Annotated in this window: 50 protein-coding genes (1 of these 50 cut by a window edge); 19 read left to right on the forward strand and 31 right to left on the reverse strand. The window is 57.4% G+C overall.

Translation table 11 applies throughout. The features are described from left to right. Positions 1-796, reverse strand: partial view of a two-component system sensor histidine kinase EnvZ gene (gene envZ / locus ABFV38_RS20545; protein WP_008503047.1) — the 5' portion only. It extends 551 nt beyond the left edge of the window; only the first 796 of its 1347 coding nucleotides appear in the window; the start codon lies at positions 794-796; its stop codon lies off the left edge, out of view. Beyond that, positions 793-1512, reverse strand: a complete 720-nt coding sequence (ompR, locus tag ABFV38_RS20550) for a two-component system response regulator OmpR (RefSeq protein ID WP_001157751.1) — start codon at positions 1510-1512, stop codon at positions 793-795. The genes envZ and ompR overlap by 4 nt, the downstream gene beginning before the upstream one ends. 228 nt (positions 1513-1740) lie before the next feature. Here ompR and greB point away from each other — a divergent pair, with 228 nt between their 5' ends. The 5 genes from greB (at position 1741) to feoC (ending at position 7778) form a co-directional block, all read left to right on the forward strand. Next, positions 1741-2214, forward strand: coding sequence for a transcription elongation factor GreB (greB, locus tag ABFV38_RS20555; protein WP_008503048.1), 474 nt, complete (start codon positions 1741-1743; stop codon positions 2212-2214). Between the two features lie 88 nt (positions 2215-2302). Next, positions 2303-4633, forward strand: coding sequence for a Tex family protein (locus ABFV38_RS20560; RefSeq protein ID WP_348957947.1), 2331 nt, complete (start codon positions 2303-2305; stop codon positions 4631-4633). Positions 4634-4952: 319 nt separating this feature from the next. After that, the gene (gene feoA / locus ABFV38_RS20565) at positions 4953-5180 is read left to right on the forward strand and encodes a ferrous iron transporter A (protein WP_008503050.1); all 228 of its coding nucleotides are present in this window, start codon (positions 4953-4955) and stop codon (positions 5178-5180) included. 30 nt (positions 5181-5210) lie between these two features. After that, the gene (gene feoB / locus ABFV38_RS20570; RefSeq protein ID WP_045909344.1) at positions 5211-7529 is read left to right on the forward strand and encodes a Fe(2+) transporter permease subunit FeoB; all 2319 of its coding nucleotides are present in this window, start codon (positions 5211-5213) and stop codon (positions 7527-7529) included. A gap of 12 nt (positions 7530-7541) precedes the next feature. Further along, positions 7542-7778 carry a [Fe-S]-dependent transcriptional repressor FeoC gene (feoC, locus tag ABFV38_RS20575; protein ID WP_023309498.1) on the forward strand — a complete coding sequence of 79 codons (237 nt, stop codon included), beginning with the start codon at positions 7542-7544 and terminating at the stop codon, positions 7776-7778. 33 nt (positions 7779-7811) lie between these two features. Here the strand turns inward: feoC and ABFV38_RS20580 are convergent, their stop codons facing one another. Both ABFV38_RS20580 and bioH read right to left on the reverse strand, forming a co-directional pair. Next, positions 7812-8081 carry a YdgH/BhsA/McbA-like domain containing protein gene (locus tag ABFV38_RS20580; RefSeq protein ID WP_048226350.1) on the reverse strand — a complete coding sequence of 90 codons (270 nt, stop codon included), beginning with the start codon at positions 8079-8081 and terminating at the stop codon, positions 7812-7814. Between the two features lie 111 nt (positions 8082-8192). Next, positions 8193-8966 (reverse strand): pimeloyl-ACP methyl ester esterase BioH, encoded by a 774-nt coding sequence (gene bioH / locus ABFV38_RS20585; RefSeq protein ID WP_111967804.1) that lies wholly within the window; start codon positions 8964-8966, stop codon positions 8193-8195. Between the two features lie 36 nt (positions 8967-9002). Here bioH and gntX point away from each other — a divergent pair, with 36 nt between their 5' ends. From gntX to gntT, 3 genes are all read left to right on the forward strand, one after another. Then, the gene (gene gntX, locus ABFV38_RS20590; protein WP_348957951.1) at positions 9003-9686 is read left to right on the forward strand and encodes a DNA utilization protein GntX; all 684 of its coding nucleotides are present in this window, start codon (positions 9003-9005) and stop codon (positions 9684-9686) included. 61 nt (positions 9687-9747) lie between these two features. Further along, positions 9748-10323 carry a Fe-S biogenesis protein NfuA gene (gene nfuA, locus ABFV38_RS20595; RefSeq protein WP_333028576.1) on the forward strand — a complete coding sequence of 192 codons (576 nt, stop codon included), beginning with the start codon at positions 9748-9750 and terminating at the stop codon, positions 10321-10323. Positions 10324-10640: 317 nt separating this feature from the next. Then, on the forward strand, positions 10641-11957 hold the full coding sequence (gntT, locus tag ABFV38_RS20600) for a gluconate transporter (RefSeq protein ID WP_024907902.1): 1317 nt from the start codon (positions 10641-10643) through the stop codon (positions 11955-11957). A gap of 88 nt (positions 11958-12045) precedes the next feature. Here gntT and malQ read toward each other — a convergent pair whose 3' ends face one another. Together malQ and malP are read right to left on the reverse strand one after the other, a co-directional pair. Further along, a complete protein-coding gene (gene malQ, locus ABFV38_RS20605) occupies positions 12046-14124 on the reverse strand; it encodes a 4-alpha-glucanotransferase (RefSeq protein ID WP_348957952.1) in 2079 nt (692 codons plus the stop codon). A gap of 9 nt (positions 14125-14133) precedes the next feature. Next, on the reverse strand, positions 14134-16527 hold the full coding sequence (malP, locus tag ABFV38_RS20610; RefSeq protein ID WP_348957954.1) for a maltodextrin phosphorylase: 2394 nt from the start codon (positions 16525-16527) through the stop codon (positions 14134-14136). Positions 16528-17112: 585 nt separating this feature from the next. On the opposite strand from malP, the gene malT reads away from it, so the two are divergent. Further along, positions 17113-19818: an HTH-type transcriptional regulator MalT gene (gene malT, locus ABFV38_RS20615; RefSeq protein WP_235402494.1), complete on the forward strand. Its 2706-nt coding sequence runs from the start codon at positions 17113-17115 to the stop codon at positions 19816-19818. A gap of 81 nt (positions 19819-19899) precedes the next feature. On the opposite strand, the gene ABFV38_RS20620 is transcribed toward malT, so the two are convergent. From ABFV38_RS20620 to glpE, 3 genes are read right to left on the reverse strand one after another with little or no spacing between them, the layout of a single operon-like run. Further along, complete coding sequence (locus ABFV38_RS20620) at positions 19900-20658, reverse strand: DeoR/GlpR family transcriptional regulator (RefSeq protein ID WP_008503060.1); 759 nt, start codon at positions 20656-20658, stop codon at positions 19900-19902. A gap of 16 nt (positions 20659-20674) precedes the next feature. Then, positions 20675-21505: a rhomboid family intramembrane serine protease GlpG gene (glpG, locus tag ABFV38_RS20625; RefSeq protein WP_348957956.1), complete on the reverse strand. Its 831-nt coding sequence runs from the start codon at positions 21503-21505 to the stop codon at positions 20675-20677. A gap of 47 nt (positions 21506-21552) precedes the next feature. Beyond that, positions 21553-21885 (reverse strand): thiosulfate sulfurtransferase GlpE, encoded by a 333-nt coding sequence (gene glpE / locus ABFV38_RS20630; protein ID WP_008503062.1) that lies wholly within the window; start codon positions 21883-21885, stop codon positions 21553-21555. Positions 21886-22073: 188 nt separating this feature from the next. Here glpE and glpD point away from each other — a divergent pair, with 188 nt between their 5' ends. Beyond that, positions 22074-23582: a glycerol-3-phosphate dehydrogenase gene (glpD, locus tag ABFV38_RS20635; protein ID WP_348957958.1), complete on the forward strand. Its 1509-nt coding sequence runs from the start codon at positions 22074-22076 to the stop codon at positions 23580-23582. An 88-nt stretch (positions 23583-23670) separates the two neighbouring features. Here glpD and glgP read toward each other — a convergent pair whose 3' ends face one another. From glgP to asd, 6 genes are all read right to left on the reverse strand, one after another. Then, the gene (glgP, locus tag ABFV38_RS20640; protein WP_025910282.1) at positions 23671-26118 is read right to left on the reverse strand and encodes a glycogen phosphorylase; all 2448 of its coding nucleotides are present in this window, start codon (positions 26116-26118) and stop codon (positions 23671-23673) included. Between the two features lie 18 nt (positions 26119-26136). After that, a complete protein-coding gene (glgA, locus tag ABFV38_RS20645) occupies positions 26137-27570 on the reverse strand; it encodes a glycogen synthase GlgA (RefSeq protein ID WP_008503065.1) in 1434 nt (477 codons plus the stop codon). Beyond that, positions 27570-28865, reverse strand: coding sequence for a glucose-1-phosphate adenylyltransferase (gene glgC, locus ABFV38_RS20650; RefSeq protein ID WP_348957960.1), 1296 nt, complete (start codon positions 28863-28865; stop codon positions 27570-27572). Before glgC ends, glgA begins: the two co-directional genes overlap by 1 nt. Before the next feature lie 17 nt (positions 28866-28882). After that, complete coding sequence (gene glgX, locus ABFV38_RS20655) at positions 28883-30856, reverse strand: glycogen debranching protein GlgX (protein WP_348957963.1); 1974 nt, start codon at positions 30854-30856, stop codon at positions 28883-28885. Continuing rightward, the gene (gene glgB, locus ABFV38_RS20660; protein ID WP_045416955.1) at positions 30853-33039 is read right to left on the reverse strand and encodes a 1,4-alpha-glucan branching enzyme; all 2187 of its coding nucleotides are present in this window, start codon (positions 33037-33039) and stop codon (positions 30853-30855) included. The genes glgX and glgB overlap by 4 nt, the downstream gene beginning before the upstream one ends. A gap of 249 nt (positions 33040-33288) precedes the next feature. Next, the gene (gene asd, locus ABFV38_RS20665; protein ID WP_024908885.1) at positions 33289-34392 is read right to left on the reverse strand and encodes an aspartate-semialdehyde dehydrogenase; all 1104 of its coding nucleotides are present in this window, start codon (positions 34390-34392) and stop codon (positions 33289-33291) included. Positions 34393-34569: 177 nt separating this feature from the next. On the opposite strand from asd, the gene yhgN reads away from it, so the two are divergent. Continuing rightward, positions 34570-35163: an NAAT family transporter YhgN gene (yhgN, locus tag ABFV38_RS20670; RefSeq protein ID WP_003861574.1), complete on the forward strand. Its 594-nt coding sequence runs from the start codon at positions 34570-34572 to the stop codon at positions 35161-35163. 183 nt (positions 35164-35346) lie between these two features. Here the strand turns inward: yhgN and ABFV38_RS20675 are convergent, their stop codons facing one another. Further along, positions 35347-35793, reverse strand: coding sequence for a hypothetical protein (locus ABFV38_RS20675; RefSeq protein ID WP_348957965.1), 447 nt, complete (start codon positions 35791-35793; stop codon positions 35347-35349). A 352-nt stretch (positions 35794-36145) separates the two neighbouring features. Continuing rightward, entirely contained in the window at positions 36146-36388 is a 243-nt protein-coding gene (tusA, locus tag ABFV38_RS20680; protein WP_008503071.1) for a sulfurtransferase TusA, read from the reverse strand. A 167-nt stretch (positions 36389-36555) separates the two neighbouring features. Between tusA and ABFV38_RS20685 the strand changes: the two genes are divergently transcribed. Next, on the forward strand, positions 36556-37221 hold the full coding sequence (locus ABFV38_RS20685; RefSeq protein WP_008503072.1) for a 7-cyano-7-deazaguanine/7-aminomethyl-7-deazaguanine transporter: 666 nt from the start codon (positions 36556-36558) through the stop codon (positions 37219-37221). Between the two features lie 72 nt (positions 37222-37293). Continuing rightward, positions 37294-37851 carry a DcrB family lipoprotein gene (locus ABFV38_RS20690; protein ID WP_032664758.1) on the forward strand — a complete coding sequence of 186 codons (558 nt, stop codon included), beginning with the start codon at positions 37294-37296 and terminating at the stop codon, positions 37849-37851. 4 nt (positions 37852-37855) lie between these two features. Here the strand turns inward: ABFV38_RS20690 and ABFV38_RS20695 are convergent, their stop codons facing one another. Then, complete coding sequence (locus ABFV38_RS20695; protein WP_048027718.1) at positions 37856-39073, reverse strand: MFS transporter; 1218 nt, start codon at positions 39071-39073, stop codon at positions 37856-37858. A gap of 145 nt (positions 39074-39218) precedes the next feature. On the opposite strand from ABFV38_RS20695, the gene ABFV38_RS20700 reads away from it, so the two are divergent. Together ABFV38_RS20700 and acpT are read left to right on the forward strand one after the other, a co-directional pair. Further along, on the forward strand, positions 39219-40268 hold the full coding sequence (locus ABFV38_RS20700) for an AI-2E family transporter (RefSeq protein ID WP_045909021.1): 1050 nt from the start codon (positions 39219-39221) through the stop codon (positions 40266-40268). Between the two features lie 104 nt (positions 40269-40372). After that, complete coding sequence (gene acpT / locus ABFV38_RS20705) at positions 40373-40993, forward strand: 4'-phosphopantetheinyl transferase AcpT (protein ID WP_235402471.1); 621 nt, start codon at positions 40373-40375, stop codon at positions 40991-40993. Here the strand turns inward: acpT and arnF are convergent. The 8 genes from arnF to ABFV38_RS20745 all read right to left on the reverse strand — a co-directional run bounded on the left by arnF (position 40926) and on the right by ABFV38_RS20745 (position 49146). Next, positions 40926-41330 (reverse strand): 4-amino-4-deoxy-L-arabinose-phosphoundecaprenol flippase subunit ArnF, encoded by a 405-nt coding sequence (gene arnF / locus ABFV38_RS20710; RefSeq protein WP_235402469.1) that lies wholly within the window; start codon positions 41328-41330, stop codon positions 40926-40928. The two genes, acpT and arnF, sit on opposite strands and share 68 nt — an antisense overlap. Next, the gene (gene arnE, locus ABFV38_RS20715) at positions 41327-41662 is read right to left on the reverse strand and encodes a 4-amino-4-deoxy-L-arabinose-phosphoundecaprenol flippase subunit ArnE (RefSeq protein ID WP_045909037.1); all 336 of its coding nucleotides are present in this window, start codon (positions 41660-41662) and stop codon (positions 41327-41329) included. The genes arnF and arnE overlap by 4 nt, the downstream gene beginning before the upstream one ends. Beyond that, entirely contained in the window at positions 41662-43317 is a 1656-nt protein-coding gene (gene arnT / locus ABFV38_RS20720) for a lipid IV(A) 4-amino-4-deoxy-L-arabinosyltransferase (RefSeq protein ID WP_235402467.1), read from the reverse strand. The genes arnE and arnT overlap by 1 nt, the downstream gene beginning before the upstream one ends. After that, on the reverse strand, positions 43314-44216 hold the full coding sequence (gene arnD / locus ABFV38_RS20725; protein WP_235402464.1) for a 4-deoxy-4-formamido-L-arabinose-phosphoundecaprenol deformylase: 903 nt from the start codon (positions 44214-44216) through the stop codon (positions 43314-43316). Before arnD ends, arnT begins: the two co-directional genes overlap by 4 nt. Then, on the reverse strand, positions 44213-46195 hold the full coding sequence (gene arnA / locus ABFV38_RS20730; RefSeq protein ID WP_348957966.1) for a bifunctional UDP-4-amino-4-deoxy-L-arabinose formyltransferase/UDP-glucuronic acid oxidase ArnA: 1983 nt from the start codon (positions 46193-46195) through the stop codon (positions 44213-44215). Before arnA ends, arnD begins: the two co-directional genes overlap by 4 nt. Further along, entirely contained in the window at positions 46192-47175 is a 984-nt protein-coding gene (gene arnC / locus ABFV38_RS20735) for an undecaprenyl-phosphate 4-deoxy-4-formamido-L-arabinose transferase (protein ID WP_111967794.1), read from the reverse strand. The genes arnA and arnC overlap by 4 nt, the downstream gene beginning before the upstream one ends. Position 47176: 1 nt before the next feature. Beyond that, positions 47177-48316 (reverse strand): UDP-4-amino-4-deoxy-L-arabinose aminotransferase, encoded by a 1140-nt coding sequence (arnB, locus tag ABFV38_RS20740; RefSeq protein ID WP_048027756.1) that lies wholly within the window; start codon positions 48314-48316, stop codon positions 47177-47179. A 326-nt stretch (positions 48317-48642) separates the two neighbouring features. After that, positions 48643-49146, reverse strand: a complete 504-nt coding sequence (locus ABFV38_RS20745; protein WP_008503103.1) for a phenolic acid decarboxylase — start codon at positions 49144-49146, stop codon at positions 48643-48645. 99 nt (positions 49147-49245) lie between these two features. Here ABFV38_RS20745 and ABFV38_RS20750 point away from each other — a divergent pair, with 99 nt between their 5' ends. Beyond that, the gene (locus ABFV38_RS20750) at positions 49246-50127 is read left to right on the forward strand and encodes a LysR family transcriptional regulator (RefSeq protein WP_348957967.1); all 882 of its coding nucleotides are present in this window, start codon (positions 49246-49248) and stop codon (positions 50125-50127) included. Positions 50128-50159: 32 nt separating this feature from the next. Beyond that, the gene (locus ABFV38_RS20755) at positions 50160-50954 is read left to right on the forward strand and encodes an SDR family NAD(P)-dependent oxidoreductase (protein ID WP_348959440.1); all 795 of its coding nucleotides are present in this window, start codon (positions 50160-50162) and stop codon (positions 50952-50954) included. 5 nt (positions 50955-50959) lie between these two features. On the opposite strand, the gene ABFV38_RS20760 is transcribed toward ABFV38_RS20755, so the two are convergent. Next, positions 50960-51406: an NlpC/P60 family protein gene (locus tag ABFV38_RS20760; RefSeq protein WP_252077835.1), complete on the reverse strand. Its 447-nt coding sequence runs from the start codon at positions 51404-51406 to the stop codon at positions 50960-50962. A 321-nt stretch (positions 51407-51727) separates the two neighbouring features. Here ABFV38_RS20760 and ABFV38_RS20765 point away from each other — a divergent pair, with 321 nt between their 5' ends. Continuing rightward, the gene (locus ABFV38_RS20765) at positions 51728-52390 is read left to right on the forward strand and encodes an HAD family hydrolase (protein ID WP_074180434.1); all 663 of its coding nucleotides are present in this window, start codon (positions 51728-51730) and stop codon (positions 52388-52390) included. Positions 52391-52485: 95 nt separating this feature from the next. Here the strand turns inward: ABFV38_RS20765 and ABFV38_RS20770 are convergent, their stop codons facing one another. The 3 genes from ABFV38_RS20770 to ABFV38_RS20780 all read right to left on the reverse strand — a co-directional run bounded on the left by ABFV38_RS20770 (position 52486) and on the right by ABFV38_RS20780 (position 55380). Next, positions 52486-53511, reverse strand: coding sequence for a TerC/Alx family metal homeostasis membrane protein (locus ABFV38_RS20770; RefSeq protein ID WP_023616134.1), 1026 nt, complete (start codon positions 53509-53511; stop codon positions 52486-52488). 167 nt (positions 53512-53678) lie between these two features. Then, the gene (locus tag ABFV38_RS20775; protein ID WP_024908850.1) at positions 53679-54077 is read right to left on the reverse strand and encodes a potassium channel family protein; all 399 of its coding nucleotides are present in this window, start codon (positions 54075-54077) and stop codon (positions 53679-53681) included. 109 nt (positions 54078-54186) lie between these two features. Beyond that, positions 54187-55380: an NAD(P)/FAD-dependent oxidoreductase gene (locus ABFV38_RS20780; protein ID WP_348957968.1), complete on the reverse strand. Its 1194-nt coding sequence runs from the start codon at positions 55378-55380 to the stop codon at positions 54187-54189. Positions 55381-55608: 228 nt separating this feature from the next. On the opposite strand from ABFV38_RS20780, the gene pitA reads away from it, so the two are divergent. Next, the gene (gene pitA / locus ABFV38_RS20785; protein ID WP_008503116.1) at positions 55609-57108 is read left to right on the forward strand and encodes an inorganic phosphate transporter PitA; all 1500 of its coding nucleotides are present in this window, start codon (positions 55609-55611) and stop codon (positions 57106-57108) included. A gap of 54 nt (positions 57109-57162) precedes the next feature. On the opposite strand, the gene uspB is transcribed toward pitA, so the two are convergent. Further along, a complete protein-coding gene (gene uspB, locus ABFV38_RS20790) occupies positions 57163-57498 on the reverse strand; it encodes a universal stress protein UspB (protein WP_003861224.1) in 336 nt (111 codons plus the stop codon). Between the last annotated feature and the right edge of the window lie 52 nt (positions 57499-57550).

The raw sequence follows: 57550 nt of genomic DNA on the forward strand, positions 1-57550 counted from the left end.
GATAACCGTCCTCTTCTCCCATCATCTCCGTCGCCAGACGGATACGCGTCAGGGGGGTGCGCAGGTCATGGCTCACGCCCGCCATCAGCAGCGTACGGTCATCCGCCAGCTGCTTCACGCCTGCCGCCATATGGTTAAACGCACGCGTCACCGAGCGGACTTCCGAGGCGCCATACTCGCGCAGCGGAGGAGGAATAATGCCTTTACCGACCTGCAGCGCAGCGTGCTCCAGGTCGACCAGCGGTCGGTTCTGTATACGGATAAACAGCCAGGCCCCGCCTATCGCCAGCAGCATGATCGCCAGGGTATAGCGGAACAGCGGCGAGAAATCGCCCTGATGAATTTCGGTCAGCGGGACGCGCACCCAGATGTTGGGTGACAGCCAGGTTTTCAGCCAGACGACGGGCGAGCTTTTGTTGACCTCAACGCGCACTTCCGTCGGGCCACCCAGCTGTTGCGCCATCTGCTGGCTGAGGAATTCATAGTGCTGCGCCCAGCGCAGGCCCGCGTCTTCCGCCGCTTCATTCGAGTAGAGCGAGATGCCCAGCTCACGGTAAATTTCACGACGAAACGCCGGGGGAACGACGAGCTGCGTGCCGTCCTCCAGCTGCAGCTTATCGGTCATCAGCATACGCACTTCGTAGGCCAGGACCTTATTGAACTGCTGGAGGCTCGGCAGGATCGCAAAGTTCAACACCACCAGGTAGGTCGTCACCAGGCTGACGAACAGCAGGGTGACGATCAGTAACAGGGTGCGGGCAAACGAGCTTCGCGGCGAGAAGCGCATTCGCCTCATGCTTTAGAGCCGTCCGGGACGAACACGTAGCCCAGACCCCATACGGTCTGAATATAACGAGGATGCGCCGGATCTTCTTCCACCATGCGGCGCAGGCGGGAGATCTGCACGTCGATAGAGCGTTCCATTGCGGAGTATTCGCGACCGCGCGCCAGGTTCATCAGCTTGTCACGGGAAAGCGGTTCACGCGGGTGGCTGACCAGCGCTTTCAGGACCGCAAACTCGCCGCTGGTGAGCGGCATCGGCTCGTCTTCACGGAACATTTCGCGCGTGCCGAGGTTCAGCTTGAACTTGCCGAAGGCAATAACGGCTTCTTCCTGCGACGGCGCGCCCGGCAGTTCGTTCGCCTGACGACGCAGCACGGCGCGAATGCGTGCCAGCAGTTCACGCGGGTTAAACGGTTTTGGAATATAGTCGTCGGCGCCGATTTCGAGGCCCACGATACGGTCAACTTCTTCGCCCTTCGCCGTCACCATGATGATCGGCATCGGGTTGCTCTGGCTGCGCAGACGGCGGCAGATAGAAAGCCCATCTTCGCCAGGCAGCATCAGGTCGAGAACCATCAGATGGAAAGATTCACGGGTCAGCAGACGGTCCATCTGCTCAGCGTTCGCGACGCTACGAACCTGGAAGCCCTGCTCGGTCAGATAACGTTCCAGCAGCGCACGCAGGCGCATGTCGTCATCCACGACCAGAATTTTGTAGTTTTCTTGCATTGTGTGTACTCCCAAAGGTTCGGATAGTCTTTGTAACAGCGTATTCTAAAAAAGTGCACGTATTCGACCAGTTAATTCTGGTATAAATTCTAGTCGAAATTGTTACAAAGCATATTTAACAGCAGCTTATCTGTTCATTTCATCACATAAATCATTATTAATCCTGTCTGTTACACTGTGTGGTACGTATTGTGCGCAAAACAGAGAACCGGCAGCAAAGGCAGCACCATGAAAACGCCCCTGATCACCCGCGAAGGGTATGAGAAACTTAAAAAAGAGATGGATTTCCTCTGGCGCGAAGAGCGTCCTGAGGTAACCAAAAAGGTGACCTGGGCCGCGAGCCTGGGCGATCGCAGCGAAAACGCTGACTACCAGTACAACAAGAAGCGGCTGCGCGAAATTGACCGCCGGGTACGCTATCTGACGAAATGCCTCGAAAATCTAAAAATTGTCGATTACTCCCCGCAGCAGGAGGGCAAAGTGTTCTTCGGCGCGTGGGTGGAGATTGAAAACGACGACGGTGACACCCTGCGCTTTCGCATTGTCGGCTACGATGAAATTTTTGGTCGTAAGGATTACATCTCCATCGACTCGCCGATGGCCCGCGCGCTGCTGAAAAAGGAAGTGGGCGATCTGGCCGTCGTGCAGACCCCAGCCGGTGAAGCCAGCTGGTACGTTAATGAGATCGTCTACGTAAAATAGTCCGAGAGCGCCCTCCCCGGCTGGCATTTTGCCGTGTCAGCCCGTATAACTATCCCCTGATTTTTTCGACTCAACAGATGATAAAGCCATGATGAAAGATTCGCTCTGCCGCATTATTGCGGGTGAACTTCAGGCCAGAGCCGAACAGGTAGAAGCTGCCGTTCGCCTGCTTGATGAAGGGAACACCGTGCCGTTTATTGCACGCTATCGTAAGGAAGTCACCGGCGGTCTGGATGACACGCAGCTGCGTAACCTGGAAACCCGTCTCGGTTATCTGCGCGAACTGGAAGAACGTCGTCAGGCGATCCTCAAATCCATCGGCGAACAGGGCAAGCTGACCAGCGAACTGGAAAGCGCCATCAATGGCACCCTGAGCAAAACCGAACTCGAAGACCTCTATCTGCCGTACAAGCCGAAGCGCCGTACGCGCGGACAGATTGCCATTGAAGCGGGTCTTGAGCCGCTGGCCGACCTGCTGTGGAACGAACCGTTCCACGATCCGGATACCGAAGCGGCGAAATTTATCGACGCCGACAAAGGCGTAGCGGACACCAAGGCCGCCCTCGACGGCGCGCGCTATATTCTGATGGAGCGCTTCGCCGAAGACGCTGCCCTGCTCGCCAAAGTGCGTGATTACCTGTGGAAGAACGCCCACATCGTCTCTACCGTCGTCGCGGGTAAAGAGGAAGAAGGCGCGAAATTCCGCGACTACTTCGATCACCACGAACCGATTTCCACCACCCCTTCCCACCGCGCGCTGGCAATGTTCCGCGGCCGCAACGAAGGCGTGCTGCAACTCTCCCTGAACGCCGACCCGCAGTTTGACGAGCCGCCGAAAGAGAGCCACTGCGAGCAGATCATCATCGACCATCTCGGCCTGCGCCTGAACAACGCCCCGGCTGATAGCTGGCGTAAAGGCGTGGTGAGCTGGACCTGGCGCATCAAGGTGCTGATGCACCTCGAAACCGAGCTGATGGGCACCGTGCGCGAACGTGCCGAAGATGAAGCGATTAACGTGTTCGCCCGCAACTTGCATGACCTGCTGATGGCCGCCCCTGCTGGCCTGCGCGCGACCATGGGTCTCGATCCGGGTCTGCGTACCGGTGTAAAAGTCGCTGTCGTTGACGGCACCGGCAAGCTGGTCGCCACCGACACCATCTATCCGCACACCGGCCAGGCAGCGAAAGCGGCCGTCGTGGTGGCGGCGCTGTGCGAAAAATACAACGTCGAGCTGGTCGCCATCGGCAACGGTACGGCATCCCGCGAAACCGAACGTTTCTATCTCGACGTGCAGAAGCAGTTCCCGAAAGTGACGGCACAGAAAGTGATCGTCAGCGAGGCCGGGGCGTCCGTCTACTCCGCGTCCGAGCTGGCGGCACAGGAGTTCCCTGACCTGGACGTTTCCCTGCGCGGTGCGGTCTCGATCGCTCGCCGTCTGCAGGATCCGCTGGCGGAACTGGTGAAGATCGATCCGAAATCGATCGGCGTGGGCCAGTATCAGCACGATGTGAGCCAGACTCAGCTGGCGCGCAAGCTGGATGCGGTCGTGGAAGACTGTGTAAACGCCGTTGGCGTTGACCTGAACACCGCCTCCGTTCCTCTGCTGACCCGCGTGGCGGGCTTAACCCGCATGATGGCGCAGAACATCGTCGCCTGGCGCGACGAGAATGGCCAGTTCCAGAACCGTCAGCAGCTGCTGAAGGTAAGCCGTCTGGGGCCAAAAGCGTTTGAGCAGTGCGCGGGCTTCCTGCGCATCAACCACGGCGATAACCCGCTCGATGCCTCAACTGTTCACCCGGAAGCGTATCCGGTGGTGGAACGCATCCTGGCCGCTACTCAGCAGGCGCTGAAAGATCTCATGGGCGACAGCAGCGCCCTGCGCAACCTGAAAGCCGTCGATTTCACCGACGACAAATTTGGTGTGCCAACCGTTACCGACATTATCAAAGAGCTGGAAAAACCGGGCCGCGATCCGCGTCCTGAGTTCAAAACCGCGACCTTTGCTGACGGTATCGAGACCATGAACGACCTGCTGCCAGGCATGGTGCTGGAAGGTGCGGTGACTAACGTCACCAACTTTGGCGCGTTCGTGGATATCGGCGTGCATCAGGATGGCCTGGTCCATATCTCATCCCTTGCCGACAAGTTCGTTGAAGACCCGCACACCGTGGTCAAAGCGGGCGACATCGTGAAGGTCAAAGTGCTGGAAGTGGACCTGCAGCGCAAGCGTATCGCGCTGACCATGCGTCTGGACGAGCAGCCGGGTGACACCAACGCGCGCCGCGGCGGCAATGGCGGTGGCCGCGAGCAGCAGCGTCCGGCCGCGAAAGCGGCAAAACCGCGCGGGCGGGATGTCCAGCCTGCAGGCAACAGCGCGATGATGGATGCGCTGGCGGCTGCGATGGGTAAAAAACGCTAAGGTCATAAATGCCCGGTGGCGCTGCGCTTACCGGGCCTACGGTTTTGTAGGCCGGGCAAACGCAGTGCCGCCCGGCAAGCAGGCCGCAGGGAATTAAAATAAATAGTGTGTAGCCATATTTAAACCGCGAATTATCACCCCGTTAACAAATACTCCGCTTTTCGTTTTCCCGGCATTTCAGCAAATATTGAGCAAGGTCAAAAAGGCCGTAAATTAATATCGCAAACAACATTCCGTCACAGTTTTAATATTGCTGATAAAAACTATTCTCATTATCATCGCATAGTAGATAATTTAACCTTTCGTGGAATCAGGCGTTATGCAATTCACTCCAGACAGTGCATGGAAGATTACCGGTTTTACCCGCGAAATTAGCCCGGCCTATCGGCAGAAGCTGCTGTCGCTGGGCATGCTGCCCGGCTCGTCATTCCAGGTCGTACGCGTGGCGCCGTTAGGCGATCCGGTTCATATCGAAACCCGACGCGTGAATCTGGTCCTGCGTAAAAAAGACCTCGCGTTAATAGAAGTCGAAGCCTTATCCCGATAACAAGCCAGCGGTTTCAGTGAGTCTAAAAAAATGAAAAAGTTAACTATTGGCTTAATTGGCAATCCTAATTCCGGCAAGACCACGCTTTTTAATCAGCTGACCGGGGCTCGCCAGCGCGTGGGCAACTGGGCGGGCGTGACGGTTGAACGTAAAGAGGGCCAGTTCACGACGACAGACAACCAGGTGACGCTGGTTGACCTTCCCGGCACCTACTCCTTAACCACCATTTCGTCGCAAACCTCGCTCGATGAGCAGATTGCCTGCCACTATATTCTTGGCGGTGACGCGGACCTGCTGATCAACGTGGTCGACGCCTCAAACCTCGAGCGTAACCTTTATCTGACGCTGCAGCTGCTGGAGCTGGGTATCCCCTGCATCGTGGCGCTCAACATGCTCGATATCGCAGAAAAACAAAAGCTGCGCATCGACGTCGATGCCCTCTCCGCGCGCCTGGGGTGCCCGGTCGTTCCGCTGGTCTCGACGCGCGCACGCGGTATTGATGCGCTGAAGCTGGCCATTGACCGTCACGCGGGAAATCGCGACGTTGAGCTGGTGCATTACGCGCAGCCTCTTCTGCGTGAAGCCAACGTGCTGGCGCAGGAGATGGATAACGCTATGCCTGCGAAACAGCGTCTGTGGCTTGGCCTGCAGATGCTGGAAGGGGATATCTACAGCCGCGCTTACGCCGGGCATGCGGCCGATAAGCTGGACGTAACGGTGGCCCGTCTTAGCGACGAGCTGGACGACCCGGCGCTGCACATCGCCGATGCCCGTTATCAGGCCATCGCCTCGATCTGCGACGTGGTCAGTAACGCGCTGACGGCGGAACCCAGCCGCTTTACGGCGGCAGTGGATAAGATTGTGCTTAACCGCTTCCTCGGTTTGCCCATCTTCCTGCTGGTGATGTACGTGATGTTCCTGCTTGCCATTAACATCGGCGGCGCACTGCAGCCGATTTTTGACGCCGGTTCCGTCGCGATCTTCGTCCACGGGATCCAGTGGGTGGGTTACACCCTGCACTTCCCGGAATGGCTCACCATCTTCCTCGCGCAGGGGATCGGCGGCGGTATCAATACCGTTCTGCCGCTGGTGCCGCAGATCGGCATGATGTACCTGTTCCTCTCGTTCCTGGAAGATTCCGGCTACATGGCGCGCGCGGCGTTCGTGATGGATCGTCTGATGCAGGCGCTGGGCCTGCCGGGCAAATCCTTCGTCCCGCTGATCGTCGGCTTCGGCTGTAACGTGCCGTCGGTGATGGGCGCACGTACGCTGGATGCACCGCGTGAACGTCTGATGACCATTATGATGGCGCCGTTTATGTCCTGCGGTGCCCGACTGGCGATCTTTGCGGTCTTTGCGGCAGCCTTCTTTGGTCAGCAGGGCGCGCTGGCGGTCTTCTCGCTGTATGTCCTGGGCATCGTGATGGCGATCCTGACCGGTTTAATGCTCAAGCACACCATCATGCGCGGTGAGGCGTCACCGTTCGTGATGGAGCTGCCGGTGTACCACGTCCCCCATCTGAAAAGCCTGGCGATCCAGACCTGGCAGCGTCTGAAAGGCTTCGTCCTGCGCGCCGGTAAGGTGATTGTCATCGTCAGCGTTTTCCTGAGCGCCCTGAACAGCTTCACCCTGAGTGGACAGGCAGCGGATAACATTAACGACTCTGCCCTCGCCTCCGTCAGCCGCGTCATCACGCCGGTCTTCAAACCGATTGGCGTGCATGAGGATAACTGGCAGGCAACCGTCGGCCTGTTTACCGGCGCAATGGCAAAAGAGGTGGTTGTCGGTACCCTGAATACGCTCTACACCGCCGAGAACATTCAGGAGCAGGAATTTAATCCGGCTGAGTTTCATCTCGGTGATGAGCTGCTGGGTGCCGTAGAGGAAACCTGGCAGAGCCTGAAGGACACCTTCAGCCTGAGCGTGCTGGCTAACCCGATTGAGGCCAGCAAAGGCGACGGCGAAATGGCGACGGGTGCCATGGGCGTGATGGGCGAGAAGTTTGGCAGCGCGTCCGCGGCCTACAGCTATCTCATCTTCGTTCTGCTCTATATTCCGTGCATCTCCGTGATGGGGGCGATTGCCCGCGAGTCCAGCCGCGGCTGGATGGGTTTCTCCATCCTGTGGGGGTTAAACATTGCCTACTCGCTGGCGACGCTGTTTTATCAAACCGTTAACTTCAGCCAGCACCCGCGCTACAGCCTGGTCTGCATTCTTGCGGTTGTGCTGTTCAACGTGGTCGTTCTCGGTCTGCTGCGGCGGGCACGCAGCCGCGTCGACATCGACCTGCTGGCAAACCGTAAAACCGCCGCAACCTGCTGCAACAGCCCGGCGGGCGACTGTCACTAAGGAGCACACATCATGGCATCGTTGATTCAGGTTCGTGATCTGCTGGCGCTGCAGGGGCGAATGGAGGCGAAACAGCTGAGCCTCAGCCTGCATACGCCGCAGCCGATGATCGATGCCATGCTGGAGAGACTGGAAGCCATGGGGAAAGCGGTGCGGATTCAGGAAGAGCCGGACGGTTGTCTCTCCGGCAGTTGTAAAAGCTGTCCGGAAGGAAAGGCCTGTCTCAGGGAATGGTGGGCACTGCGTTAATAAAGCCGGGCATCGCTGCCCGGCTTTATCGTGTTACTTGTAGACGTCCGCCGTTGCGCGTACGTTTTTGGTCTGCTTTTCAGCGCTGGTGACGACGTAATACGTTCCGCCCAGCTCATCCGCTTTCTTCGACAGCTCTTTTCTCGCGTCCATCGGCGCAGTGGTGTCAGACGTAGTAATCTCACCAATTTTCGTCAGATTCATGCCAGCAACTTTATCTTTTTCCAGCTCTTTTGCCGCAAAGACGCCAAATGACAGTGACCCAATAACCAGAGAAGTGACAATACCTGTAACAAGTTTCATAGCCTGACTCTCCATAGGATTGTTGTTTTGATTATCGTAGGCAGAACAACCGCAACGACATCTGGAGTATGGTTGCGGTGTGTTACTTTTTCCAGGCAGGATAGAAAATAATCAGTCGAAACGTTGACTTAACGCAATGAGCGCTGAACAAAACTCCGCCGGATGAGAGATGAACGGGGCATGTGCGGCTTTGGCAATGATCTGCGATTCGCTGTTCGGCCACAGATCATCCAGCAGCGGAGCCACTTTGCGCGGCACAATTCCGTCAAGGTAACCATAGATACGCAGATGCGGTATCGTCAGGGAGGCCAGCGGCGCGCGCAGGTCAACCGTTTTCAGCAGCTCAAGACCGCCATTAAGCACCTCAACCTCCGGCATCGGCAGCGACAGCACGGTTTGCTTCAGCGTGCGGGCATCCTTACGGGCGGTTTCAGTTCCCATCGTCTGCAGGGCGAGGAACCGCTCTACGGTCCGCTGGAAATCTTCGCTCAGTTGCTGCTGGAAGCCCGCCAGTACCTCGGGTTTTATCCCCGGCCACGCGTCCTGCGCGCTAAAACAGGGCGACGACGCCACCGTCACCAGCGCTTTTACGCGGTCAGGCCGCGACAGCGCAATCTGGCTTGCCACCAGCCCGCCCAGGCTCCAGCCCAGCCAGACAGCGTTTTGCGGCGCAGCGTCCAGAACCTGCTGTGCCATCTCATCAAGCGACATGGCCCCAAAACCGCGGCTGCGGCCAAAGCCGGGTAAGTCCACCAGATGCAGCGTGAAATGCGAGGCAAGTTCCTCACGTATGCAATGCCATATCTCTGCATTCAGGCCCCATCCGTGCAGCAGCACAAGATGGCAATTTCCTGTCCCTACGGTCTGCCACCACAGCGTCTTCATCAGTTACTGTTCTCTTTTTTCACATGGAGGTTGCACATGCTAACAGTACCTGGGTTGTGCTGGCTATGCAGAATGCCGCTGGCACTCAGCGGATGGGGCATCTGCTCCGTTTGCACGCGATCGCTGCAATGGCGTATCGGGACCTGTCCACAATGCGGTTTACCGGCCACCAATCCCTCTTTGCCCTGCGGCCGCTGCCTGAAAAAATCCCCGCCGTGGAGTGCGCTGGTGGCAGTGGATGATTATGTTCCGCCGCTGAGCAGGCTGATTCACGCGCTGAAGTTTTCCGGCCAGAGTGCGCTGGCTCAGCCCCTTGCCCGACTGCTACTGCTGGCGGTTTTGCAGGCGCGGCGCCACCGCGCATTGCCGAAAATCGACAGGGTGGTAAATGTCCCCCTGTACCGACGTCGGCACTGGCGGCGGGGCTATAACCAGAGTGACCTGATCTGCCGTCCCCTCGCCCGGTGGCTTGGCTGTCAGTATGATGCCCGCGCGCTGACGCGTGTTCATGCCACCGCCATCCAGCATCAGCTCAACGCCCGGCTTCGCAAAAGAAACCTCAAAAATGCCTTTCGCCTTGAATTGCCGGTCGACGGTCTCCATATCGCGATTGTGGATGATGTCGTCACCACAGGCAGTACCGTTGCTGAACTTTCCCGACTGCTTTTGCAAAGCGGCGCCGCGTCGGTTCAGGTATGGTGTCTGTGCCGTACCTTGTAGCCCTTCTTCAATGGGCGTATGATTATACCCAGGTAATTTAGTCAACTATTAGGCCAAAGCTATGATCCGTATTTCCGATTCTGCACAAGCGCACTTTGCCAAACTGCTGGCAAATCAGGAAGAAGGGACGCAGATCCGCGTGTTTGTGATTAATCCAGGCACTCCGAATGCAGAATGTGGTGTTTCTTATTGTCCTCCGGACGCTGTGGAAGCCACCGACACTGCCCTTAAATTTGAACAGCTCACCGCCTATGTTGATGAGCTGAGCGCACCGTATCTTGAAGATGCGGAGATCGACTTCGTCACCGATCAGATGGGTTCTCAGCTGACCCTGAAAGCGCCGAACGCGAAAATGCGTAAAGTGTCTGACGATGCCCCGCTGATGGAGCGCGTTGAGTATCTGCTGCAATCCCAGATCAACCCACAGCTGGCTGGCCACGGCGGCCGTGTTTCCCTGATGGAAATCACCGACGAAGGTTTTGCCATTCTGCAGTTTGGCGGCGGTTGTAACGGTTGTTCAATGGTCGATGTCACCCTGAAAGAAGGGATCGAGAAGCAGCTGCTGAACGAGTTCCCGGAACTGAAAGGCGTGCGTGACCTGACCGAACACCAGCGCGGCGAGCACTCCTACTACTGATTCAGTGCCCGTCTGTATTGCCCGGTGGCGCGACGCTTACCGGGCCTACAAAACCCTGCACCCCCCTCTTCGTTCCCCTCTATATGTTGACCTGCGTCTCATAATTCACATTTTGCCTTCCAGGGTGATTCTCAATCACGCCATGTTACCCGTATCATTCTCATGGGCACTAAACACACTCATAACAGCCGACTAAACTTAATCGTTTAAAAGGCATCAGTATTAGTGCCGTTACTTCTCTGTTCCCAGTTGGGACAATCGGAATTTGTCGTTGAAACAATGACGTTACCCATAACAATTCAAAGGCCAGGTAAATCATGCCATTAGTCATCGTTGCTATCGGTGTTGTGTTATTACTGCTCTTGATGATCCGCTTCAAAATGAACGGATTTATCGCTCTGGTTCTGGTGGCGCTTGCAGTCGGTCTGATGCAGGGGATGCCGCTGGTGAAAGTTATCAGCTCGATTAAAGCCGGTGTCGGCGGCACGCTCGGTAGCCTGGCGTTGATCATGGGCTTCGGCGCCATGCTCGGTAAAATGCTGGCGGACTGCGGTGGCGCCCAGCGTATTGCCACCACGCTTATCGACAAATTTGGTAAGAAGAACATTCAGTGGGCAGTGGTGTTAACCGGCTTTACCGTCGGTTTCGCGCTGTTCTATGAAGTGGGCTTCGTATTGATGCTGCCGCTGGTGTTCACCATTGCGGCTGCCGCGAGCATCCCGTTGCTGTATGTCGGTGTGCCTATGGCCGCGGCGCTGTCCGTGACCCACGGCTTCCTGCCGCCGCACCCGGGTCCAACCGCTATCGCGACCATCTTCCACGCGGATATGGGTAAAACCCTGCTGTTCGGTACGATTCTGGCGATCCCGACGGTAATTCTGGCAGGCCCGGTTTATGCCCGCTTCCTGAAAGGGATTGATAAGCCTATCCCGGAAGGTCTGTACAGCGCCAAAACCTTCACCGAAGAAGAGATGCCTGGCTTTGGCGTCAGCGTCTGGACCTCTCTGGTACCGGTGATCCTGATGGCGATGCGCGCCGTGGCAGAGATGATCCTGCCGAAAGGTCATGCGTTCCTGTCCGTGGCGGAATTCCTGGGTGACCCGGTGATGGCAACGCTGATTGCCGTGCTGATCGCGATGTTCACCTTCGGTCTGAACCGTGGCCGCTCCATGGATCAGATCAACGACACGCTGACCTCTTCCATCAAAATCATTGCCATGATGCTCCTGATCATCGGCGGTGGCGGTGCATTCAAGCAGGTTCTGGTCGACAGCGGCGTGGACAAATACATCGCCGCGATGATGCATGAAACCAACGTGTCGCCGCTCCTGATGGCCTGGTCTATTGCCGCGGTTCTGCGTATTGCGCTGGGCTCTGCGACCGTTGCGGCGATCACCGCGGGCGGTATCGTTGCGCCGTTGATTGCCACCACGGGCGTGAGCCCTGAGCTGATGGTTATCGCCGTCGGTTCCGGTAGCGTGATTTTCTCTCACGTTAACGACCCGGGCTTCTGGCTGTTCAAGGAGTACTTCAACCTGACGATCGGCGAAACCATCAAGTCCTGGTCCGCGCTGGAAACCATTATTTCGGTGTGCGGTCTGGTCGGGGTGCTGCTGTTGAATATGGTGGTCTGATGCCCTAAGTCGGGTGGCGGCTACGCCTTACCCAACCTACATGAGCACTACCGGATCATAAAAAACCCGCCACTGGCGGGTTTTTTTATTACTTCTTCCCGGCAGCTTTTCGCCGCTTATCCAAATCCTTAATCAGCCTGTTCACCCCGTCATCGGCAAACATCGCCTCAAGCGTGGTGGACAGCTTGCGACGCCAGTTCTTGTACTGATAGCTGGTGCCCGGGATGTTCACCGGCTCCGCCATATCAATCCAGTCCTCCGGCTGCAGGCCCAGCAGGGCGCTATTGCTGTCGGCAATGTAACGCTGCAAACCACGGTTGAGGGTCGCGGTCATCGACATCAGTGACGCTTTATGTCCCGCACGTTTCGGCAGACAGCCCTGCTTGTGCAGCGCATCCAGCAGCCCCTGTTTGGAGAGTTCGCGATCCTGATACAGGCCGCGTAACACCTCTTCATCAGGATACAGGCCCAGCGTTTTGCCAAGGGTCAGATCGCCGCTTTCCCAATAGCCACGAAGCGTAGGAAGGTCATGCGTCGTCGCGACAGCCATTGACTGTTCAGGGTACGCTTGCGGCGCGCGGAAGGTTTTCTCATGGTCGTTTTCAAAATAGAGCACTTTATAGGAGTAGACGCCGCTGTCGCGGAGCTTGCTGACAATTTCCACCGGCACGGTACCGAGATCTTCACCGATCACCATGCACTGATGACGCTTGCTTTCCAGAGCCAGGATCGACAGCAGATCGTCAACCGGATACTGCACGTACGCCCCGTGATCCGCCGTTTCACCGTACGGGATCCACCACAGGCGCAGCACGGACATCACGTGGTCGATACGCAGCGCGCCGCAGTTCTGCATGTTCGCACGCAGCAGGTCGATGAACGGCTCGTAGGCGCGCGCCGCCATGACGTGCGGATCCATCGGCGGTAATCCCCAGTTCTGGCCCAGCGGGCCCAGGATATCCGGTGGTGCCCCCACGGAGGCCTTCAGGCAGTACAGCTCACGGTCGCACCAGGTTTCCGCGCCACCTTCCGCTACGCCCACGGCCAGGTCACGGTACAGGCCAATCGGCATTTTATAGCCCTGGCTCACCTGCCAGCAGGCGGCAAACTGGCTGTACGCCAGCCACTGCAGCCACAGGTAGAAGTCCACTTCATCGGCATATTTTTTACAGAACGCTTTCACTTCCGGCGTGTCGACGGATTGATACGCTTCAGGCCAGACCGGCCAGCCCCAGCGCATTTCGTCCTCTTTCACCTGATACGCGTGCAGCGCATCAAACGCCGCCTGCCAGTACAGGCTCTCGCCCTCCTGCGTCACGAACTGGCGGAACGCCGCCATCTGCTCGTCATCGCGCTGCGAAAAGCCTTTCCACGCCAGGCGCAGCGCGGCCATTTTCAACGCCGTGACGGTGGAGTAATCCACCCAGTCGGCTTCGCGCGCCTGCTTCAGCGCCTGCTGCGTGGTGCTGAGTTTCCACCAGGTCTGCGCCTCCTGGCTGTTTTTGAAGTCATCTAAGGCGTTAACGTCGATATAAATCACGTTCAGCCAGCGACGGGACGACGGGCTGTACGGGCTGGCGCTCTCCGGGTTGGCCGGATAGAGCGCGTGGATCGGATTGAGGCCGATAAACGCGCCGCCGCGCTCGCCCACGGATGCCAGCATGTTCTTCAGATCGCCAAAATCACCGATCCCCCAGTTGCTGTCGGAACGCAGCGTATAGAGCTGCACGCAGGCACCCCACAGCTTTTTGCCTTCAAGCAGCGCCTGCGGCTCGTAGCAGCGTTTTGGCGCGACGATCACCCGACAGTGGAAACGCCGATCGTCCTGGGTGAGCGTCAGGGTGTGATAGCCCTCCGGCAGCTTCGCCGGAAGGTTTAGCGTTTTGCCGCCGGTGGCGTGGCCTTTGTGCTGATGCCCCTCTTCGGTCGTGAGCAGCCAGCTAAACTCGCCACGTCCCTCCACCGCGAGCGGCATCTTTTTGCCTGCAGTGAATACCTTCACGTTCGGCACCGGCGCAGCCGACGCTTTCGCGTCGGTTTTGTGCATAGCGTCCAGCAAACGTCTTTTGGTGTCGGCGCCAATAGACTGTGGTTTGCCGTGAGCATTAATGTAACTGAGGCTAATTCCCGCCGCCTGCGCGGCACTGTCCAGACGTTTACTCTCCATCGCGCTTCCTTAGCGTTTTGCCTGCCAGATACGGGCCTGATAATCACGGATTGAGCGGTCAGAGCTGAACATACCGCAGCGCGCGGTGTTCAGGATGCACGCGCGGGTCCACGCTTCCTGGTCGCGATACAGCACGTCGACCTGTTTTTGCGCGTCGACATAGGCCGTGAAGTCCGCCATCACCAGATACGGGTCACCACCGTGTTTGTCCATGCTGTGCAGCATCTGGTCAAACGCGTGCTTGTCGCCGTCGCTGTATTTGCCGCTCTCCAGCTCCTTCAGCACCGCATCGAGCACTTTGTCTTTCTTACGCCACTTCACCGGGTCGTAGCCTTTGGCCTTGATGGCTTTCACCTCTTCCACGGTGTGGCCGAAGATAAAGATATTCTCTTCGCCCACCTTCTCGGCGATTTCGACGTTGGCCCCGTCGAGCGTGCCGACGGTCAGCGCGCCGTTCAGCGCCAGCTTCATGTTGCCGGTACCGGAGGCTTCTTTCCCTGCGGTTGAGATCTGCTCGGAGATATCTGCCGCCGGGATCAGCATTTCAGCCGCCGAGACGCAGTAATCCGGCAGGAACACCACCTTCAGCTTGTCGCCCACTTTCGGATCGCTGTTGATCGCCGCCGCCACTTTATTGATGGCGAGGATGATGTTTTTCGCCAGATAGTAGCCCGGGGCCGCTTTCGCACCGAACAGGAACACGCGCGGGACGCGATCGGCCTGCGGGTTCTCGCGGATCTCTTTGTACAGCGCCAGAATGTGCAGCAGGTTCAGGTGCTGGCGTTTGTACTCGTGCAGACGCTTGATCTGAATATCGAAAATCGCATTCGGGTTGATCTCAATCCCGGTACGCGCTTTCACAAACTCCGCCAGGCGAACCTTGTTCTCCAGCTTGATCGCCCGGTACTGCTCGCGGAATGTCGCGTCGTCAGCGTATTTTTCCAGGTTGATGAGCTGGTCCAGATCGTTGGCCCACTCTTTCTTCAGGGTCTTGTCCAGCAGGCCCGCCAGCAGCGGGTTGCACTGCTTGATCCAGCGACGCGGCGTGATGCCGTTGGTCACGTTGTGGAATTTGGTTGGCCACAGCTGGTGGTATTCCGGGAACAGATCTTTGACCACCAGATCCGAGTGCAGCGCCGCCACGCCGTTCACTGCAAAGCCGCTCACCACGCACATGTTCGCCATGCGTACCTGCTTATCGTGAACCACCGCCAGCTTCGCCCAGACCGCCTTGTTGCCCGGCCAGGTTTTATCCACGAGCTTTTTAAACTGGTCGTTAATCTTGTTGATGATCTGCATGTGGCGCGGCAGCAGCGTTTTCACCAGCTTCTCATCCCAGCACTCCAGCGCTTCTGGCATCAGGGTGTGGTTGGTGTAGGCAAAGGTACGGCTGGTAATGGCCCAGGCGTCGTCCCAGCTCAGCTGATGCTCGTCGATCAGCACGCGCAGCAGTTCCGGGATGGCAATGGTCGGGTGCGTGTCGTTGAGCTGAATCACTTCGAAGTCCGGCAACTGCGCCAGCTTGCGGCCCGCCAGGTGATGGCGACGCAGAATGTCCGCCACGGAGCAGGCGCACTGGAAGTACTGCTGCATCAGGCGCAGCTTTTTACCGGCCAGGTGGTTGTCGTTCGGATAGAGGACTTTGGTCAGCTTCTCGGCGTCGATGCCCTGCTGCTCGGCCCGCAGGAAATCGCCGTCGTTGAATTTAGTCAGGTTAAACGGGTGGGCGTGTTTCGCCTGCCACAGACGCAGCGGCTGCGCCACGCCGTTACGGTAGCCAAGCACCGGCAGATCCCAGGCTTCGCCGGTGATGGTGAACGCCGGTTCCCAGAGACCTTGTTTCGTCACTTTCCCGCCAATGCCAACCTGCACGTCAAGCTGCGCGTTATGGCGGAACCACGGATAGGTATTGCGATGCCAGTCGTCCGGCGCTTCCATCTGGTGGCCGTCAGCAAACGACTGACGGAACAGGCCGTACTGGTAGTTCAGACCGTAGCCAATCGCCGACTGGCCGACGGTCGCCATGGAGTCCAGGAAGCAGGCCGCCAGGCGTCCCAGGCCGCCGTTGCCCAGCGCCGGGTCAATCTCTTCTTCCAGCAGGTCGGTCAGGTTAATGTCGTGTTCTTTAAGGACGTCACCGACCTCCTGATACCAGCCGAGGTTCAACAGGTTGTTGCCCGTCAGACGGCCAATCAGGAATTCCATTGAAATGTAGTTTACATGGCGCTGGCCTTTTACCGGTTTTGCCAGGGGTTGAGCATCCAGCTGCTCTGCGAGCGCACCGCTCACTGCCTGCCACCACTGGTGAGGCGTCATCTCGTTTGCAGCATGAAGGCCAAAACGCTGCCACTGACGCGTCAGGGCAGCCTGGAATTGAGCGTTGTTGAAGGTAGGCTGTGACATAGGGGATCGGCATCCTTTAGAAAGAAAACACAAGTTGGCGCTAGTGTGCCTGGCTCATTTCCCCTCTTCCTCCTCCCGAGGGGGATTAGACAGGGAGGAGTAGCGGGGATGAGCAGAAAAGTGTGATCAAGGCCACTCTCAGAGCATAGTTCGAGTGTGCCCGGAAGATAAAAAAGTAACCGAGGAGAATGTCAAAGAAATGAAATGCGGTTTCGGGTGAAATTAAACCCCGCCGAAATAATTACTTACGTAGAATAATATTTCGGCAATCGGGAAATCGCTAAGGAGATTATTAATCTTCCTTAACTTTACCAGAAGTATATTAAATTCGACGTCACTATCCCTTTCTGAAACCAGTTTCAGCGCAGCCGCAGCACAGCCATACAAGCCAGCATTGACGGGGCATCAAAGACCTTTTCAGAAAGTTCCCTCCTCTGCCTGAATGTTTTGTGACAGAGTGCAAATTCACAGCCACCAAATCCAGACATAACTTGCAATAGTTAACTTATTGGCCGACCTTATAACCATTAATTACGAAGCGCAAAAAAAATAAAATCTCTCGTTCCCCACAGTGAAGTGAAACCTATGTTGATTCCGTCTAAATTAAGTCGCCCGGTTCGTCTTGACCACACAGTGGTCCGCGAGCGTCTGTTGGCTAAACTTTCCGGCGCGCATAATTTCCGACTGGCGCTGGTTACGAGCCCTGCAGGTTATGGAAAAACAACGCTCATTTCGCAATGGGCCGCAGGTAAGAGCGATCTTGGCTGGTACTCTCTTGATGAGGGCGATAACCAGCAGGAGCGCTTTGCCAGCTATCTGATTGCCGCGATACAGCAAGCCACCCATGGGCACTGCGTTGCCAGTGAGGTGATGGTGCAAAAGCGCCAGTACGCCAGCCTGTCCTCCCTTTTCTCTCAGCTGTTTATCGAACTGGCTGAATGGCATCGCCCGCTATACGTGGTGATTGATGATTACCATCTCATCACTAACCCGGTGATTCATGAATCAATGCGTTTCTTCCTGCGCCATCAGCCGGAAAACCTGACGTTAGTGGTGCTGTCACGCAACCTGCCGCAGTTGGGTATTGCCAACCTGCGCGTGCGCGATCAGCTTCTGGAAGTGGGTAGCCAGCAGCTGGCCTTTACCCACCAGGAAGCAAAACAGTTCTTTGACTGCCGCCTGACCTCACCCATTGAGGCCGCTGAAAGCAGCCGCCTGTGTGATGACGTCGCGGGCTGGGCCACGGCGCTGCAGCTCATCGCCCTCTCTGCCCGGCAAAACAACAGTCCAGCCCATCAGTCAGCGCGGCGTCTGGCCGGTATCAACGCCAGCCACCTCTCTGACTACCTGGTGGACGAGGTGCTGGACAGTGTCGATCCCTCGACGCGTCATTTCCTGCTGAAAAGCTCGCTGCTGCGCTCCATGAACGATGCCCTCATCGTGCGGGTGACGGGCTGTGAAAACGGTCAGCTGCAGCTCGAAGAAATTGAACGTCAGGGCCTTTTCCTGACGCGCATGGACGATCCCGGCGAGTGGTTTAGCTATCATCCGCTGTTTGGTAGCTTCCTGCGCCAGCGCTGTCAGTGGGAGCTGGCGGTTGAACTGCCGGAGATCCACCGCGCCGCTGCCGAAAGCTGGATGGCACAGGGCTTCCCGAGCGAGGCCATCCACCACGCGCTCGCTGCCGGGGATGCCAGCATGCTGCGCGATATCCTCCTCAATCATGCGTGGGGCCTGTTTAACCACAGCGAGCTGACGCTGCTGGAAGAGTCCCTCAAAGCCCTGCCGTGGGAAAGCCTGCTGGAGAATCCGCGTCTGGTGCTGCTGCAGGCCTGGCTGATGCAGAGCCAGCATCGCTACAGCGAAGTGAACACCCTGCTGGCGCGTGCCGAGCAGGAGATGGAAAGCGAGATGGATACCACCCTGCACGGCGAGTTCAACGCGCTGCGCGCTCAGGTGGCCATTAACGACGGCGATCCGGACGAAGCGGAACGGCTGGCGATGGTCGCGCTGGATGAACTGCCGCTGGCCAACTTCTACAGCCGCATCGTGGCGACCTCCGTGCACGGCGAAGTGCTGCACTGCAAGGGCGACCTCACGCGTTCGCTTTCACTGATGCAGCAAACCGAACAGATGGCGCGTCGTCATGATGTCTGGCACTACGCGCTATGGAGCCTGATCCAGCAGAGCGAGATTTTATTCGCGCAGGGGTTCCTGCAGGCTGCCTGGGAAAACCAGGAAAAAGCGTTCCAGCTGATTCGTGAACAGCACCTGGAACAGTTGCCGATGCACGAGTTCCTGTTGCGTATTCGCGCTCAGCTGCTGTGGGCATGGTCGCGTCTGGATGAAGCAGAAAGCTGCGCCCGCCAGGGTGTGGATGTTCTTTCCAGCTTCCAGCCTCAGCAGCAGCTGCAGTGTCTGGCGCTGCTGGTGCAGTGCTCGCTGGCGCGCGGCGATCTCGATAACGCCCGCAACCATCTTAACCGCCTGGAAAACCTGCTCGGCAACGGTCAGTATCATAGTGACTGGGTGTCAAACGCCGATAAGGTCCGGGTGATTTACTGGCAGATGACCGGCGATAAAAAATCCGCCGCCAACTGGCTGCGTCAGACGCCAAAACCGGAATTTGCCAATAATCACTTCCTGCAGAGCCAGTGGCGCAACATTGCCCGCGCGCAGATCCTGCTCGGTGAATTAGAGCCCGCTGAGATTGTGCTGGAAGAGCTGAACGAGAACGCGCGCAGCCTGCGCCTGATGAGCGATCTGAACCGCAACCTGCTGCTGCAGAACCAGCTCTACTGGCAGGCGGGTCGTAAAAACGATGCCCAGCGCGTGCTGCTGGAGGCGCTACAGCTGGCAAACCGCACCGGGTTTATCAGCCACTTTGTGATTGAGGGTGAAGTGATGGCCCAGCAGCTGCGTCAGCTTATTCAGCTCAACACGCTGCCGGAGCTGGATCAGCATCGCGCCCAGCGCATTCTGCGCGAGATTAACCAGCATCATCGCCACAAGTTCGCGCATTTTGATGAGAACTTCGTTGAACGTCTGCTGAACCACCCGGAAGTGCCGGAGCTTATCCGCACCAGCCCGCTCACCCAGCGCGAATGGCAGGTTCTGGGGCTGATCTATTCAGGCTACAGCAACGAGCAGATTGCCGGCGAGCTGGCGGTGGCGGCGACCACCATCAAAACGCATATCCGCAACCTGTACCAGAAGCTGGGCGTGGCGCATCGTCAGGATGCGGTACAGCATGCACAGCAGCTGTTGAAGATGATGGGATACGGAGTGTAATTCATTGCCCGGCGGCGCTACGCTTGCACGGGCCTACGGGTGTTGTAGGTCGGGTAAGCGCAGCGCCACCCGACACAACCGTTAGCACAATTCCAGCTGCAAATTATTATCTTTAATCACCTGCATGACGCCCGCCGGCGGCATCACGTCGGTATAGACCGCATCCACCATGCTGATGCTGCCCATGTTCACCATCGCGTTTCGGCCAAACTTCGAATGATCCACCACCAGCATCACGTGGCGTGAGTTTTCAATGATCGCGCGCTTGGTGCGTACCTCGTGGTAATCAAACTCCAGCAGCGAGCCGTCGCTGTCGATGCCGCTGATCCCCAGAATGCCGAAGTCGAGGCGGAACTGGGAGATAAAATCGAGGGTGGCTTCGCCGATAATTCCGCCGTCGCGGCTGCGCAGCTCCCCGCCCGCGAGGATGATGCGGAAATCGTCTTTCTGCATCAGGGTGTTAGCCACGTTCAGGTTGTTGGTGACCACGCGCAGGTTCTCATGATCCAGCAGCGCATGGGCGACCGCTTCCGGCGTGGTGCCGATATCAATAAACAGCGTCGCCCCGTTCGGGATCTGGCTGGCGACCTTGCGGGCAATACGCTCTTTCTCCGCCGTCTGCGTGGCTTTACGGTCGTGCCAGGAGGTGTTAACCGAGCTGGACGGCAGCGCCGCGCCACCGTGGTGGCGAAGAATACGGTTCTGATCGGCCAGGTCATTCAGGTCACGACGGATGGTTTGTGGGCTGACGGCAAACTGCTCCACCAGCTCTTCGGTGCTGACGTATCCCTGTTTTTTTACCAGTTCGATAATGGCGTCATGACGTTGTGTTTGTTTCATCAATTATCCCTGAGAATTATGTTCGTTTTCGCGCATGGAGCGTGTCGGCAAAGGCCATCGCCAGTCCCACGGCCAGCCCGGCGACGTGCGCGCCGTTGGCGATAGACATACCAAACAGATCAAACCATCCGGCAATTAGCCATATTAACGCAAAGGTTATTAATCCGCGTTGCAGATAGATGCCACTTTCCGGGTCGCGCTCCCCGCGAAGCCAGACGTAGCCCATCAGGGCATACACGACACCCGACAGCCCGCCGAACCACGGCCCGCTGAACTTGTGCTGCACGTAGCCGCTTAACAGGGCGCTGATGATGGTGATAACGATCAGCTTGCCGCTGCCCAGACGCTTTTCAACGGCACCGCCGAGATACCACCACCAGAGCAGGTTAAAGAGGATATGCATCACCGAGAAGTGCATCAGCGCGTGGCTAAAGTAGCGCCAGACGTCAAACTCAAGAGACGGGTCATAGGGCCACGCCAGGGCAATCATTACGCTCTGGTCGCCGACCACGTTCATGATAATGAAGACAATGATGCAGGCCGCCATCAGCAGCAGCGTAAACGGGCCCGCGCGCTCGCGAAGGGTGGCGAGGAAGGGAAAGCGGCTGTAGTGCAATCCGCTGCCGGTCTGGCCGGATTGCCAGCTGGCCGCGAGATAGCGCGGGTCGCCAGGGTTCTCAAGAAAACGCGCCAGCTCCTCGTTTACCCGCCCGGCCTGGCTCTCATCGGCCAGCCAGACGTCGGTCTGCGTATGTTGCTGAATAGTCAGAATAACGCCCTGCGTCGCCATATAGTCGACAAACGCCTGGGCGACGCGCGGGTTGGTAAAAGAGGTGATCATCAACATGGGCAGCGGTCGCTTATTTCCACACAAAAGGGGACAGTATAGCGGGATCAGCGCTCAAAAGCGTATTCCACTTCCGCCGGGAAATGACGATGCCAGGCATCGAAACCGCCATCGACGCTGTAAACCGCGTCGTAACCCTGCTGAAGCAGGTACTGCGCCGCGCCTTTGCTGCTGTTGCCGTGATAGCACATGACCATCACCGGCGTGTCGAAGTCGTTATCGCGCATAAACGCGCCCAGCGTGTCGTTGGTGAGATGGAACGCGCCCGGCGTATGGCCCATCGCAAAACTCTGCGGATCGCGGATGTCCACCAGCACCGCTTTTCCCTGGTGCATCTTCTGGTGGGCTTCTTCTACGTTAATACATTCAAACTGATCCATGGTGTTCTCTTTACAGTGGTCAACGACAAGATTTTACCCCGTAGTGTACGTCCTGGCGGCGGGTAAACGCCATTATGTTATCCATATCACTCTAAATTGTTTTTTTGATGTTACCAAAAGCGCGTTCCTTTGCTATTATGAGCGATATCGAACATTTCTGAGCTTTAACGAAAGTGCATGAGGGTGTTATGGAAACCAAAGATCTGATTGTGATAGGCGGTGGCATCAACGGTGCCGGTATTGCGGTCGATGCCGCAGGACGCGGTTTATCCGTACTGATGCTGGAAGCTAACGATCTCGCCTGCGCGACGTCGTCCGCCAGCTCCAAACTGATTCACGGTGGCCTGCGCTACCTGGAACACTACGAATTCCGCCTGGTCAGTGAAGCGCTGGCCGAACGTGAAGTGCTGCTGAAAATGGCCCCGCATCTGGCGATTCCGATGCGCTTCCGCCTGCCCCATCGCCCGCATCTGCGTCCGGCGTGGATGATCCGAATTGGTCTGTTTATGTACGATCATCTGGGTAAACGCACCAGCCTCCCGGGTTCGAAAGGTTTGCGTTTTGGCTCAGAATCGGTCCTTAAACCTGAAATCGTGCGCGGATTCGAATATTCCGACTGCTGGGTGGACGATGCCCGCCTGGTGCTGGCGAACGCGCAGATGGTTGAGAAGAAAGGCGGCGAGGTGAAAACCCGCACTCGCGCAACCTCTGCCCGCCGTGAAAACGGCCTGTGGATTGTCGAGGCGGAAGATATCGATACCGGCGAGAAATTCAGCTGGAAAGCGCGCGGCCTGGTGAACGCCACCGGCCCGTGGGTGAAACAGTTCTTTGACGAGGGCATGCATCTGCCTTCCCCGTACGGCATCCGCCTGATCAAAGGCAGCCACATTGTGGTGCCGCGCGTGCATACCCAGAAGCAGGCGTACATCCTGCAGAACGAAGACAAGCGCATCGTGTTTGTGATCCCGTGGATGGACGAATTCTCGATCATCGGTACCACCGACGTGGAGTACAAAGGCGATCCGAAGAACGTCGAGATCGACGAAAGCGAAGTGAACTACCTGCTCAAAGTGTATAACGCGCACTTTAAGAAACAGCTGTCGCGCGACGACGTGGTCTGGACTTACTCCGGCGTGCGTCCGCTGTGCGATGACGAATCTGATTCACCGCAGGCCATCACCCGCGACTATACGCTCGATATTCACGACGTTGACGGTCAGGCGCCGCTGCTGTCCGTGTTTGGCGGCAAGCTCACCACCTACCGCAAGCTGGCCGAGCACGCGCTGGAAAAACTGGCGCCGTACTACAAAGGCATTGGCCCGGCATGGACCAAGGGCGCGATACTGCCCGGCGGTGATATCGGCGATAACCGCGATGATTACGCCGCGAAGCTGCGCCGTCGCTTCCCGTTCATCACCGAAGGGATGGCGCGCCACTATGCCCGCACCTACGGCAGCAATACCGAGCTGTTCCTGGGCGATGCGAAGGACATTGCGGATCTGGGCGAGCATTTCGGCCACGAGCTGTACGAAGCCGAGCTGCGTTACCTGGTTGAGCACGAGTGGGTGCGTCGTCTGGATGATGCTATCTGGCGCCGTACCAAAGAAGGGATGTGGCTCAACGCCGAACAGCAGTCTCGCGTGGCGCAGTGGTTACTGCAACATGCGGGAAAGCGTGAGCTGTCGCTGGCGTCCTGATGTGAAAAAACGCCCGGTGGCGCTACGCTTACCGGGCCTACGGGATCAACCAGGCCGGGTAAGGCGAAGCCGCCACCCGGCTTTGTTTTTACAACCTCACCGGATCAATATGCCAGATCGTCTCGGCATACTCCTTGATGGTCCTGTCTGACGAGAAATAGCCCATATTGGCGATGTTGTACATCGCGGCGCTGGTCCACTTCTCCGGCTGGCGATACAGCTCGTCCACCTTGTCCTGACAGTCCACGTAGCTGCGGTAATCCGCCAGCACCTGGTAGTGATCGCCAAAGTTAATCAGCGAATCCACCAGATCGCGGTAGCGGCTCGGTTCATCAGGGCTAAACACGCCGGTCGCGATCTGCGTCAGCACCTGACGCAACTCTTCATCCTCTTCGTAATATTGACGCGGCGAGTAGCCTTTCCTGCGCAGCGCCTCCACCTCTTCCGTCGTATTACCGAAGATAAAGATATTGTCTTCGCCCACGTGCTCCAGCATCTCGACGTTCGCCCCGTCCAGCGTGCCGATGGTCAGCGCGCCGTTGAGGGCAAACTTCATGTTACTGGTGCCGGATGCCTCCGTCCCCGCCGTGGAAATCTGTTCAGAGAGATCCGCCGCCGGGATGATCAGCTGCGCCAGGCTGACGCTGTAGTTTGGAATAAACACCACCTTCAGCTTGTCGCCAATATCCGGATCCTGGTTAACCACCTTCGCCACGTCGTTGATGAGATGAATAATGTGCTTCGCCATGTAGTAGGCCGACGCCGCCTTACCGGCGAAGATCTTCACGCGCGGCACCCATTCGGCCGTCGGATCGGCCTTGATGCGGTTGTAATGGGTGATCACGTGCAGCACGTTCATCAGCTGACGCTTGTATTCATGGATGCGTTTGATCTGTACGTCGAACAGCGCTTTCGGGTTTGCCACCACGTTGAGGTGCATCGCCAGCCAGACCGCCAGACGTTTTTTGTTCAGCAGCTTGGCTTCGCGCACGGCTTTGTTCACCGTCGGGAAATCAATATGCTGTTCCAGTTCGCTCAACTGGCTCAAATCGGTACGCCAGGTGCGGCCAATATTCTCGTCCAGTACCTCAGAGAGCGGCTGGTTGGCCAGCGCCAGCCAGCGGCGCGGGGTGACGCCGTTGGTCACGTTGCAGAACCGCGTCGGGAAGATCTTCGCGAAGTCCGCAAACAGCGACTGCACCATCAGGTTCGAGTGGAGCTCGGACACGCCGTTGACCTTGTGGCTGATGACAACCGCCAGCCAGGCCATGCGCACGCGACGACCGTTCGACTCATCAATGATGGACGCGCGGCTCAGCAGGCCGGTATCGTTCGGATACTGCTCCTGCAGCGTCTTGAGGAAGTAGTCGTTAATCTCAAAGATAATCTGCAGATGGCGCGGCAGGATTTTGCCGAGCATGTCCACCGGCCACGTCTCCAGCGCTTCGCTCATCAGCGTGTGGTTGGTGTATGAGAACACCTGGCAGGTCACCTCAAAGGCGTCATCCCAGCTGAACTTATGCTCATCGATCAGCAGACGCATCAGCTCCGGAATAGAGAGCACCGGGTGGGTGTCATTAAGGTGGATCGCGGTTTTCTCCGCCAGGTTGGCGTAGGTTTTGTGCAGCTGATGGTGACGGCTGAGGATGTCCTGAATGGTCGCCGAAACAAGGAAGTACTCCTGACGCAGGCGCAGCTCGCGGCCTGAGTAGGTCGAGTCATCCGGGTACAGCACGCGGGACACGTTCTCGGAGTGGTTTTTATCCTCCACCGCCGCGAAGTAGTCACCCTGGTTAAATTTACCGAGGTTAATTTCGCTACTGGCCTGGGCACTCCACAGGCGCAGCGTGTTGGTGGCGTCGGTGTCGTAGCCGGGGATAATCTGGTCGTAGGCCACGGCCAGGATCTCTTCCGTTTCCACCCAGCGGGATTTTTTCCCTTCCTGCTGAATACGTCCGCCAAAGCGCACCTTGTAGCGCGTGTTGTGGCGCTTGAACTCCCACGGGTTGCCGTACTCCAGCCAGTAGTCCGGGGACTCTTTCTGACGCCCGTCGACGATGTTCTGCTTGAACATGCCGTAATCGTAGCGAATACCGTAGCCGCGGCCCGGCAGCGCCAGCGTCGCCAGCGAATCAAGGAAGCAGGCGGCGAGACGTCCCAGACCGCCGTTACCGAGGCCCGGGTCGTTCTCTTCGTCGATCAGTTCTTCTAAATCTAACCCCATCTCTTCCAGTGCGGTTTTGACATCGTCATAAATACCGAGCGACAACAGCGCATTGGACAGCGTGCGGCCAATCAAAAATTCCATCGACAGGTAGTAAACCTGACGCGTCTCCTGCGAGAGCTGGGCGCGGTTTGAGCGCAGCCAGCGTTCAACTAAGCGGTCACGCACGGCAAACAGGGTGGCGTTCAGCCACTCGTGCTTGTTGGCAATAACCGGATCTTTCCCGATGGTGAACATCAGCTTGTAGGCGATGGAGTGCTTTAACGCCTCAACGCTGAGCGTGGGTGAAGAGTAGCTAAATGGAGCGTTCATATCAGTAACTTCGCCTCGTTACATCAAGCGTTGATAGAGATCGCGGTATGACTGCGCCGCGACATGCCAGCTAAAGTCCATGGACATCGCCTGACGTTGTACGTAACGCCACAGCGATGGACGGGACCACAAGACGAAAGCACGCCGAATCGCCCGAAGCAGCGACCAGGCATTACTGTCCTCAAAGACAAATCCGCTGGCGATACCGTCCGCCAGGTTTTCCAGAGAGCTGTCGGATACGGTATCCGCCAGTCCGCCCGTGCGGCGTACCAGCGGCAGGGTGCCGTATTTCAGGCCGTACAGCTGCGTCAGGCCGCAGGGTTCGAAACGGCTTGGCACCAGGATGACGTCCGCGCCGCCCATAATGCGGTGCGAGAACGCTTCGTGGTAGCCAATCTGTACGCCTACCTGCCCCGGATGTTCCGCGGCGGCGGCAAGGAAACCTTCCTGCAGCACCGGGTCGCCCGCGCCGAGCAGCGCCAGCTGTCCCCCCTGCTCCAGTAAACCGGGCAGCGCCTCCAGCACCAGATCCAGCCCTTTCTGGCTGGTCAGGCGGCTCACGACGGCGAACAGCGGCACTTTGTCGTTCACCTTCAGGCCCATCGCAATCTGCAGCTGGCGTTTGTTCTCCGCTTTGTCTTCCACGGAATCACGACCGTAGCGCGCCGCCAGAAGGAGATCGGTTTCCGGGCTCCAGATTTGTTCATCCACGCCGTTCAGGATGCCCGACAGGCGGCCTTCGCGATGGCGCTGCTGCAGCAACCCTTCCATGCCGTAGCCAAACGCCGGCTGGGTGATCTCACGCGCGTAGGTTGGGCTCACCGCCGTGATGTGATCGGCGTAGTACAGCCCCGCCTTCAGGAACGAGATCTGCCCGTTAAACTCCAGACCGTGCATGTTAAAGAACGACCATGGCAGATCGATGTCATTCATGTGATGGGCGTAGTACATCCCCTGATACGCCAGGTTATGCACGGTAAAGACCGATTTCGCCGGGTGGCCGCGCGCGGCGAGATACGCCGGGGCAAGCCCGGCGTGCCAGTCGTGCGCGTGCACCACGTCCGGACGCCAGAACGGATCCAGCCCCGTCGCCATTTCGGCGCCGACCCAGCCGAGCAGCGCAAAGCGCAGCACGTTGTCGGTATAGGCGAACAGGTTCGTATCGTGATACGGGCTGCCCGGGCGATCGTATAAGTGCGGCGCGTCGATCAGGTAAATCCCTACGCCATTGTAATGTCCAAACAGCAGGGTAATGCGTCCGGCAAACGTTTCACGGCGGGTCACCACTTTCGCATCGGGTATACCGCGCCGGATATCCGGAAAGGCGGGCAGCAGGACTCGGGTATCCACGCCTCCGGCGATTTGCGCCGCCGGTAATGCGCCAAGCACATCTGCCAGTCCGCCCGTTTTTAATAACGGGAACATCTCAGAACATACGTGTAAAACCTGCATCATCGCTCCTGTTTGATCTGCAGCTTCCGCAACATTTCCCGTGTGACTAACACGATCCCCTCTTCCGAACGGTAGAAACGACGCGCGTCTTCTTCCGCATTCTCCCCAATAACCATCCCTTCAGGGATGACGCAGGCACGGTCGATCACGCAACGACGCAGACGACACGAGCGCCCTACCCAGACATCCGGCAACAAGACTGCCGAATCGATATTACAGAATGAATTTATCCGCACGCGCGGGAACAGCACCGACTGCACCACGACCGAACCGGAGATAATGCACCCGCCGGACACCAGCGAGTTCAGCGTCATCCCGTGGCTGCCGGAGCGGTCCTGGACGAACTTGGCCGGCGGCAGCGACTCCATATGGGTACGAATCGGCCAGTTCTGGTCATACATATCCAGTTCAGGCGTAACCGATGCCAGATCGAGGTTCGCTTTCCAGTACGCTTCCAGCGTGCCCACATCGCGCCAGTAGGGTTCCGCATTCGGGTCGGACTGCACGCAGGACAGCGGGAAAGGATGTGCATACGCCATGCCAGCTTTCGTGATTTTCGGAATGATGTCTTTACCGAAGTCGTGGCTGGAGTTTTCGTCTTTGTCGTCTTCTTCCAGCAGCCCATAAAGATAATCTGCGTCAAAGACATAGATCCCCATGCTGGCGAGTGATTTGGTGTCATCGCCCGGCATGGTTGGCGGGTTCGCCGGTTTTTCAACGAAGTCGATAATTTTGTCGTCGGCATCCACGTGCATGACGCCAAACGCCGTCGCTTCAGCAACGGGCACAGGCAGACACGCCACGGTGCAGCGCGCCCCTTTTTCGACGTGGTCGATCAGCATGTGGGAGTAATCTTGCTTGTAGATGTGGTCCCCGGCGAGGATCACGATATATTCCGCGTTGTAGCGACGAATGATGTCGAGGTTCTGGGTCACCGCATCCGCTGTCCCGCGATACCAGTTTTCGCCGTGGACGCGTTGCTGCGCAGGAAGGAGATCGACAAACTCGTTCATCTCTTCGCTGAAGAATGACCAGCCGCGCTGGATATGCTGAACCAGCGTATGCGACTGATACTGCGTAATGACGCCGATGCGGCGAATGCCCGAGTTCAGGCAGTTGGAGAGCGCAAAGTCGATGATACGGAACTTACCACCAAAGTGAACAGCCGGTTTGGCGCGCTTGATGGTCAAATCTTTCAGACGGGTACCACGCCCGCCCGCAAGTATCAGGGCAACCGTTTTTAATGGTAGCTGGCGTGCCAACATTAAGGGATCGTTCTTCTCTAATCTAACCATGACTAACTCCTTTTTTATCATCTTTGGAATACGCACACTCCGTGCGCAGGCCCGTGCCAGACAGCCATTACTACCGGATTATCCGCTCCGGCAAAGGGAGGAACGGCGCGCCATTCCCCTTCAGGTAAAACAATCTCTGCGACGTCATCCGTCGCGTTCAGCGTGACCAGCCATTTATCCGACAGCAGGATTTGCAGGCGTGGTACGCCGTGTTGCCACTCTTGCGCGCTTAACGGTTGCGCGTCTTTATTCAGCCAGCGAACGTTGCCGTCACCCTCTTCCCACCAATTGTTGGCGGTCAGCGCGGGGATCTGCTGGCGAAGATGGATCAGCGCAGCGGTAAAATGAATCAGCCCGCTGTTGGCTTCACCCCAGTCGAGCCAGGTTAAGGTGTTGTCCTGGCAATAGGCGTTGTTGTTACCGTGCTGGCTATGACCATGCTCATCGCCAGCCAGCAGCATCGGCGTGCCCTGCGACAGTAAAAGCGTTGTCAGCAGCGCATGAACGCTGGCGCGTCGCCGCTCTATCACATCCAGACTTCCGCCTAACCCTTCTATACCATGATTGAAGCTATGGTTATTGTTAGTGCCATCGCGATTCTCTTCGCCGTTCGCCTCATTGTGTTTCTGATTGAAACAAACGCAGTCCCTGAGCGTAAAACCGTCGTGCGCCGTCAACAGATTGACGGTGGCCGACGGGCGTTTGCCGTCGCGCTTAAAGAGATCGCTCGACGCGGCAAAGCGCCCGGCAAATTCCCCCAGCGACAGGTTCCGCTCCAGCCAGAAGCGGCGCACGGCGTCGCGGTAGTGGTCGTTCCACTCGGCAAACAGCGGCGGGAAATTCCCGACCTGATAACCGCCTTCACCGATGTCCCACGGCTCGGCAATGAGCTTCACCTGCGAGAGCACCGGGCAGTTTTTGATCGCCTCAAACAGCGGCGCCTGCTGGCTGAATGCCGGCGTGCGCCCCATCACCGGCGCCAGGTCGAAACGAAAACCGTCGACGTGGTACGTCTCTACCCAGTATTTCAGGCATTCATACGCAAAATGCGTGACCGCCGGATGGCTGAGATTGAGCGTGTTGCCGCAGCCGGTCCAGTTCTCGTAATCGCCATCCTGCCTGATCCAATAATAGCTACGGTTATCAATTCCGCGCATGGAGAGCGTCGGGCCGTCGAGATCGCTTTCGGCGCTGTGGTTCAGCACTACGTCCAGAATGACCTCAATGCCCGCCGCGTGGAGCGCCTTCACCGCATCGCGGAACTCGTCCCGCGCCTTTTCCGGATGGACGGCATAGCGCGGCTCGAGCGCGAACATCGCCAGCGGGTTGTAGCCCCAGTAGTTGCTCAGCCCCAGCCGCTGCAGGCGCGGCTCGCTGGCAAAATGGGCAACGGGGAGCAGTTCCAGAGCGGTGATGCCGAGGTGTTTCAGGTAGGCGATCATAGTGGGATGCCCGAGCGCCTTGTAGGTGCCGCGCATCTCTTTGGGGATCGACGGATGCAGGTAGGTCAGCCCTTTGACGTGGGCTTCATAAATGACGGTCTTGCCCCACGGCGTCTGCGGCGGGGCATCGTCTTCCCAGTCATAAAGATCGTTCACCACCACGCTTTTTGGCGCGACGGGCGCGCTGTCGCGATGGTCAGGCTCGCCGTAGCCCACGTGGAAGAGCGGGTCATCTTTAAATTCACCGTCCACACGGTGCGCGCACGGGTCAATCAACAGCTTCGCCGGGTTAAACCAGTGCCCCTGCGCGGGCTCCCACGGACCGTGAACGCGAAAGCCGTAGTGCATGCCGGGCCGCCCTCCGGCCAGGTAGCCGTGCCAGGTATCCCCCGTACGCGCGGGTAAATCGTAACGGTGCTCGTTACCTTCCCCGTCAAACACGCACAGTTCAACCCGCTCGGCGTGAGCGGAAAAGAGGGTGAAGTTCACCCCTTTTCCGTCAAAATGCGCCCCGAGCGGTTCGGGTTTACCTGCCGTAAGCTGCGTCATTCGCCCTCCCGCATCAGCCAGATGGTGCCAAGCGGCGGCAGCGTCAGGCTCAGGGAGTTGGGTCGCCCGTGGCTTTCAATGGCGTCGCTCTGTACCAGCCCGCCGTTACCGGCGTTGCTGCCGTGGTAGTGCATCGAGTCGGTATTCAGAATTTCACGCCATTTGCCCGGCTGGTTAATGCCGAAGCGGTAGTGTTCGCGCGGCACTGGGGTGAAGTTGCTGGCGACGATGATCTCGTTACCCGCTTTATCACGACGCACAAAGACAAACACCGAGCGCTCATGGTCGTCCACCACCAGCCATTCAAAGCCGTACGGATCGAAGTCGAGCTCGTGCAGCGCTTTGTGGTGGCGATAGGTCAGGTTCAGATCGCGCACCAGACGCTGCACCCCGTGGTGCCAGTTGTCGCCGCCTTCCAGCAGATGCCAGTCGAGGCTGGCGTCGTGGTTCCACTCGCGCCCTTGGGCGAACTCATTGCCCATGAACAGCAGTTTCTTGCCCGGGAAGGCAAACATCCAGCCGTAATAGGCGCGCAGGTTGGCAAACTTCTGCCACGCGTCGCCCGGCATGCGGTCGAGAATCGATTTTTTACCGTGTACCACCTCATCGTGCGAAAGCGGCAGCATGAAGTTTTCGGTGTAGTTGTAGAGCATCCCGAACGTCAGTTTATCGTGATGATACTTACGGTGAACCGGATCCAGCTTCATGTAATCGAGCGTGTCGTGCATCCAGCCCAGGTTCCACTTATACCAGAACCCCAGGCCGCCCAATGACGGCGGACGGGAGACACCCGCAAAGTCGGTCGACTCTTCCGCCATGGTCACGGCACCGTCCACCTGCTCGCCGATAATGCGGTTGGTATTACGCAGGAATTCAATCGCTTCCAGGTTTTCGCGGCCGCCAAACTCGTTCGGGATCCACTCCCCCTCTTTGCGGCTGTAGTCGCGGTAGATCATCGACGCCACCGCATCCACGCGCAGGGCATCGATGCCAAACCGCTCGATCCAGTACAGGGCATTCCCGACCAGGTAGTTTGAGACCTCACGGCGACCGTAGTTGTAGATCAGCGTGTTCCAGTCCTGGTGATAGCCTTCGCGCGGATCGCTGTGCTCGTACAGCTTCGTACCGTCAAACTCTGCCAGCGCGAAATCATCCGCCGGGAAATGGCCCGGCACCCAGTCGAGGATGACGTTCAGCCCGGCGGCGTGCGCGGCATCAATGAAATAGCGGAAGTCATCGCGGGTGCCGAAGCGGCGGGTCGGCGCATACAGCCCGGTGGGCTGATAGCCCCAGCTGCCGTCGAACGGGTGCTCGTTGACCGGCAGCAGCTCCAGGTGGGTAAAGCCCATCCATTTGGCGTACGGGACCAGCTGGTCGGCAAGCTCCCGGTAGCTGAGCCAGAAGTTGTTATCGGTGTGGCGACGCCAGGAGCCGAGATGGACTTCATAAACGGAGATCGGCGCATCAAAGCGGTTAGCCTGCTTACGCTCCTCCGTCTGAACGACCTTCTCCGGCAGGCCGCAAATCAGCGACGCGGTATCCGGACGCATCTGCGCTTCAAAGGCATACGGGTCGGCTTTAATGCGCAGCTTGCCGTGGGCGTCAATCATCTCGAATTTATAAAGCTGCCCGTGGTGCGCCCCGGGGATAAACAGCTCCCAGATGCCGGTTTCCCGACGCAGGCGCATCGGATGGCGGCGACCATCCCAGTAGTTGAACTGGCCGACAACGGAGACACGCTGGGCATTGGGCGCCCATACGGAGAACCGCGTGCCGGTAATGCCGTCCATGGTATCGGCATGGGCACCCAGCGTTTCATAAGGGCGGAGATGCGTCCCTTCGGAGAGGAGCCAGGCATCCATCTCTTTAAGCAGAGGGCCAAAGCTGTAGGGATCGTCAATCAGGTTTTGCTGACCGTGCCAGAGAACGGCGAGCTGATAGCGAAAAGGATTTTTACGACGGGGCATCACGCCCGAGAAGAAGCCACGGGAATCGAGGCATTCCAGGTTACCGACCTTGCGGCCGGTTTTGGGTTCAATCACCCAGACTTCTGTGGCATCCGGTAACAGTGCCCGAACTTCCAGACCGGCCTCAGTACGGTGCATCCCAAGCACAGAAAAGGGGTCAGCGAAATGACCCGCAATAAGCGCATTAATCACGTCTCTATCCACACGATCGGACATGGTATTCATCCTGTTTTTTATGCCGTCCTTTTTAAGCGCTCCGGGACGACTTTTAATGTGACCTGAACGGGACAGCACAAAAATGTGCATCCATTCTGCTCCGCTCGAACCTCAGGTAAGAAATGACTCTTCCTTAAAGCATAGCCAACGCTCTAGATGACTCCTGATAAAAAATAAGACATACGCGTGTTACTCCATGTAGTACGCAAAAAAAAGGGGTGAAAATCACCCCTGGTATTTAACAAATTATTACGCCAGCTGGCGCAGCATGCGGCGCAGCGGTTCGGCGGCGCCCCACAGGAGCTGGTCACCGACGGTGAACGCGGAGAGATACTCCGGCCCCATGTTCAGCTTACGCAGACGGCCAACCGGCGTGGTCAGCGTGCCGGTCACCGCTGCCGGGGTCAGCTCGCGCATGGTGATATCGCGATCGTTTGGCACCACTTTCGCCCATGGGTTGTGCGCGGCCAGCAGCTCTTCCACGGTCGGAATAGACACATCTTTTTTCAGTTTAATAGTGAAAGCCTGGCTGTGGCAGCGCAGTGCGCCGATACGCACGCACAGACCGTCAACCGGAATGGTGTTCGCGGTATTGAGGATTTTGTTGGTCTCAGCCTGGCCTTTCCACTCTTCGCGGGTCTGGCCGTTATCCAGCTGCTTGTCGATCCACGGGATCAGGCCACCGGCCAGCGGTACGCCAAAGTTATCCACCGGCAGCTCGCCGCTGCGGGTCAGCTGGGTCACTTTACGCTCGATATCCAGAATAGCGGATGCCGGGTTTGCCAGCTCGGTCGCAACGCTCTGGTGCAGTTGGCCCATCTGGGTCAGCAGCTCGCGCATGTGACGCGCACCGCCGCCGGACGCCGCCTGGTAGGTCGCCACGGAGACCCACTCCACCAGATCCTGCGCGAACAGGCCGCCGAGGGACATCAGCATCAGGCTGACGGTGCAGTTACCGCCAACAAACGTTTTCACGCCGTTGTTCAGGCCATCGGTGATCACGCCCTGGTTAACCGGGTCGAGAATGATGATGGCATCGTCTTTCATGCGCAGCGACGAGGCCGCGTCAATCCAGTAGCCCTGCCAGCCGCTTTCACGCAGCTTTGGATAGATTTCGTTGGTATAATCGCCGCCCTGGCAGGTCACAATAATGTCGAGCGCCTTCAGCGCTTCCAGATCGTAAGCATCCTGCAACGTGCCTGTGGTACCACCAAAGGACGGAGCAGCCTGGCCGAGCTGAGAAGTGGAGAAGAAGACCGGGCGGATAGCGTCGAAATCGCGCTCTTCAACCATGCGTTGCATGAGTACAGAGCCGACCATACCGCGCCAGCCGATAAAACCAACGTTTTTCATAGCATTTTTTTCCTGCTGAGGGTGTGTGCTGATTGTGCAAGCCAGTATTGAACTGGGATATGCTTCACATTACAAAATGCTGCCAAAGTCGCAAGCGAAATTAATCGATGATTGCCCGGCAATCAGAAATACAGCTAATTATCATAATAACCTTAGAGAGTTTCAGGGATAATTTACATGAGTGAAATCATTTCCGCCGCGGTTTTATTGATCCTGATTATGGATCCCCTGGGCAACCTGCCCATCTTCATGTCGGTGCTAAAACACACCGAGCCGAAGCGTCGCCGGGCGATCATGATCCGCGAGCTGCTCATCGCCCTGCTGGTGATGTTTATCTTCCTGTTTGCGGGTGAAAAAATTCTCGCATTCCTGAACCTGCGTGCCGAAACCGTGTCGATTTCCGGCGGGATTATTCTGTTCCTGATTGCCATTAAGATGATTTTCCCGAGCGCGGAAGGCAGCAGCAGCGGCCTGCCTGCGGGTGAAGAGCCATTTATTGTGCCGCTGGCGATCCCCCTCGTCGCGGGCCCGACCATTCTGGCCACGCTGATGCTGCTGTCGCATCAGTATCCGAATCAGATGAGCCATCTGGTGATTGCCCTGCTGATTGCCTGGGGCGGGACGTTCATTATCCTGCTGCAGTCGTCCCTGTTCCTGCGCCTGCTGGGCGAAAAAGGGGTAAACGCGCTGGAGCGCCTGATGGGGCTGATTCTGGTCATGATGGCAACGCAGATGTTCCTGGACGGGATCCGGGCGTGGATGAAGGGCTAGGTAAAAGCAAAATGGCCACTACGTGGCCATTTTTAATGTTTGCTCCCTCTCCCCGTGGGAGAGGGCCGGGGTGAGGGCATCAGGCCGCAGAGGCCTTTTTTGCCGGGTGGCGCTAACGCTTACCCGGCCTACAACTGCTCTAGTCCCGTAGGTCGGGTAAGCGTTAGCGCCACCCGACTTTTTTCACAGTGGCAAGATGCCTTCATTTGTACGCAACCAGCGCGGTGCTTTCAACATACCGCTATACAGCCCAACTAAGCCTTGCAACAAATCTCCAGCCACTCTTTCATCACGTTCTGAAAGTGAACGAGCCAACAGCAACTGTGTTAATAGCTGGCAATAGCTTCCCAACTGATCAACTTCCGGTTCGAAGGCAGGGACGTCCAACGGCAGGTCATCTACCGTTAAACTCGCTTTTAAATATTCAGGAACAGGTTCAAGCAATGTTGGCTGGAGAAGAGCCAGACAGGCGGAAAGCCGCCCGCACAGCGCCATCTTCTGTGGCTGATCTTCGCATTCAGCCATTGAGTCAACAAACCGCTCGCAGTTGTCTGCAAGTTTGGTGAAATCTGTGGTGCGATCGAACGGAATAGTGAATAAAGAGTGAGAAACGTTAGGGGTAGTAGTCATATGACCGCCTCCAAAGAGTAGTTTTTATCCACCACTGGAGAGGCTAATCTCGCTGGTGGCGGAACCGAGCAGGGTTAGCCTTACCGGCCTCTTCGGATACCGGCGCGTCTTGCGACGCCCCCGCTCGGCCCACCGTTGGAGTGTAGCTAAGCGTGCGACACAAAAATACTTGTGTCACCGAAGAAGTAAGGCAGGAGGCTAATCCTGGCGCCTGATTTTGCAGGCGCGGCAAGAAGATACTGCTTTGCCGATCGGGTGGCAAGAGAGGCTCTGGAAGGCGGCTCGCAAAACGAATGATTATTTATGATGGGTACGGCCTGATACCCTCAACCTCCCCCCAAATAAGTGAGGGCTATCCCTTACGAATCAAATACCGGTACGGCAGCGCCTCAGTCTGCTGTGCCACCAGCTCATGCTCCATAAAGGTACAAAAACCGGGAATGTCGCGGGTCGTGGCCGGGTCGTCGGCGATGATCAGCAGCGTTTCACCGGTCTGCATGTTGCGCACGGTTTTACGTACCATCATTACCGGTTCCGGGCAGCGAAGGCCCTGGGCATCAAGGGTGTGGTCTGGGCTGGAAAACAGGTCGGTCATGATCTTCTCGGTCAGGTAAAAACGGCTGTAGTTTACGCCCGGTTGCGATCAATGCAAACCAGGTTAACGATTGCGTAAAAACTAACCATTGCAATGTCCTGCCAAAGCAGTATCATGCTGCGGTTTTTATTGGGTTCCCTCACCCCAACGTATAAAAAGGTCACAATATGACGCAGTTTTCTGAATCTCAGCGCGTAAAAGCGTTGTTCTGGCTTTCGCTTTTCCATTTGCTGGTGATCACCTCCAGCAACTATCTGGTGCAGCTCCCTATCTCCATCTTTGGTTTTCATACCACCTGGGGCGCGTTCAGTTTCCCGTTTATTTTCCTCGCCACCGATCTGACCGTGCGTATCTTTGGCGCACCGCTGGCTCGCCGCATTATTTTTGCGGTCATGCTCCCGGCGCTGTTCATCTCGTACGGGGTTTCGTCCCTGTTTTATATGGGAAGCTGGCAGGGTTTTGAGGCGTTAACCCACTTCAACCTGTTTGTCGCCCGTATCGCCGCAGCAAGCTTTATGGCCTACGCGCTGGGGCAGATTCTGGACGTACATGTGTTTAACCGCCTGCGTCAGAATCATCGCTGGTGGATGGCACCCACCGCCTCCACGCTGTTCGGTAACGTGAGCGATACGCTGGCCTTCTTCTTCATCGCCTTCTGGCGTAGCCCGGATGCGTTTATGGCCGAACACTGGATGGAAATCGCACTGGTGGACTACTGCTTTAAGGTGCTCATCAGCATTGTCTTCTTCCTGCCCATGTACGGCGTGCTGCTGAATATGCTGCTGAAAAGGCTGGCAGATAAATCTGAAATCACGGCATTGCAGGCAGGTTAAGGGTTCGCTTTATCAGTTGTGATAAGATGAACGAATGAGCCGTTATGGCCGTTTATCGAAAGGAAGAAGTCAATGCGCAATCTGGTTAAATATGTCGGGATTGGCCTGCTGGTTGTGGGTCTTGCAGCCTGTGATAACAGCGACACAAAAACGCCTGCTCAGGGCGCATCCGCAGAAAGCAATGCGACCGGCCAGCCGGTGAATCTGATGGAGGGCAAACTCAGCTTCTCTCTGCCAGCCGATATGACTGACCAGAGCGGCAAGCTGGGCACTCAGGCGAACAACATGCACGTTTACTCCGACGCAACCGGGCAGAAAGCGGTCATTGTGATTGTGGGCGACGACACCAGCGAAGATCTGGCCGTCCTGTCCAAACGTCTTGAAGATCAGCAGCGCGGCCGCGACCCGCAGCTGCAGGTCGTGACCAATAAATCGATCGAGCTGAAAGGCCATAAGCTGCAGCAGCTGGACAGCATCATCTCTGCGAAAGGCCAGACCGCTTACTCCTCTGTCGTGCTGGGCAAGGTCGATAACAAACTCCTGACCCTGCAGATCACCCTGCCAGCGGAAGATCAGCAGAAAGCGCAGACGGCTGCTGAAAATATCATTAACACCATCGTGATCCAGTAACGTTTCACGATGATGACGTGGCCTCCGGTGCCTGCACCGGGGGCCATTTTTTTAGCCGCCACGTCAGCAGCAAGGCCACGATCACCAGACCCGCTGCGGCAAGATAGATCACCGGCACGCCTGCCCAGGCCATCACCAGCCCCGCCAGCGGGCCGGTAATGCCTAACGACATATCCATAAACACCGTATAGGTCGCCAGCGCGGCACCCTGATTCTGCGGCGGCACGGCTTTAACCGCCACCACGCCCAGCGCCGGGAATACCAGTGAAAAACCGGCTCCCGCGAGGAAGACGCCCACTTTCGCGACCCAGGGCACCATCGCTATTCCGGTCAGCAGCAGCCCGACAATCTCTATCGCAAAGCAGATCATCGCCACGTTCAGCCCACCCAGACGGTTGATGCCGTTAGGGAAAAGCAGGCGCGCGCCAACAAACGCACAGCTGAACAGGGTTAACGCAAAGGCCGCGCCGTCCCAGCCTTTGGCGTCATAGAACAGGGTAATGAAGGTCGCGATCACACCGAAGCCGGTGGTCGCCAGCGCCAGGGCCATGCCGTAAGGCCAGACGCGCCCCAGCACCGCCCGAAACGGCAGCGGCTTGCCCTTGCTGGCCTTCACTTTCGGGCGCGGCAGCGCAAACAGAATCGCCAGCAGCGCGACCGCCATGATGGTGACGGCCAGCCCATACAGCCCGCCAAACGCATAGCAGGCCACGCCGAGCGGCGCACCGAGCGCCATCGCACCGTAGGTGACAATCCCGTTCCAGGAGATCACCCGGCCAATGTGCGGCGCACCGACAACCCCCACGCCCCACAGCGTCGAGCCGGTTCCCGCCAGGCTTTGCCCGATGCCGAGGATGACGCGGCCCAGGCAGAGGAGCGCCAGGCTGACCAACGGCCAGTGGCTGGTCGTGGCAGCCAGCAGGTAGCTCAGGCCACTGAGGAAGCAGCCGCACAATCCCACCACCACGATGCTTTTTGGACCGAACGTGTCCGCGTAGCGACCAGCATGCGGTCGGCTCAGGAGCGTGGCGAAATACTGCAGGCTAATCACCAGCCCCGCCCAGAAGGCACTGAAGCCCATCACGTCATGGACATAGCCCGGCAGGACCGCCAGCGGCAGGCCGATGGTGAGATAGCTGGCAAAGTTGAAAATAACAACGGAAACGATGCGCAGATTGAGGCGCAGTCCGCTCAGTGCCGTTTCAGCGGCAGGTTCGGGCATGGGGTTCTACCTGGATTTTTTACAACAGTGTTTCACTATTACCACGCCCCAATAAGAAAATCAGCACCGACTTTCAGATTAACGGTGCCAGACGAAGCGAAGCCCGGGCACTACACTTATCGGGTCATCATATTAAGGAACACGCATGATCGCTAACCCGTCCGACAAAGCAGGACTCCACATCTTATTAAAGCTCGCCTGTCTGGTGGTTATCCTTGCGGGTATTCATGCTGCCGCTGACATTATTGTCCAGCTCCTGCTGGCGCTCTTTTTTGCCATTGTGCTTAATCCTCTGGTCACCTGGTTTCTTCGCCGGGGCGTCAGCCGTCCGGTCGCCATCACCATTGTCGTCATCGTGATGCTGATTGCCCTGACGGCGCTCTTCGGTGTGCTGGCGGCCTCGCTGAGCGAATTCTCCACCATGCTGCCGCAGTACAACAAAGAGCTGACGCGTAAGATTGTGGCGCTGCAGGAGATGGTGCCCTTTCTCAATCTGCATATCTCACCTGAACGGATGCTGCGCAGGATGGATTCCGAGAAGGTTATGACCTACGCCACCACGCTGATGACGGGGCTTTCCGGCGCAATGGCCAGCATTCTGCTGCTGGTCATGACGGTGGTGTTTATGCTGTTTGAAGTCCGCCACGTCCCCTATAAGCTGCGCTTTGCGTTGAATAATCCCCAAATTCATATCGCCGGGTTACACCGGGCGCTGAAGGGAGTCTCAAAATATCTGGCGCTGAAAACGCTGCTGAGCGTCTGGACCGGGGTGATTGTCTGGCTGGGGCTGATGCTGATGGACGTGCAGTTCGCGCTGATGTGGGGCGTACTGGCGTTTCTGCTCAACTACGTGCCCAATATTGGCGCGGTGCTTTCCGCCGTGCCGCCGATGATTCAGGCGTTTCTTTTTAACGGTTTTTACGAATGCATGCTGGTTGGCGCGCTGTTCCTCGTGGTGCATATGGTGCTGGGCAATATTCTCGAGCCGCGCATGATGGGGCACCGGCTGGGCATGTCGACGCTGGTCGTCTTTTTATCCTTACTGATTTGGGGATGGCTGCTGGGCCCGGTCGGCATGCTGCTGTCGGTCCCCCTGACCAGCGTGTGTAAGATCTGGATGGAAACCACTAAAGGCGGCAGCAAGCTGGCGATCCTGCTCGGGCCGGGGAGGCCAAAAAGCCGGTTGCCTGGGTAAGCACTCTCGTCTGGTTAGCCATTACCGGGGACAATAGATTATAGTAATGGTTTCGCCGCGAAACTTTGCGACTCTCTCTGTTTTGACTGAAGGCCAGACGTTATATGTACCAGGTTTTTCTGGGAAAAATCTCCTCGCTGAGCACCAATCGCTGGGCTGAAGCACTCTCCCGACACGCGCCCGAAGGCGCCCAGCGTGCGCGCTGGCTGGCGGGTCGCGGGTTGCTTTCGCGTCTGCTGGCCCCGAAGTCACTGCCGGAGATTATCCACAACGAACAGGGGAAACCCCTTTTTGCCGGCGACTATCCGCTGTGGTTCAGCCTTAGCCACGCGGATGATGACATTGCGTTAATTATCAGTGACGAAGGTAACGTGGGCTGTTCACTGGAACGTATTCGCCCGCAGGATAACTGGCACACGCTCGCCAATGCCGTCTTCAGCGGCGCCGAGCATGAAGAGCTGGAAAAAGAAATGCCAGAGAGCCAGCTTACGGCGTTCTGGCGCATCTGGACGCGGAAAGAAGCGATCGTTAAACAGAGCGGCGGTCACGCCTGGCAAATGGTTAGCATTGACAGTACCGCCCGCGCATTTCACTCAGTCAGCCACTGCCGGATAGACTCGCTGAGTCTTGCGGTCTGTACCGCGACGCCCTTTGAGCTCAGGGCCGGGCTGATCCATTCTGCTGACGACGTGCTGGCCGAAAAATCGTCAACACACCCAGAATAATAAACCCGACCCCCACCAGCCCGTGCCAGGAGAAGCTTTCTCCCCAGCCCGGCAGCAGGATCGCGGCGCCCCACACCAGGATATAGCTAAGACTCAGCAAGGCATACGCTTTGCTGAGCGCCATGCGATGCAGCGCCAGGTACCAGCAGCCCATCGAGGCCACATATCCCATCAACCCCAGCAGCAGCGCCCCCGTGCCGGATGAGAAGTGCCACAGCGCGGAAATAAGCGCCAGAACATCGCTGACCGGCGGCAGTGCCTGCATCGCACTGCGCAGCAACAGCTGCGCGGCGCTGACTAACAGCACGCTGCATAAGGCCCAGAACGCCCCTTTCACAGGCTTCCTCCCAGGATAACAATCCCAATGATGATCAACCCTACCCCCAGCCAGTGATGTGACGCGACGGTTTCACGCCAGAATACCTTCGCCGCCAGCGTCACCCAGACAAAATTAAGGCTCAGCATAGGGTAGGCAATGCCGACAGGCAGGCGCTGCAGCACCACCAGCCAGACCAGCATCCCGCTGCCCAGCGCCAGCAGAGCCAGGCCAAGCCACAGCGCGATATGCACGCCACGCCGCCCGGCTTTCGCCGGACGGGTAGCCTGTTTCTGGCACAGCTGTCCTGCACAGCTGAGCAGGCTTGCCAGTATCAGCCAGATCCAGGTCATCACTTCGGCAGATACTGCAGGTAGGCCAGACGGCCCTGGATATACAGGCTGTCCGGTTCTGGCAGATTCGCCCGCGAAAGGTCATCGCGTTTTGACAGCAGGATAACCAGCGATACGCGACCCTGCTGACGGTGCTCAGCCAGCCACTGCGCGAAGTCATCTTTACCGACAAAACGATCTTTCACATCAGGATAATCCAGCCCGTAGCGCAGTTCGCCACTCTGACCAAACAGCGTGATGTCATTGCGCTTCAGCTCCCACGCCAGGCCAGCGGCCACGCCCACGTTATTGGCCAGCACGTAACGGCTGTCCTGAAGCGGCTCGCGCACGGTGTCGACCAGCGACTGCGGCTGTTTGGAATCCACCACCAGGTTAGGAATGGCGAAACCAATCAGCAGCGCCAGGCCCGCAGGGCAGAACGCCGCCAGCCACCAGCGCTGCTGGCTCTGCCTGAACGTAAACCAGCCTACCGCGGCCCAGATGAGGAACGCGACCACCGCGCAGAACACTTTATACAGTTCGACCGAGGTCCAGACCGGATGCTTAGACAGTCCCCACGGGGAGACCACCAGCGCCGCCACCACGCCGATAACGCCAAACGCCAGGTTAATCCCGCCGTTAATGCGCAACGCTCTGGCGCCTTTCTCCGCCGCGAGGCAGGCATAGCGCGCCATCAGGATCGCCAGCGGGGCAAAACACGGCAGGATGTAGGTCGGCAGCTTGCCTTTGGCGATGCTGAAGAACAGCAGCGGCATCACCACCCATCCCAGCAGATAGAACCCGCCGCCCGCGTTTTGTCGGTCATTCCAGCCGAGACGAAACGCGCCGGGCAGCAGTGCCAGCCACGGCAGGCTACCCGCAATCAGGAACGGTATGTAGTACCAGAACGGGGCTTTGTGCTGCGCGTCGCTCTGGGCGAAACGCTGAATATGCTCCACCCAGAAGAAGTAACGCCAGAAGTCAGGCTCACGCTGCGCAATGGCCAGCCCCCATGGCAGAACAATCAGCACGCAGCTCAGGATCGCGAGCCAGCCAAAAATCAGCACCTCTTTCCAGCGCTTCTGGGCGATCACCCACGGGAGCACGCCAATCACCGGTACCGCCAGCGCCAGGAAGCCTTTGGTCATCACCCCCATCCCGCAGGCCAGCCCAAGCAGCACATAGCCGCCCGCTTTTCCGGCAACGGTTTGGGCCTGTGACGCCAGCCAGAAGCTGCACATCGCCGCCACCAGCCACAGGGTGATGATAGGATCCAGCACCGCATACGTGCCGATGCCATACACCAGGAACAGGGTCAGGAAGATCAGGCCGGAGAAAATGGCTGTCCGCTTATCCCGCCAGAGACGCCAGGCCATCCAGATAACCAGCAGCGCGGCTAAACCGGTGGAGAAGATGGACCCGGCGCGCACGGCGAGGTTCGTGTGCCCGAACAGCATCTGCCCGATGCTGTTGACCCAGTAGCCAGCAATTGGCTTTTCAAAGTAACGCAGCCCCAGAAAATGCGGGACAACCCAGTCTCCGGAGGCCAGCATTTCGCGGCTGATTTCCGCATAGCGCGTTTCATCAGGCTGCCAAAGCAGGCGGATATCGACCGGAATGAGGTAGTAAACGATAAACAGTGCGAGAAGCGCTAAGCCATAACGGGCTGTTTTCATGGGACCGGACTCACGGTTTGTTGATAACCAAGCCAGCCTTCCCGGCCAGCCAGTTCATTACGGACCACTTTGCCCACGGGCAGGGTACTGAGGTCGTCTGGCAGCAGCTCGCTCAACGGGCAGAATTCGATGCCCTCCTGAGCGGCCATGGTCAGCAGTTCATCGAAATCATGCTGATACGCAATCCCTTCCACTTCGGCATGGATGGTATACACCGGCGTACCGGCGTCACGATGAATGCGGTCCAGAATGTAGCGATTGAACTCATCCGCCTTCACCTCGCGTCCGACCACTTCATCCCAGGTGGGAAGCGTGACCGGAATTTGCACCGTACCGTAGCGATTTTCGCCTAACAGCGGCAAAAAGGGCCCGGTTCCGCGGCAATCGCTGTTGTAGCGAAACGCGAACGCCTCTTTGGCTTTCACGACGCGCTGATCCGCACGCCATCCCGCCACGGCGGAGCAGCGCACGGGCTGACCGATGATGGCCTCCAGCTCCAGCATCCCACGCTCGACCTCACGGGACAGGCGCGGGATATCCCAGACGCCCGCCCAGGCTTGCCAGGCATGGTGATCCCAGGCGTGCAGACCCACCTCATGATGCTGCGCCGCCTCGCGGATAACAGCTTCATTACCCGCGCCGATACGTCTGCCGGGCCAGGCGGTGCCGGCCAGCAAAATATCCCAGCCGTAGAGGGATGCTGCGCGCGAGCGCAGCATTTTGTACAGAAATGCCGGTTTAACCAGACGCCATAAATGGCGTCCCATGTTGTCAGGCCCCACGCTGAAGAAAATGCTGGCGCGCACACCGTGCTTGTTCAGCAGTTCCAGCAGTTTGGGTACGCCGTCACGCGTTCCCCTGAAGGTGTCGACATCAATGCGTAAACCGACTTTTTTCATGAGACCTGTTCCGACAGCTCCACGGTGCGCAGGAAGAAATCAAGCGTTTCATCAATGGTCTGTTCCATCTTCACGGTCGGCGTCCAGTTCAGGCAGCGCTTCGCATTGCGAATGCTTGGCTTACGGTGCTCAACGTCCTGATACCCTTTTCCGTAGTAGCTGCTGCTTTCCACTTCGCGGAAGCCGGCAAACGGCGGGAATTTATCGCGCAGCGGATGACGCTCAAAGCTGGCCAGCAGCATCTCGGCCAGCTCGCGAATGCTCGCTTCGTTGTCCGGGTTGCCGATGTTAATGATTTCACCGTTGCAGCGATTATCTTTGTTTTCGATGATGCGGAACAGCGCTTCGATACCGTCGCTGATATCCGTAAAGCAGCGTTTCTGTTTCCCGCCTTCGATAAGCTTGATTGGCGAGCCTTCCACCAGGTTCAGGATCAGCTGGGTGATCGCACGGGAGCTGCCGATACGCGCTGCGTTCAGGTTATCCAGACGCGGACCCATCCAGTTGAACGGGCGGAACAGGGTAAAGCGCAGGCCCTCTTTCTCACCGTAGGCCCAAATCACGCGGTCCAGCAGCTGTTTGGAGACGGAGTAAATCCAGCGCTGTTTGTTGATCGGCCCGACCACCAGGTTGGAGGTGTCTTCATCGAAGTTCTTATCGGTACACATGCCGTACACTTCAGAGGTGGACGGGAAGATGATGCGCTTGTCGTATTTCACGCAGTCGCGGATGATCTTCAGGTTCTCTTCGAAGTCCAGCTCGAACACGCGCAGCGGGTTACGGGTGTACTCAATTGGCGTGGCAATGGCGACTAGCGGCAGCACCACGTCGCATTTTTTAATGTGGTATTCAATCCACTCGGAATGGATGCTGATGTCCCCTTCCACGAAGTGGAAGCGCGGGTTGTCCAGGAAGCGGCTGATCGCATCCGCGCCGATATCCAGGCCGTAAATTTCGTAGTTATCGTCCTTAAGCAGACGTTCGGTCAGGTGGTTACCGATAAAACCGTTCACGCCGAGGATCAGCACGCGGGTGCGGCGTTTGATGGCAACAACCGGTGCGCTGGTGATCAGCGCCCCGGCCACCAGGCCCAGCGACTGCGCCAGCTGTGTGCCCTGAACGTACAGACCGTTGTCGGTTTGTCCGGTAACGATCTCCAGCGCCTGCTCGCCGCAGCTCACAATCAGCGGGGAGACGGAGACGACGGTGCCCGGTTTCGCGGCAGGAATGTCGTCACGCACGCGGGATTTCCAGACGATGAATTTGCTTACGCCCGCAAAGCTGTAGGCGCCCGGCCACGGATCGGTTACGGCGCGCACCAGGTTGTGCAGCTGGCGAGCCGGTTTGTTCCAGTCCAGACGACCATCTTCCGGCGCGCGGCGGCCAAAGCAGCTTGCCTTGCTCTCGTCCTGTGCGGTTTCGCTGAAGGTGCCGTTAAGGATGCCCGGCAGCGCATCACGCAGCAGCGTCTGTGCCGTCGCGTTCAGCTTCTGATGCAGCTGCAGCGCGGTGTCGTCCGCATCAATAGCGACCTTCTGCTGTGCCACGATAGCGCCCGCATCCGCACGGCGCACCATGCGGTGCAGCGTCACGCCCGTTTCCGTTTCACCGTTCACCAGCACCCAGTTCAGCGGGGCGCGGCCACGGTAGGCAGGTAGCAGAGAACCGTGAAGATTAAAGGCGCCTTTTGCGGCCAGGCCTAAGATCTCGTCAGAGAGCAGGTTGCGATAGTAGAACGAGAAAATCACGTCAGGCGCGAGGGCGCGGATGCGCTCCACCCACAGCGGGTGGTTAACGTCGTCCGGCGCATAAACCGGGATACCGCGCTCGGCGGCGATACGCGCCACGGAGCCGAAAAAGGTGTTTTCTCCAGCCGCGTCCGGATGGGTAAAGATTGCCGCAATGTCATAGCCCGCTTCCAGCAGGGCCAGCGTGCCCGTGCACCCCATATCGTGATAGGCAAATACAACAGCTTTCATGGGTGAATTTCCTCTTGAGATGCTTTGTGTTCCTGACGGACAACACGTTGAATAAAGTAGCGCGGACGCGCGCGAACATCGTTATAGATACGGCCAATGTATTCACCGAGGAGACCCATCCCGACAAACTGGGCGCCGATGAACATAAACAGCACGGCAAAAAGCATGAAGACCCCTTCCGCCGCCCACTGCGGGCCAAAGACCAGTCGCAGCACTACCAGCAGAACGGACAGTCCAAAACCGGCCACGGCAATAATGCTGCCGAAAACGCTCAGCAGACGCAGCGGCGTGGTGGTCAGGCAGGTGATGAGGTCATACATCAGGTTGATGAGACGCATAAAGCTGTACTTCGATTCCCCGTGCTCGCGCTCGGCGTGCAGAACCGGGATTTCCGTTGCCTTACGGGCAAAGGTATTCGCCAGAATCGGAATGAAGGTGCTGCGCTCGTGGCAATGCAGCATGGCATCGACAATATGGCGGCGGTAGGCACGCAGCATGCAGCCGTAATCGCCCATCGCTTTACCAGTCGTGCGCTGGATCAGACGGTTGATGGTGCGCGAGGCCAGCTTGCGGAACAGGCTGTCCTGACGGTTCTGACGGACCGTGCCGACCACGTCATAGCCTTCGTCGGCTTTGGCCACCAGGCGCGGGATCTCTTCCGGCGGGTTTTGCAGGTCCGCGTCCAGGGTGATGATCAGATCGCCCGTGACGTGGCTAAACCCCGCCATAATCGCCGAGTGCTGGCCGTAGTTACGGTTGAGCAGCACGGCTACGATGTGGCTGCCTTCAACCTGCGCGGCTTCGGTCAGCATCAGCGCGGAATTATCGCTACTGCCATCATCCACCAGCAGAATTTCGTAGGCCTTGCCCATCGTGTCGCAGGCGGCCGTTGTACGGCGGATCAGTTCGGGCAGGCTCTCCTGCTCGTTATAAACCGGGATGACCACGGATACTTTTTGTACAGGCGGTGCACTGAACATATCAATGTCCTGCAAGCTGATGGAGTGCGGTAATGACGCGGGTTGTGTCGTCATGAGTCATGTCCGGGAAAAGAGGGAGAGAACAAATACGCGCGCTATTCCATTCAGAATTCGGGAGCGATACATCAGGAAAACGCTCGCGGTAGTATTTTTGCGTGTGGGCCGCGCGGAAATGGAGGCCGGTACCGATGCCTTTCTCTTTCAACGCCGCCATCAGGTTGTCGCGTGAGATCCCGCAGCGCGCTTCATCAACGCGAATAATAAACAGGTGCCAGGCGTGCACGTGCGGCCATGACGGAATAGTGAGCGGCTGGAACGGCGTATCGGCAAGCTCCCGCAGGTAGCGTTCAGCGATTTCCTGGCGGCGTTTGTTGGCCTCTTTCAGTTTGCCTAACTGCACCAGCGCCAGCGCGGCGTTGATGTCCGCCAGGTTGTATTTATAGCCCGGCGCGATCACTTCCGCCTGCGGCGCGCGGCCGTGCGTCTGGCGATCATAGGCGTCTACGCCCAGGCCATGGAATTTCAGACTGCGGATCCGCTGTGCCAGCTGCGCGTTATCGGTGACCACCAGGCCGCCTTCCGCGCAGGTCATGTTTTTAATGGCGTGGAAGGAGAAAATTGCCGTTCCTTTCCAGCCCACGTGACGGTTTTTGTAGTACGTTCCGGCGGCATGAGCCGCATCTTCAATCACCGGAATACCGTGACGTTCACCGATGGCATGGATAGCGTCGATTTCACACGGCGCGCCAGCATAGTGAACGGGAATAATGGCTTTAGTGCGCGGGGTAATGGCGGCTTCAACGGCTTCTGGCGTCACCATTAATGTGTCTTTATCCACATCAATCATGACCGGCGTGGCGCCCAGCAATACGATCATATTCAGCGTGGACACCCAGGTCTGGGAAGGGGTAATGACTTCATCGCCCGGGCCAATATCCAGCGCCATCAGCGTAACGTGCATGCCCGCGGTGGCGGAACAGACGGCAATCGCATGCTGATTCCCGGTAAGTTGACAGAATGCCTCTTCAAGTTCCTGATTCTTAGGCCCCGTGGTGATCCAGCCCGACATCAAAACGTCCTGAAGCGCCGCAATTTCCTCAGCGCCCATCGACGGTCGCGAAAAAGGCAGAAAATCACTCATTATTAATTTCCTTGCAATCAAAATGGCACGTTTTTGATATTAACCAAATGCTGGCCCGTTTATTTCAACGAACCATAAACTTATATCAAAGTATCTCTCTTTCCTTAGGGAAAAATTAAGACAGCGTTTACAACGCTATAAGACAACTAGCAGCCAATTGAAAAACAACAAGTTAATTTAATATTAAATATTTTTGATGTGATCTTCTGCAACATTTTGAAATGGGATCATTTAAACCATACATCAACAAACAAAAAAAATCCCGGCCATTTCAAAATAATATGAAATAGCCGGGAACTTTTCTTTTTAGTTAATTGTCGCGCTTATTACAGGTTATCTGGAAAGTTTTTCGGTAATTCACTGGCCGCACAGGCGATCACGCTTTCGTTATTGGCGCCGCAGTCACGTACAAAGGTGATAGTGGCAAATTCATCAATCACTTCCGTTGGATACGCCGGGCCCGCATCACGGTAGCTGTTCATCAGTGGAATATGATCGTTCTGGAAGCAGACGGTTTTTTCCGGGTTGTTCATGACCCAGCGCGGGAAGAAGATGGTGCCGTGGAACAATTTGTCGCCCAGGTTCACAATCAGGCTGACGTCGGTACCGGTTGGCTCGGTCCAGGAAATTTTATAGATGCTCTCCCCTACCCGCACGATGTAAGCCTGCTGATCTTTCACCCAACGGTTTGCCACCAGACCGCTGTGGATACGGTAATCCAGGGTCGTCTCATTTTTGACGTAAATCTCGTAGTTCCAGCCGTTGTCGTAGGTATAAACAAGGTGTTTGCCAACGAAGCCGCTTAAGTCGTGTTTGTCGAAGGTGTTCATAAGATGTCTCCTTTGTTTTGATGAGACGATCGTACCCCTTCAAAAAATGAATGAATAACGCTATGTTTTAATCAAATTCATCCAAATTTTAGATAAATTATGCATAAGACAACGCTTGAACAATGGTCTTTACTGGCGAAAGTGGTCGAGGCGGGCAGCTTTGCCCGAGCGGCGGAAGAAACGCACCGCAGCCAGTCTTCGGTGAGCTATAACCTGTCGCTGCTGCAGGAGCGGCTGGGCGTGGCCCTCCTGGTGCCGGAAGGACGACGGGCGGTGTTGACGCCGGCAGGAGAACTGCTGCTCAACCAGGTTAAACCGCTGCTGAAAGCCTTTTCGTACGTTGAGACGCGCGCAGCGACTCTTCGCAACGGAATGCGCACGCGGCTGGATCTGGTGGTGGATTCCATTTTCCCCCGCCGCCGCCTGTTTGCCATTCTGCGCCAGTTCCAGCAGCAGTATCCGCAAACCCAGGTACGACTCACCGAGGTGCTGGAAAACACCCGGGACGATGCCATTAACGACGAAGCCGATGTGATGGTCCTCACCCGCCGCCAGGACATGACCGGGCTCGGCGAATGGCTGATGAATATCGACTTTGTTGCCGTGGCCCACCATCAGCACCCCCTCTTTGACCTCGACGCGCCGCTTAACGATGACATGCTACGCCCGTGGCCGCTCATTCAGATTGCGGACAGCCAGCCCGCCGCGCGCGCGGCCGGTGAGTCATGGACCTTCTCCACCATCGATGCCGCCATTGAGGCCGTCCTCTCTCAGGTCGGCTACGGCTGGCTGCCGGAGGAACGCATCCAGACTCAGCTGGATCAAGGCATCCTGAAACGCCTGCCGCTGAGCCACGGTGCACGCAGAGCGACGCCGCTTCACCTGATTGTTAAGCGCTCCCTCGCCCCGCTTGACGAGCAGGTGGAGACGCTGCTGCGCCTTTTTAGCAAGGAGCCGTCATCCTCACCTGCTACGCTTTAAGGTCCGAACGTTAAAACGATAAGGAGCGGATGATGAAAATCGACTTTACGGGGAAAGTGGCGCTGGTGACCGCCTCAACCGGCGGGATCGGGTTCGCCATTGCCAGAGGGCTGGCAGAAAGCGGTGCCGAGGTGATCGTCAATGGCCGCAGCACGGAATCGGTGAACAAAGGCATTCAGCAGCTGCAGCAGGTGGTGCCGGGCGTCCAGGTGCGCGCCGCGATTGCCGATCTCAGCACGGCGGAAGGGGTCGAGTCGCTGCTGAAGGTGGCGAATAACGTCGACATTCTGGTTAACAACGCCGGGATTTACGGCCCGCAGGATTTCTATTCCACCGACGATGAAACCTGGGAGCGTTACTGGCAGACCAACGTGATGTCCGGCGTGCGTCTGTCCCGCGCCTTGCTGCCAGGCATGGTGCAAAAAGGCTGGGGGCGGGTGGTGTTTATCTCCTCCGAGTCGGCCTGCAATATCCCGGCGGATATGATCCACTACGGGGTGACCAAAACGGCGCAGCTCTCCCTGGCGCGCGGACTGGCGAAGTTCGTGGCGGGAAGCGGCGTGACGGTCAACAGCGTCTTGCCGGGGCCAACGATGTCGGACGGTTTCGCAGAGATGATGAAGGATGAAATCGAAAAAACCGGTAAATCGCTGGAGCAGCTGGCGAAAGAGTTTGTGATGGCCAACCGCCCCAGCTCGGTGATACAGCGCGCGGCCACGGTTGAAGAGGTGGCCAATATGGTGATTTATATCTGTTCGCCCCAGGCTTCCGCCACCTCGGGCGCGGCGCTGCGCGTCGACGGCGGCGTCGTGGATGACATCATCTGAGGCGGTCAGGCTGCACTGCCTGCAACCCGACGGGCAGTAATGTAGTGCGCCTGCCAGTAAGCATCCGTCAGGGTTGAGACCGTGACGCCCTGGCTGCTTGAGGCATGAATGAACTGGCTATTGCCAATATAAACGCCGACATGCCTGCGGTTCGGACCCGTCTGGAAGAACACCAGATCTCCGGGCCTCAGGCGGTATTGCGTCACCTGCACCCCGCGGTGGATCTGCTCGCCGGTCGTGCGCGGTAAATTAAGATGCGCCACATCGCTGAACAGGTGCTGCATGAGCGCGGAGCAATCCACCCCGCGGCGCGTGGTACCGCCCCACTGGTACTGGGTCCCCTTCCACTTTTGGTATTGATCGAGCATGCGCGCGCGCAGCGGGCCCGTATCCTGTTGCATCAGCGCAGATTTCGCTGGCGAGACTGCCAGTTCATGGTTCATCGATAACATCGACGCGGGAAGTTGAAAACTGAATGCAGAAAACGACGCAAAACTTAACGTAAGGATTGAAATAAACGATCTAAGAGTCATATCAAAAAAGAGGTAGTGAGTGAGTTTTTCCTTACCTGTGGGGGCCAAAGGGTTCCCCTAAATATCGTGCGATGTGGCGATAATATAGACAGATCGTTTTTTCACCAATTCTTATCGAGACCAAAATTGGACTCACTTTGAGATCGCAAGATCGAGAAAAAAATGGTGGTGATGTAAGGACTGTCCTGGTAAAGCAGGTAAACTGATCCACAGAATGTGTATTTCAGCTAAGACGTATTTATGACCAATATGATTGCCGACGAGACGGTGGCGAAATCCAGCGTGCTCTCTGTCTTTGACTTTGATGGGACGTTAACGCACCACGACAGCTTTATCCCTTTCCTGCGCTTTGCCTTCGGTAAACGTTACTTCGCTGGCCGCCTGGTGCGCATGGCGCTGCCCACGCTCCACTGTGTGCGTCGCAAGCTGACGCGCGACGAGCTAAAGGAAGTGCTGATTAAAACGTTCCTGACGGGCGTGGATGAACACTGGCTGCGCCAGCAGGCGGAAGCCTTTTGCGAAAAATACTGGAACAAGCTGATGCGCCCCGAAGGGGTTCTGGCCGTGGCGGCCGAGGTGAATTCCGGTGCGGAGGTGACCATCTGTTCCGCGTCTCCGGCACTGGTGCTTCAGCCGTGGGCTGACAAACTGGGCATTAAGCTGATTGGCACGCAGCTGGAAGTGAAAAACGGCAAGCTGACGGGGCGCATCACGGGCCACAACTGCCGCTGTGCCCAGAAGGTGGCCAGGCTGGAAAAAGTGTATGGCGATCTGAACGCCTATCACCTGCGCGCCTGGGGAGACACCCGCGGCGACCACGAGCTGCTGGCGGCGGCGCAGGATCCGCACTGGCGGCACTTCCACCCGCCGCGCAAGCGCCGGAATTCACCGATTAAGGGTTAGGTGCGGTCTGGTGCCCTCACCCCAGCCCTCTCCCACAGGGAGAGGGAGAAAACCAAACTGTAGGCCCGGTAAGCGAAGCGCCACCGGGCGGTACATCAGGCCTCACGTTTCCCCGGGAACATCACGCTCGCAATAATTCCCAGCGCCAGCACGCCCAATACCACAAACAGGCTGGCCGTCGCGCCAATGCTGTACCCGTGATGCCAGAAGTGATCGGTGGCATTTAACCCCAGCTTAAACGCCACGAAGAACAGCAGCAGCACCACTGCTTTCTCGAGGTGCACCAGATACTGCTTCAGCGCTTCCAGCACGAAGTAAAGCGTACGCAGACCGAGAATAGCGAACATCATGGCGCTGTAGATAATCAACGGCTCGCGGCTCACGGCAATAATGGCCGGCACGGAGTCAAACGCGAACATCACGTCAGAGAGTTCGACCACGGCCACGCACAGCAATAGCGGCGTCGCATAGCGCTTCGCCTTCTTCACGCGTCCGACCATCACGTCCTGGTTTTCCGGCTTTTCAAGCTCCGCATCCACCTCTTTCTGCGTCAGAATAAAGGCATTGCTGCTGATTTTCGGCCAGACCGGATAGAAGCGTTTTACCAGGCGATAGGCGAGATGACCCGAGTAATCTTCCACTTCGTCACTCTCTTCATTACGTCTGAGCATCATCACCGCCGTCCAGCCGACGACCAGCGCGAAAATCACTTCGACGTAGGGCCCCAGGCTTAACAGGCTGGTGCCGATAGCCACGAAAATACCGCGGAAGACAATCGCTCCCAGCACGCCCCAGTAGAGCACGCGGTGACGGTATTTATCCGGCACGCCGAACCAGGCGAAGATCGCCATCATCACGAACAGGTTATCGACGGAGAGCACCTCTTCCAGCGCATAGCCGGTAAGGAACAGGCTCGCCATCTCGGCGCCGTGGTGAACGTACAGGAACCCGGCGAAGGCCATCGCCATCATGACCCAGAAGATGGACCACATGGCGGCGCTTTTCAGCGAGATCGGTTTGTCGTGACGGTGCATAAAGAGGTCGATAAACATCGCCCCAACGGCCATCACCACAAAGACAACAACGGTTTCCGTCGGGAAACCGAGATGAGCAGCAGACATACAAAACCCTTTTGGCAGACAAAACACAGAACCATGCAAACTGGCGTAAACCAGGAACGAAACAGGGCGGGCCGTTAATCAGCCTCTTCACCCTTAAAGCCGCAGCCCAATCGGCTACGCAAGGAGGGGTACTTTACCTTACCAGACGGGGATTGCGCATCTGCCGTTTAGGCGCTCATGCCACGTAAACGCTGCAGCACCGCGACCAGAACCGCCACAGACCAGCCTACCATCAACGCGCCAACCAGCCCTTCCACCCCGCCGATGAGCCGCCAGTGCTGGGGTAACGTGACGTCGCCGTACCCTACCGTCGCATAGCTCACCAGCGAAAAGTAGAAGCTGGTGTTCCAGTCATTAAACGCGTCGATGACAAAATAAAACGCCGCAAACAGCCCGGCTTCCAGGAGATGGGCGAAAATCATAGAGATCACGATGCCGACATTGCGTAAAACAATGCGTACCGCAGAATCGACCTCTAACGTAATGAATTTTAAAACGCCAAACATCCACAGCGAATGAATCACCACGGTTAGGGTAAGCAAAATAATAATGCTGAGTAGCTGCATGGTACGTGCTCTGACCAAAAGGAGTATGGCCCCGCGAACGCGGCGGGGCATCTGGTCGAAGCTTAGTCGAAGGGAGAGTAAAAGTTGGTGCAATAATTGCGTTACGTGATTATTTCTCTGCCAGCGCCTGAGCACACGCCCAGGCACTTGCCCAAGCCCACTGGAAGTTGTATCCGCCGAGCCAGCCGGTGACGTCCATCACTTCACCAATAAAATAGAGCCCTGGCACGTTGCGCGCTTCCATGGTGCGGGAAGAGAGTTCCTTCGTATCAACCCCGCCCAGCGTCACTTCCGCGGTGCGGTAGCCTTCCGTGCCGTTTGGCTGCACGCGCCAGTTTGTCAGGGTCTCCACCAGCGTCTCCTGTTCGCGGCTGTTAAGCTGCTTAAGCGACACGTCGGGGATCTGCCCCAGCACCTGCAAACACTCCACCAGACGCTTCGGCAGCTGCATTGCCAGCGTGTTTTTCAGGCTTTGATTCGGGTGCGCGGTACGCTGTTCGTTGAGGAAGGCATCCAGATCGCAATCCGGGAGCAGGTTAACCGTGACAAACTCTCCCGGCTGCCAGTAGCTGGAGATTTGCAGGACCGCCGGGCCGGAGAGGCCGCGATGGGTAAAGAGCAGGTTTTCGCGAAACACCGTGCCGTCTTCGGCGGTGATAACGGAGGGAACAGACACGCCAGACAGCGTCTGAAGCTGTTCCAGAAGCGGTTTATGCAGCGTGAACGGCACCAGCCCGGCGCGCGTAGGCAAAACGTTCAGGCCAAACTGTTCGGCAATCTTATAGCCGAACGGGGAAGCGCCCAGCCCCGGCATAGAGAGGCCGCCGCTGGCGATCACCAGATTATCGGCACTGACGGTTTCGCCGTTGAGCTGCAGCGTGTAGCCCTGGTCGTCACGGGAAACCTCCAGCACCTCGGTGCGCAGGCGCATGACCACGCCGCCCTTCTCGCACTCGGCCACCAGCATATCGACAATCTGCTGCGCGGAGTCGTCGCAGAACAGCTGGCCCAGCGTCTTCTCATGCCATGCGATACCGTGCTTTCCCACCAGGTCGATAAAGTCCCACTGGGTATAACGCGCCAGCGCAGATTTACAAAAATGACGGTTTTGGCTCAAATAGGCCGCGGGTTCAACATACAGGTTAGTAAAGTTGCAGCGTCCGCCGCCGGACATCAGGATCTTACGGCCTGGCTTTTTACCGTTATCCAGCAGCAGTACGCGACGCCCCGCCTGTCCGGCCATTGCCGCACAAAACATACCCGCCGCACCGGCGCCAATTACCACGGCATCAAACCTTTCCACGTCAAAACCCTCTTTGTTAACTGCCGCGGATTGTAAAGTTTCCTCTGTGGTCACACCAGCGTAAAAAGATATTACAAAGCCATTCCATTGAAATTTAAAGAATATCCTTTCCGGTACTTTTCTCAATTCAGGTGGTATGTCAAAAAAAGTCTATATTTCACTTTGCCCGTTGCGCATTTGTCCTGGATAATGCGCCGCGTTCATGTCCTCAAAATGGCGTAACGTCCTATGCTACATTTGTTTGCCGGCCTGGATTTACATACCGGGCTTTTACTCTTGCTTGCTCTGGTTTTTGTACTGTTTTACGAAGCGATCAACGGCTTCCACGACACTGCAAACGCAGTAGCGACGGTTATCTACACTCGCGCAATGCGATCGCAGCTTGCGGTTGTTATGGCGGCGGTATTTAACTTTTTTGGTGTCCTCCTGGGCGGACTGAGCGTTGCGTATGCCATTGTGCATATGCTGCCAACAGATCTGCTGCTTAACGTAAGTTCTGGCCATGGCCTCGCTATGGTGTTCTCAATGCTGCTTGCTGCAATTATCTGGAACCTCGGTACCTGGTATTTCGGTCTGCCTGCATCCAGTTCTCACACCCTCATCGGCGCGATTATCGGTATCGGGTTAACCAACGCCCTCATGACCGGTACATCGGTTGTTGATGCGTTAAATATCCCGAAAGTACTGGGGATCTTTGCCTCTCTCATCGTCTCCCCTATCGTGGGTCTGGTGGTGGCAGGCGGGCTGATCTTCATCCTGCGTCGTTACTGGAGCAATACCAAAAAACGCTCCCGTATTCACCTGACGCCAGCAGAGCGTGAAAAGAAAGACGGCAAGAAAAAGCCGCCATTCTGGACGCGTATCGCCCTGATCATTTCCGCTATCGGTGTGGCTTTCTCACACGGCGCGAACGATGGTCAGAAAGGCATTGGTCTGGTGATGCTGGTACTGATCGGCGTTGCTCCGGCTGGCTTCGTGGTTAACATGAACGCCTCCGGCTACGAAATCACCCGGACCCGTGATGCGGTTAACAACGTTGAAACCTACTTCCAGCAGCACCCTGAGCTGCTGAAAAAAGCGACCGGCGTTGACCAGCTGATCCCGTCTCCGGAAGCCGGTGCTACCACCGCGCCTGGCGAATTCCACTGCCATCCGGCAAACGCGATTAACGCGCTGGAACGTGCCAAAGGCATGCTGGGCAATATCGAAAGTTATGACAAACTGACCGTTGAGCAGCGTGGTCAGCTGCGTCGCATTATGCTGTGCATCTCTGATGTAACGGATAAAGTGGCGAAGCTGCCTGACGTGAATGCTGACGACCAGCGTCTCCTGAAGAAACTGAAAGGCGATATGCTCAACACCATTGAGTACGCGCCAATTTGGATCATCATGGCGGTCGCACTGGCACTCGGTATCGGTACGATGATTGGCTGGCGCCGTGTGGCGACCACCATCGGCGAGAAGATCGGTAAGAAAGGCATGACCTATGCGCAGGGTATGTCCGCGCAGATGACGGCGGCAGTGTCTATCGGTCTGGCGAGCTATACCGGTATGCCGGTATCCACCACCCATGTACTCTCCTCGTCCGTGGCAGGTACCATGATTGTTGACGGTGGCGGCCTGCAGCGCAAAACCGTGACCAACATTCTGATGGCCTGGGTGTTCACCCTTCCGGCATCCATCCTGCTGTCTGGCGGGCTGTACTGGATTTCGCTGAAGCTGATTTAATCGGTTGAAGGCGACAAAAAAGCGGGTCAGTTTCCTGACCCGCTTTTTTTATGCTCAGTGCCAAATCATCAATGCAATCATGCTGACGACGACCAGGCCACACAGGGCGCTGGTTAAAATGAACTGACGACGCAGGCGCTCGCAGCGACGGATAAACTCTTCATCGTGATGATCGCGGTAGCGCTGGTAGTAAATATATCCCACCAGACGCATCTGTTTGCTGGGCTGTCCATGCGAGGTGAAGAACCCTCCACCGTCCACATACTGATAAAGCAACGGATCGCAACCACGAAGTACCACTAACAGCGCACGTAACGATGAGAAGTAGCGCGCCATATTCACTATGCAAACCACGCATAACGCCCAAAACAATGCGACGGTGCTAATCATACATCCTCCCCGGCGTCCGCCCACGAAGCAAGGCTTCTGAGCTACCGCACCC

It is taken from the genome of Enterobacter cloacae complex sp. Mu1197, assembly GCF_040059225.1.
In the GTDB taxonomy this organism is placed as follows: Bacteria; Pseudomonadota; Gammaproteobacteria; order Enterobacterales; family Enterobacteriaceae; genus Enterobacter; species Enterobacter quasiroggenkampii.

Excerpts from the sequence above, each read along its gene's own strand:
- ompR (WP_001157751.1), bottom strand. The coding sequence starts at position 1,512 with ATGCAAGAAAACTACAAAATTCTGGTCGTGGATGACGACATGCGCCTG.
- greB (WP_008503048.1), top strand. The coding sequence starts at position 1,741 with ATGAAAACGCCCCTGATCACCCGCGAAGGGTATGAGAAACTTAAAAAA.
- ABFV38_RS20560 (WP_348957947.1), top strand. The coding sequence starts at position 2,303 with ATGATGAAAGATTCGCTCTGCCGCATTATTGCGGGTGAACTTCAGGCC.
- feoA (WP_008503050.1), top strand. The coding sequence starts at position 4,953 with ATGCAATTCACTCCAGACAGTGCATGGAAGATTACCGGTTTTACCCGC.
- feoB (WP_045909344.1), top strand. The coding sequence starts at position 5,211 with ATGAAAAAGTTAACTATTGGCTTAATTGGCAATCCTAATTCCGGCAAG.
- feoC (WP_023309498.1), top strand. The coding sequence starts at position 7,542 with ATGGCATCGTTGATTCAGGTTCGTGATCTGCTGGCGCTGCAGGGGCGA.
- ABFV38_RS20580 (WP_048226350.1), bottom strand. The coding sequence starts at position 8,081 with ATGAAACTTGTTACAGGTATTGTCACTTCTCTGGTTATTGGGTCACTG.
- bioH (WP_111967804.1), bottom strand. The coding sequence starts at position 8,966 with ATGAAGACGCTGTGGTGGCAGACCGTAGGGACAGGAAATTGCCATCTT.
- gntX (WP_348957951.1), top strand. The coding sequence starts at position 9,003 with ATGCTAACAGTACCTGGGTTGTGCTGGCTATGCAGAATGCCGCTGGCA.
- nfuA (WP_333028576.1), top strand. The coding sequence starts at position 9,748 with ATGATCCGTATTTCCGATTCTGCACAAGCGCACTTTGCCAAACTGCTG.
- gntT (WP_024907902.1), top strand. The coding sequence starts at position 10,641 with ATGCCATTAGTCATCGTTGCTATCGGTGTTGTGTTATTACTGCTCTTG.
- malQ (WP_348957952.1), bottom strand. The coding sequence starts at position 14,124 with ATGGAGAGTAAACGTCTGGACAGTGCCGCGCAGGCGGCGGGAATTAGC.
- malP (WP_348957954.1), bottom strand. The coding sequence starts at position 16,527 with ATGTCACAGCCTACCTTCAACAACGCTCAATTCCAGGCTGCCCTGACG.
- malT (WP_235402494.1), top strand. The coding sequence starts at position 17,113 with ATGTTGATTCCGTCTAAATTAAGTCGCCCGGTTCGTCTTGACCACACA.
- ABFV38_RS20620 (WP_008503060.1), bottom strand. The coding sequence starts at position 20,658 with ATGAAACAAACACAACGTCATGACGCCATTATCGAACTGGTAAAAAAA.
- glpG (WP_348957956.1), bottom strand. The coding sequence starts at position 21,505 with ATGTTGATGATCACCTCTTTTACCAACCCGCGCGTCGCCCAGGCGTTT.
- glpE (WP_008503062.1), bottom strand. The coding sequence starts at position 21,885 with ATGGATCAGTTTGAATGTATTAACGTAGAAGAAGCCCACCAGAAGATG.
- glpD (WP_348957958.1), top strand. The coding sequence starts at position 22,074 with ATGGAAACCAAAGATCTGATTGTGATAGGCGGTGGCATCAACGGTGCC.
- glgP (WP_025910282.1), bottom strand. The coding sequence starts at position 26,118 with ATGAACGCTCCATTTAGCTACTCTTCACCCACGCTCAGCGTTGAGGCG.
- glgA (WP_008503065.1), bottom strand. The coding sequence starts at position 27,570 with ATGCAGGTTTTACACGTATGTTCTGAGATGTTCCCGTTATTAAAAACG.
- glgC (WP_348957960.1), bottom strand. The coding sequence starts at position 28,865 with ATGGTTAGATTAGAGAAGAACGATCCCTTAATGTTGGCACGCCAGCTA.
- glgX (WP_348957963.1), bottom strand. The coding sequence starts at position 30,856 with ATGACGCAGCTTACGGCAGGTAAACCCGAACCGCTCGGGGCGCATTTT.
- glgB (WP_045416955.1), bottom strand. The coding sequence starts at position 33,039 with ATGTCCGATCGTGTGGATAGAGACGTGATTAATGCGCTTATTGCGGGT.
- asd (WP_024908885.1), bottom strand. The coding sequence starts at position 34,392 with ATGAAAAACGTTGGTTTTATCGGCTGGCGCGGTATGGTCGGCTCTGTA.
- yhgN (WP_003861574.1), top strand. The coding sequence starts at position 34,570 with ATGAGTGAAATCATTTCCGCCGCGGTTTTATTGATCCTGATTATGGAT.
- ABFV38_RS20675 (WP_348957965.1), bottom strand. The coding sequence starts at position 35,793 with ATGACTACTACCCCTAACGTTTCTCACTCTTTATTCACTATTCCGTTC.
- tusA (WP_008503071.1), bottom strand. The coding sequence starts at position 36,388 with ATGACCGACCTGTTTTCCAGCCCAGACCACACCCTTGATGCCCAGGGC.
- ABFV38_RS20685 (WP_008503072.1), top strand. The coding sequence starts at position 36,556 with ATGACGCAGTTTTCTGAATCTCAGCGCGTAAAAGCGTTGTTCTGGCTT.
- ABFV38_RS20690 (WP_032664758.1), top strand. The coding sequence starts at position 37,294 with ATGCGCAATCTGGTTAAATATGTCGGGATTGGCCTGCTGGTTGTGGGT.
- ABFV38_RS20695 (WP_048027718.1), bottom strand. The coding sequence starts at position 39,073 with ATGCCCGAACCTGCCGCTGAAACGGCACTGAGCGGACTGCGCCTCAAT.
- ABFV38_RS20700 (WP_045909021.1), top strand. The coding sequence starts at position 39,219 with ATGATCGCTAACCCGTCCGACAAAGCAGGACTCCACATCTTATTAAAG.
- acpT (WP_235402471.1), top strand. The coding sequence starts at position 40,373 with ATGTACCAGGTTTTTCTGGGAAAAATCTCCTCGCTGAGCACCAATCGC.
- arnE (WP_045909037.1), bottom strand. The coding sequence starts at position 41,662 with ATGACCTGGATCTGGCTGATACTGGCAAGCCTGCTCAGCTGTGCAGGA.
- arnT (WP_235402467.1), bottom strand. The coding sequence starts at position 43,317 with ATGAAAACAGCCCGTTATGGCTTAGCGCTTCTCGCACTGTTTATCGTT.
- arnD (WP_235402464.1), bottom strand. The coding sequence starts at position 44,216 with ATGAAAAAAGTCGGTTTACGCATTGATGTCGACACCTTCAGGGGAACG.
- arnA (WP_348957966.1), bottom strand. The coding sequence starts at position 46,195 with ATGAAAGCTGTTGTATTTGCCTATCACGATATGGGGTGCACGGGCACG.
- arnC (WP_111967794.1), bottom strand. The coding sequence starts at position 47,175 with ATGTTCAGTGCACCGCCTGTACAAAAAGTATCCGTGGTCATCCCGGTT.
- arnB (WP_048027756.1), bottom strand. The coding sequence starts at position 48,316 with ATGAGTGATTTTCTGCCTTTTTCGCGACCGTCGATGGGCGCTGAGGAA.
- ABFV38_RS20745 (WP_008503103.1), bottom strand. The coding sequence starts at position 49,146 with ATGAACACCTTCGACAAACACGACTTAAGCGGCTTCGTTGGCAAACAC.
- ABFV38_RS20750 (WP_348957967.1), top strand. The coding sequence starts at position 49,246 with ATGCATAAGACAACGCTTGAACAATGGTCTTTACTGGCGAAAGTGGTC.
- ABFV38_RS20755 (WP_348959440.1), top strand. The coding sequence starts at position 50,160 with ATGAAAATCGACTTTACGGGGAAAGTGGCGCTGGTGACCGCCTCAACC.
- ABFV38_RS20760 (WP_252077835.1), bottom strand. The coding sequence starts at position 51,406 with ATGTTATCGATGAACCATGAACTGGCAGTCTCGCCAGCGAAATCTGCG.
- ABFV38_RS20765 (WP_074180434.1), top strand. The coding sequence starts at position 51,728 with ATGACCAATATGATTGCCGACGAGACGGTGGCGAAATCCAGCGTGCTC.
- ABFV38_RS20770 (WP_023616134.1), bottom strand. The coding sequence starts at position 53,511 with ATGTCTGCTGCTCATCTCGGTTTCCCGACGGAAACCGTTGTTGTCTTT.
- ABFV38_RS20775 (WP_024908850.1), bottom strand. The coding sequence starts at position 54,077 with ATGCAGCTACTCAGCATTATTATTTTGCTTACCCTAACCGTGGTGATT.
- pitA (WP_008503116.1), top strand. The coding sequence starts at position 55,609 with ATGCTACATTTGTTTGCCGGCCTGGATTTACATACCGGGCTTTTACTC.
- uspB (WP_003861224.1), bottom strand. The coding sequence starts at position 57,498 with ATGATTAGCACCGTCGCATTGTTTTGGGCGTTATGCGTGGTTTGCATA.